The 56,375-nt window shown below is 65.1% G+C and carries 54 protein-coding genes and 1 pseudogene (1 of these 55 running past the window's edge); 28 read left to right on the top strand and 27 right to left on the bottom strand.

The window, feature by feature from the left end:
• From rsmI to FQK05_RS15985, 4 genes are all read left to right on the top strand, one after another.
• On the top strand, positions 1–216 hold the 3' portion of the coding sequence (gene rsmI, locus FQK05_RS16000; protein ID WP_158968640.1) for a 16S rRNA (cytidine(1402)-2'-O)-methyltransferase. It extends 654 nt beyond the left edge of the window; the window shows 216 of its 870 coding nt (coding positions 655–870); its start codon lies beyond the left edge, outside the window; its stop codon occupies positions 214–216.
• Positions 216–620: a YraN family protein gene (locus FQK05_RS15995; RefSeq protein ID WP_158968638.1), complete on the top strand. Its 405-nt coding sequence runs from the start codon at positions 216–218 to the stop codon at positions 618–620. The genes rsmI and FQK05_RS15995 overlap by 1 nt, the downstream gene beginning before the upstream one ends.
• Before the next feature lie 80 nt (positions 621–700).
• Positions 701–1,636, top strand: coding sequence for a glutathione synthase (gshB, locus tag FQK05_RS15990; protein WP_158968636.1), 936 nt, complete (start codon positions 701–703; stop codon positions 1,634–1,636).
• Positions 1,633–2,538: an alpha/beta hydrolase fold domain-containing protein gene (locus tag FQK05_RS15985; protein ID WP_158968634.1), complete on the top strand. Its 906-nt coding sequence runs from the start codon at positions 1,633–1,635 to the stop codon at positions 2,536–2,538. The genes gshB and FQK05_RS15985 overlap by 4 nt, the downstream gene beginning before the upstream one ends.
• Here the strand turns inward: FQK05_RS15985 and FQK05_RS15980 are convergent.
• The 3 genes from FQK05_RS15980 to cobU form a co-directional block, all read right to left on the bottom strand.
• The gene (locus FQK05_RS15980) at positions 2,504–4,021 is read right to left on the bottom strand and encodes a YifB family Mg chelatase-like AAA ATPase (RefSeq protein WP_158968632.1); all 1,518 of its coding nucleotides are present in this window, start codon (positions 4,019–4,021) and stop codon (positions 2,504–2,506) included. The genes FQK05_RS15985 and FQK05_RS15980 overlap by 35 nt on opposite strands.
• A gap of 85 nt (positions 4,022–4,106) precedes the next feature.
• Entirely contained in the window at positions 4,107–4,685 is a 579-nt protein-coding gene (locus FQK05_RS15975; RefSeq protein WP_158968630.1) for a histidine phosphatase family protein, read from the bottom strand.
• The gene (gene cobU / locus FQK05_RS15970) at positions 4,682–5,203 is read right to left on the bottom strand and encodes a bifunctional adenosylcobinamide kinase/adenosylcobinamide-phosphate guanylyltransferase (RefSeq protein ID WP_158968628.1); all 522 of its coding nucleotides are present in this window, start codon (positions 5,201–5,203) and stop codon (positions 4,682–4,684) included. The genes FQK05_RS15975 and cobU overlap by 4 nt, the downstream gene beginning before the upstream one ends.
• Before the next feature lie 165 nt (positions 5,204–5,368).
• Between cobU and FQK05_RS15965 the strand changes: the two genes are divergently transcribed.
• From FQK05_RS15965 to FQK05_RS15940, 6 genes are all read left to right on the top strand, one after another.
• A complete protein-coding gene (locus FQK05_RS15965; protein ID WP_158968626.1) occupies positions 5,369–6,247 on the top strand; it encodes an RNA polymerase factor sigma-32 in 879 nt (292 codons plus the stop codon).
• Positions 6,248–6,336: 89 nt separating this feature from the next.
• The gene (locus FQK05_RS15960) at positions 6,337–7,056 is read left to right on the top strand and encodes a ChaN family lipoprotein (protein ID WP_158968624.1); all 720 of its coding nucleotides are present in this window, start codon (positions 6,337–6,339) and stop codon (positions 7,054–7,056) included.
• A 75-nt stretch (positions 7,057–7,131) separates the two neighbouring features.
• Positions 7,132–8,328: a bifunctional phosphopantothenoylcysteine decarboxylase/phosphopantothenate--cysteine ligase CoaBC gene (coaBC, locus tag FQK05_RS15955; protein WP_158968622.1), complete on the top strand. Its 1,197-nt coding sequence runs from the start codon at positions 7,132–7,134 to the stop codon at positions 8,326–8,328.
• On the top strand, positions 8,325–8,789 hold the full coding sequence (gene dut / locus FQK05_RS15950; RefSeq protein ID WP_158968620.1) for a dUTP diphosphatase: 465 nt from the start codon (positions 8,325–8,327) through the stop codon (positions 8,787–8,789). Before coaBC ends, dut begins: the two co-directional genes overlap by 4 nt.
• The gene (locus tag FQK05_RS15945; protein ID WP_158968618.1) at positions 8,789–9,832 is read left to right on the top strand and encodes a HesA/MoeB/ThiF family protein; all 1,044 of its coding nucleotides are present in this window, start codon (positions 8,789–8,791) and stop codon (positions 9,830–9,832) included. The genes dut and FQK05_RS15945 overlap by 1 nt, the downstream gene beginning before the upstream one ends.
• A 345-nt stretch (positions 9,833–10,177) precedes the next feature.
• On the top strand, positions 10,178–12,190 hold the full coding sequence (locus tag FQK05_RS15940; protein WP_158968616.1) for a M3 family metallopeptidase: 2,013 nt from the start codon (positions 10,178–10,180) through the stop codon (positions 12,188–12,190).
• Positions 12,191–12,325: 135 nt separating this feature from the next.
• On the opposite strand, the gene FQK05_RS15935 is transcribed toward FQK05_RS15940, so the two are convergent.
• From FQK05_RS15935 to FQK05_RS15905, 7 genes are all read right to left on the bottom strand, one after another.
• Entirely contained in the window at positions 12,326–13,282 is a 957-nt protein-coding gene (locus tag FQK05_RS15935; RefSeq protein WP_158968614.1) for a 2-hydroxyacid dehydrogenase, read from the bottom strand.
• Positions 13,283–13,307: 25 nt separating this feature from the next.
• Positions 13,308–14,447: a rod shape-determining protein RodA gene (rodA, locus tag FQK05_RS15930; protein ID WP_158968612.1), complete on the bottom strand. Its 1,140-nt coding sequence runs from the start codon at positions 14,445–14,447 to the stop codon at positions 13,308–13,310.
• On the bottom strand, positions 14,444–16,387 hold the full coding sequence (mrdA, locus tag FQK05_RS15925) for a penicillin-binding protein 2 (protein ID WP_158968610.1): 1,944 nt from the start codon (positions 16,385–16,387) through the stop codon (positions 14,444–14,446). Before mrdA ends, rodA begins: the two co-directional genes overlap by 4 nt.
• Positions 16,384–16,860 carry a rod shape-determining protein MreD gene (locus FQK05_RS15920; protein ID WP_199252691.1) on the bottom strand — a complete coding sequence of 159 codons (477 nt, stop codon included), beginning with the start codon at positions 16,858–16,860 and terminating at the stop codon, positions 16,384–16,386. Before FQK05_RS15920 ends, mrdA begins: the two co-directional genes overlap by 4 nt.
• 66 nt (positions 16,861–16,926) lie before the next feature.
• Complete coding sequence (mreC, locus tag FQK05_RS15915; protein WP_158968608.1) at positions 16,927–17,868, bottom strand: rod shape-determining protein MreC; 942 nt, start codon at positions 17,866–17,868, stop codon at positions 16,927–16,929.
• Between the two features lie 65 nt (positions 17,869–17,933).
• Positions 17,934–18,980, bottom strand: coding sequence for a rod shape-determining protein (locus tag FQK05_RS15910; RefSeq protein WP_158968606.1), 1,047 nt, complete (start codon positions 18,978–18,980; stop codon positions 17,934–17,936).
• Between the two features lie 109 nt (positions 18,981–19,089).
• Positions 19,090–19,683 (bottom strand): TetR/AcrR family transcriptional regulator, encoded by a 594-nt coding sequence (locus tag FQK05_RS15905; protein ID WP_158968604.1) that lies wholly within the window; start codon positions 19,681–19,683, stop codon positions 19,090–19,092.
• Between the two features lie 150 nt (positions 19,684–19,833).
• Between FQK05_RS15905 and FQK05_RS15900 the strand changes: the two genes are divergently transcribed.
• Together FQK05_RS15900 and FQK05_RS15895 are read left to right on the top strand one after the other, a co-directional pair.
• Positions 19,834–20,172: a darcynin family protein gene (locus FQK05_RS15900; RefSeq protein WP_158968602.1), complete on the top strand. Its 339-nt coding sequence runs from the start codon at positions 19,834–19,836 to the stop codon at positions 20,170–20,172.
• A complete protein-coding gene (locus tag FQK05_RS15895) occupies positions 20,162–20,896 on the top strand; it encodes an SDR family NAD(P)-dependent oxidoreductase (protein WP_158968600.1) in 735 nt (244 codons plus the stop codon). The genes FQK05_RS15900 and FQK05_RS15895 overlap by 11 nt, the downstream gene beginning before the upstream one ends.
• Positions 20,897–20,959: 63 nt before the next feature.
• Here FQK05_RS15895 and FQK05_RS15890 read toward each other — a convergent pair whose 3' ends face one another.
• Positions 20,960–22,555, bottom strand: a complete 1,596-nt coding sequence (locus tag FQK05_RS15890; RefSeq protein ID WP_158968598.1) for a 2-isopropylmalate synthase — start codon at positions 22,553–22,555, stop codon at positions 20,960–20,962.
• A 447-nt stretch (positions 22,556–23,002) separates the two neighbouring features.
• On the opposite strand from FQK05_RS15890, the gene FQK05_RS15885 reads away from it, so the two are divergent.
• Positions 23,003–23,779, top strand: a complete 777-nt coding sequence (locus FQK05_RS15885; RefSeq protein WP_158968596.1) for a glycoside hydrolase family 25 protein — start codon at positions 23,003–23,005, stop codon at positions 23,777–23,779.
• A gap of 140 nt (positions 23,780–23,919) precedes the next feature.
• Here FQK05_RS15885 and FQK05_RS15880 read toward each other — a convergent pair whose 3' ends face one another.
• Entirely contained in the window at positions 23,920–25,326 is a 1,407-nt protein-coding gene (locus FQK05_RS15880) for an MORN repeat-containing protein (protein ID WP_158968594.1), read from the bottom strand.
• A 214-nt stretch (positions 25,327–25,540) separates the two neighbouring features.
• Here FQK05_RS15880 and FQK05_RS15875 point away from each other — a divergent pair, with 214 nt between their 5' ends.
• On the top strand, positions 25,541–27,199 hold the full coding sequence (locus tag FQK05_RS15875) for an NAD+ synthase (RefSeq protein ID WP_158968592.1): 1,659 nt from the start codon (positions 25,541–25,543) through the stop codon (positions 27,197–27,199).
• A gap of 97 nt (positions 27,200–27,296) precedes the next feature.
• On the opposite strand, the gene FQK05_RS15870 is transcribed toward FQK05_RS15875, so the two are convergent.
• Positions 27,297–28,250 carry an MBL fold metallo-hydrolase gene (locus tag FQK05_RS15870; RefSeq protein WP_158968590.1) on the bottom strand — a complete coding sequence of 318 codons (954 nt, stop codon included), beginning with the start codon at positions 28,248–28,250 and terminating at the stop codon, positions 27,297–27,299.
• A 262-nt stretch (positions 28,251–28,512) separates the two neighbouring features.
• On the opposite strand from FQK05_RS15870, the gene gltX reads away from it, so the two are divergent.
• On the top strand, positions 28,513–29,838 hold the full coding sequence (gltX, locus tag FQK05_RS15865) for a glutamate--tRNA ligase (protein ID WP_158968588.1): 1,326 nt from the start codon (positions 28,513–28,515) through the stop codon (positions 29,836–29,838).
• Between the two features lie 15 nt (positions 29,839–29,853).
• On the opposite strand, the gene FQK05_RS15860 is transcribed toward gltX, so the two are convergent.
• The gene (locus tag FQK05_RS15860) at positions 29,854–30,423 is read right to left on the bottom strand and encodes a gamma-glutamylcyclotransferase family protein (RefSeq protein WP_158968586.1); all 570 of its coding nucleotides are present in this window, start codon (positions 30,421–30,423) and stop codon (positions 29,854–29,856) included.
• Positions 30,424–30,531: 108 nt separating this feature from the next.
• Between FQK05_RS15860 and FQK05_RS15855 the strand changes: the two genes are divergently transcribed.
• The gene (locus FQK05_RS15855) at positions 30,532–31,020 is read left to right on the top strand and encodes an RrF2 family transcriptional regulator (RefSeq protein WP_325063891.1); all 489 of its coding nucleotides are present in this window, start codon (positions 30,532–30,534) and stop codon (positions 31,018–31,020) included.
• 11 nt (positions 31,021–31,031) lie between these two features.
• On the opposite strand, the gene FQK05_RS15850 is transcribed toward FQK05_RS15855, so the two are convergent.
• On the bottom strand, positions 31,032–33,572 hold the full coding sequence (locus FQK05_RS15850; RefSeq protein ID WP_158968582.1) for an ABC transporter permease: 2,541 nt from the start codon (positions 33,570–33,572) through the stop codon (positions 31,032–31,034).
• The gene (locus tag FQK05_RS15845) at positions 33,569–34,270 is read right to left on the bottom strand and encodes an ABC transporter ATP-binding protein (protein WP_158968580.1); all 702 of its coding nucleotides are present in this window, start codon (positions 34,268–34,270) and stop codon (positions 33,569–33,571) included. The genes FQK05_RS15850 and FQK05_RS15845 overlap by 4 nt, the downstream gene beginning before the upstream one ends.
• 49 nt (positions 34,271–34,319) lie before the next feature.
• On the opposite strand from FQK05_RS15845, the gene FQK05_RS15840 reads away from it, so the two are divergent.
• Both FQK05_RS15840 and FQK05_RS15835 read left to right on the top strand, forming a co-directional pair.
• The gene (locus FQK05_RS15840; protein ID WP_233270540.1) at positions 34,320–34,979 is read left to right on the top strand and encodes an arylesterase; all 660 of its coding nucleotides are present in this window, start codon (positions 34,320–34,322) and stop codon (positions 34,977–34,979) included.
• 4 nt (positions 34,980–34,983) lie between these two features.
• Positions 34,984–35,598 carry an SOS response-associated peptidase gene (locus FQK05_RS15835; RefSeq protein WP_158968578.1) on the top strand — a complete coding sequence of 205 codons (615 nt, stop codon included), beginning with the start codon at positions 34,984–34,986 and terminating at the stop codon, positions 35,596–35,598.
• Positions 35,599–35,607: 9 nt separating this feature from the next.
• Here the strand turns inward: FQK05_RS15835 and FQK05_RS15830 are convergent, their stop codons facing one another.
• The 3 genes from FQK05_RS15830 to FQK05_RS15820 all read right to left on the bottom strand — a co-directional run bounded on the left by FQK05_RS15830 (position 35,608) and on the right by FQK05_RS15820 (position 37,047).
• Entirely contained in the window at positions 35,608–36,165 is a 558-nt protein-coding gene (locus tag FQK05_RS15830) for a L,D-transpeptidase (protein WP_199252689.1), read from the bottom strand.
• Positions 36,166–36,309: 144 nt separating this feature from the next.
• Positions 36,310–36,636: a TFIIB-type zinc ribbon-containing protein gene (locus FQK05_RS15825; protein WP_158968576.1), complete on the bottom strand. Its 327-nt coding sequence runs from the start codon at positions 36,634–36,636 to the stop codon at positions 36,310–36,312.
• A 162-nt stretch (positions 36,637–36,798) separates the two neighbouring features.
• Positions 36,799–37,047 carry a GlsB/YeaQ/YmgE family stress response membrane protein gene (locus tag FQK05_RS15820; RefSeq protein WP_158968574.1) on the bottom strand — a complete coding sequence of 83 codons (249 nt, stop codon included), beginning with the start codon at positions 37,045–37,047 and terminating at the stop codon, positions 36,799–36,801.
• A gap of 169 nt (positions 37,048–37,216) precedes the next feature.
• On the opposite strand from FQK05_RS15820, the gene FQK05_RS15815 reads away from it, so the two are divergent.
• Positions 37,217–38,008: a hypothetical protein gene (locus tag FQK05_RS15815; protein WP_233270539.1), complete on the top strand. Its 792-nt coding sequence runs from the start codon at positions 37,217–37,219 to the stop codon at positions 38,006–38,008.
• Here the strand turns inward: FQK05_RS15815 and FQK05_RS15810 are convergent.
• The 3 genes from FQK05_RS15810 to FQK05_RS15800 all read right to left on the bottom strand — a co-directional run bounded on the left by FQK05_RS15810 (position 37,965) and on the right by FQK05_RS15800 (position 40,970).
• Positions 37,965–38,390 (bottom strand): DUF4864 domain-containing protein, encoded by a 426-nt coding sequence (locus FQK05_RS15810; protein ID WP_233270538.1) that lies wholly within the window; start codon positions 38,388–38,390, stop codon positions 37,965–37,967. The genes FQK05_RS15815 and FQK05_RS15810 overlap by 44 nt on opposite strands.
• Positions 38,391–38,559: 169 nt before the next feature.
• Positions 38,560–39,285, bottom strand: a complete 726-nt coding sequence (locus FQK05_RS15805; protein ID WP_158968570.1) for a DUF4336 domain-containing protein — start codon at positions 39,283–39,285, stop codon at positions 38,560–38,562.
• Positions 39,286–39,395: 110 nt separating this feature from the next.
• Positions 39,396–40,970 (bottom strand): lysine--tRNA ligase, encoded by a 1,575-nt coding sequence (locus tag FQK05_RS15800; protein ID WP_158968568.1) that lies wholly within the window; start codon positions 40,968–40,970, stop codon positions 39,396–39,398.
• A 200-nt stretch (positions 40,971–41,170) separates the two neighbouring features.
• On the opposite strand from FQK05_RS15800, the gene FQK05_RS15795 reads away from it, so the two are divergent.
• Entirely contained in the window at positions 41,171–41,545 is a 375-nt protein-coding gene (locus tag FQK05_RS15795) for a tellurite resistance TerB family protein (RefSeq protein WP_233270555.1), read from the top strand.
• Between the two features lie 119 nt (positions 41,546–41,664).
• Here FQK05_RS15795 and dacB read toward each other — a convergent pair whose 3' ends face one another.
• Positions 41,665–43,200 carry a D-alanyl-D-alanine carboxypeptidase/D-alanyl-D-alanine endopeptidase gene (gene dacB, locus FQK05_RS15790; protein WP_158968564.1) on the bottom strand — a complete coding sequence of 512 codons (1,536 nt, stop codon included), beginning with the start codon at positions 43,198–43,200 and terminating at the stop codon, positions 41,665–41,667.
• 82 nt (positions 43,201–43,282) lie between these two features.
• Positions 43,283–43,903, bottom strand: coding sequence for a nicotinate-nucleotide adenylyltransferase (locus FQK05_RS15785; RefSeq protein ID WP_158968562.1), 621 nt, complete (start codon positions 43,901–43,903; stop codon positions 43,283–43,285).
• A 149-nt stretch (positions 43,904–44,052) separates the two neighbouring features.
• On the opposite strand from FQK05_RS15785, the gene ettA reads away from it, so the two are divergent.
• A complete protein-coding gene (ettA, locus tag FQK05_RS15780) occupies positions 44,053–45,708 on the top strand; it encodes an energy-dependent translational throttle protein EttA (RefSeq protein ID WP_158968560.1) in 1,656 nt (551 codons plus the stop codon).
• A 464-nt stretch (positions 45,709–46,172) separates the two neighbouring features.
• Positions 46,173–47,495, top strand: coding sequence for a calcium-binding protein (locus FQK05_RS15775; RefSeq protein ID WP_158968558.1), 1,323 nt, complete (start codon positions 46,173–46,175; stop codon positions 47,493–47,495).
• Positions 47,496–47,573: 78 nt separating this feature from the next.
• On the opposite strand, the gene uvrB is transcribed toward FQK05_RS15775, so the two are convergent.
• Complete coding sequence (gene uvrB / locus FQK05_RS15770) at positions 47,574–49,772, bottom strand: excinuclease ABC subunit UvrB (protein ID WP_158968556.1); 2,199 nt, start codon at positions 49,770–49,772, stop codon at positions 47,574–47,576.
• Positions 49,773–49,903: 131 nt separating this feature from the next.
• Between uvrB and FQK05_RS15765 the strand changes: the two genes are divergently transcribed.
• The 5 genes from FQK05_RS15765 to FQK05_RS15745 all read left to right on the top strand — a co-directional run bounded on the left by FQK05_RS15765 (position 49,904) and on the right by FQK05_RS15745 (position 53,629).
• Entirely contained in the window at positions 49,904–50,215 is a 312-nt protein-coding gene (locus FQK05_RS15765) for an ETC complex I subunit (RefSeq protein ID WP_158968554.1), read from the top strand.
• A 540-nt stretch (positions 50,216–50,755) separates the two neighbouring features.
• Positions 50,756–51,004: a hypothetical protein gene (locus tag FQK05_RS15760; RefSeq protein WP_158968552.1), complete on the top strand. Its 249-nt coding sequence runs from the start codon at positions 50,756–50,758 to the stop codon at positions 51,002–51,004.
• 482 nt (positions 51,005–51,486) lie between these two features.
• Positions 51,487–51,855 (top strand): hypothetical protein, encoded by a 369-nt coding sequence (locus FQK05_RS15755; RefSeq protein ID WP_158968550.1) that lies wholly within the window; start codon positions 51,487–51,489, stop codon positions 51,853–51,855.
• Positions 51,856–51,883: 28 nt separating this feature from the next.
• On the top strand, positions 51,884–52,591 hold the full coding sequence (locus FQK05_RS15750; RefSeq protein WP_158968548.1) for a hypothetical protein: 708 nt from the start codon (positions 51,884–51,886) through the stop codon (positions 52,589–52,591).
• A gap of 342 nt (positions 52,592–52,933) precedes the next feature.
• The gene (locus FQK05_RS15745) at positions 52,934–53,629 is read left to right on the top strand and encodes a DUF7662 domain-containing protein (RefSeq protein ID WP_158968546.1); all 696 of its coding nucleotides are present in this window, start codon (positions 52,934–52,936) and stop codon (positions 53,627–53,629) included.
• 55 nt (positions 53,630–53,684) lie between these two features.
• Here the strand turns inward: FQK05_RS15745 and FQK05_RS26150 are convergent, their stop codons facing one another.
• On the bottom strand, positions 53,685–53,831 hold the full coding sequence (locus tag FQK05_RS26150) for a hypothetical protein (RefSeq protein WP_233270537.1): 147 nt from the start codon (positions 53,829–53,831) through the stop codon (positions 53,685–53,687).
• Between the two features lie 765 nt (positions 53,832–54,596).
• On the opposite strand from FQK05_RS26150, the pseudogene FQK05_RS15735 reads away from it, so the two are divergent.
• Positions 54,597–54,863 (top strand): annotated as a pseudogene (locus FQK05_RS15735) (transposase); the annotation flags it as partial.
• Between the two features lie 163 nt (positions 54,864–55,026).
• Here the strand turns inward: FQK05_RS15735 and FQK05_RS15730 are convergent.
• The gene (locus tag FQK05_RS15730) at positions 55,027–55,887 is read right to left on the bottom strand and encodes an ATP-binding protein (RefSeq protein ID WP_158968544.1); all 861 of its coding nucleotides are present in this window, start codon (positions 55,885–55,887) and stop codon (positions 55,027–55,029) included.
• Positions 55,888–56,375: the final 488 nt, after the last annotated feature.

Below are 56,375 nucleotides of genomic sequence, written 5' to 3'. Positions count from 1 at the left end.
GCCGCCGATCCGCCCAAGGGCGAGATCGTCGTGGTCATCGACCGCACGCGTTCAGACGGTGTTAACGCCGTTGACCTAGAACAGGTGCTGTCAGATGCCCTGAAGACCATGTCGGTGCGCGATGCGGCGGATGCCGTGGCGGCCGCGCACCGGATGCCCCGGCGCAAGGTCTATCAGATGGCGCTGAAGCTGAACGCGAACGCAGGAAAAGACTGATGCGAAACGAAGTTGGCCAGGAACATGGATATGCAACTGCCCGGTCGCGCCGCGGCGCGCGGGAATACCGGGCCGGGCTGGCTGCCGAACAGCGCATCGCGCAGGATTACGAACGCCGCGGCCTGCCGGTGGCGCGGCAGCGCTGGCGGGGAACGGCGGGTGAAATCGACCTGATCGCACGGGACGGCGCGGGCCTGATCTTCATCGAGGTGAAGAAAAGCCGCACCTTCGACCGTGCCGCCGAACGGCTGGGCCCGCGCCAGATGGAACGGATCTGCAGGACGGCCCAGGAATTCCTGGCCGGCGAACCCATGGGACAATTGACAGAAATGCGCTTCGACGTGGCGCTGGTCGACGGGCAGGGACAGTTTCGGATCATCGAAAATGCCTTCGGTGACTTCTGAAACGGATTGAACCCCGCTTGCACCCCGGGCGGCGGAAGGTCATGTAGGAACCGTTGCTTCGCCAGCCGGGGGACCTTGCCGTGAAGATCGCCTTTCAGATGGACCCGATCGGGGCCGTCAACATCAATGCCGACACCACCTTCCGCCTTGCCGAGGAAGCGCAGGCCCGGGGGCACGAGCTGTTCTATTACAGCCCGGACAAGCTGGCCTACCAGGAAGGGCGCATCACCGCGCGCGGCCATGACATGACCGTGCAGCGGGTGGCCACCAACCCGGCCGTCCTGACGCCCGAGCGCGAGGTCGACCTGGCCGATTTCGATGTCGTCTGGTTGCGGCAGGACCCGCCCTTCGACATGCACTATATCACAACGACACACCTTCTGGACCGTCTGAAGGGCCAGACGCTGGTGGTGAACGATCCGTTCTGGGTCCGGAACTATCCCGAAAAGCTGCTGGTCCTCGACTTCCCGCAGCTGACGCCGCCCACCGCCATCGCCCGGGATCTTGACACGATCCGCGATTTCCGCGCGCGTCATGGCGACATCATCCTGAAGCCGCTCTATGGCAATGGCGGGGCGGGGGTCTTCCGGCTGGACACGGGCGACCGGAACCTCGCCTCGCTCCATGAACTCTTCACCGGCTTCTCGCGCGAACCGCTGATCGTGCAGAAGTTTCTGCCCGCCGTCTCCAAGGGCGACAAGCGCATTCTGTTGGTCGACGGCGCATGCGTGGGCGCGATCAATCGCGTGCCTGCGGAAGGCGAGACCCGGTCCAACATGCATGTCGGCGGCCGCCCCGAAAAGGTTGGCCTGACCGACCGCGACCTAGAGATCTGCGCCACCATCGGCCCGCTTCTGAAGGAAAAGGGCCAGGTCCTGGTCGGCATCGATGTGATCGGCGACTACCTGACCGAGATCAACGTGACCTCGCCCACCGGCATCCAGGAACTGGAGCGCTTCGACGGTGTGAACATCGCCGAAAAGGTGTGGGAGGCGATCGAGGCCCGCCTGGCGTGAGCTGGCAGGCCCGGTTTCTGTCCTTCGCGCTGCGCCACACCGAAAAGCGTGCCCTGGCCCGGGCCGATGACCCGCTTGAGGTGCGCGCCAGTTTCGAACGCCGTGCGCCCTGGATCTTTCGCCAGCCCCGCGGCGTTTCGGTGACCGAGGCGCCGCTGGGCGATCTGTCCGCGCTGTGGTGCGGGGATTCCCGGGCGGCAGACACGATCCTGTACTTCCACGGCGGGGCCTACATCATGGGCAGCCCCCGCACCCATTCTGCGCTGGGCGCCCGAATTGCACGGGACAGTGGGACCTGTCTTTGCCTGCCGGAATACCGGCTGGCCCCGGAACATGCCTTTCCGGCCGCGGTCGACGATGCGGTGGCCGCCTGGCGTGCGCTTCGCCGACAACGTCCCCACGGTCGCCTGATCCTGGGCGGCGACAGCGCGGGCGGCGGTCTGGCCCTGGCCCTTCTGGGAGAGATTGCGCGGCAGGGCCTGCCGGTGCCGGACGGCTTTTTCGCCTTTTCTCCCTTCACCGACCTGACCTTTTCCGGCGCCAGCATTCAAGACAACGCCACGAAGGATTCTCTTCTGCCAGCTCAGCGCGCGGCCGAGCTGGGCGGTTTCTACCTCCAGGGGGCCGACCCGCGGGACCCGCGCGCCTCGCCGCTCTTTGCCGACCACAGGCAGGCGCCGCCGGTCTGGCTGTCGGTGGCCGAAACGGAAATCCTTCGGGACGACACCCTGCGGCTGGCCGAACGCCTGGCCGAGCAGGGGCGCTATATCCACCTGCACCGGATGCCGGATCTGCCCCATGCCTGGCCGTTGTTCCAGGGGCGCCTGCCCGAGGCCGAACGGACACTGGAGGACCTGACCGGCTGGCTCAGCGGGATCCTGGCACCGTCAGCCGGTAGCTGAGCGCCTCGGCCACGTGGGGCCGGCGCACGGGCCCGCTTTCGTCGAGGTCGGCGATGGTGCGGGCAACCCGCAGCACCCGGTGATAGCCGCGGGCCGACAGGCCTGCATGTTCGGCCATCCGCGCCAGCAGGGCCTGTCCTTCGGCATCGGGCGTGGCGACAAGGTCCAACAGTTCGCCTTCCGCATCGGCATTCAGGCGGGGGCCATCCATGCCGGCATAGCGGTCGGCCTGCACCGCGCGGGCGCGGGTCACCCGTTCGGCCACGGCGGCCGAACAGTCGCCCGAGGCCGGCAGGTTCAGGTCGCCCAGGGCTACCGGCGGCACCTCGATCCGCAGGTCGAATCGGTCCATCAGCGGCCCCGAGATCTTGCCCAGATAATCTTCGCCACAGACTGGCGCGCGGGCGCAGGCGCGCGCGGCATCGGGCAGGTAGCCGCAGCGGCAGGGATTGGCCGCGGCCACCAGCAGGAAGCGGCAGGGATAGGTCACGTGGGCATTGGCGCGGGCGACAGTGACCTCTCCGTCCTCGACCGGCTGGCGCAGGGAGTCCAGCACGTCGCGCGAAAATTCGGGCAGTTCGTCCAGGAACAGCACGCCGTTATGGGCCAGGCTGATCTCGCCCGGTCCCGCGGCGCGCCCGCCACCGATCATCGCGGGCTTCGAGGCCGTGTGATGCGGCTGGCAATAGGGCCGCCCGCGGTCGATCCCGCCATCGCCCAGGAGACCCCGAAGCGAACGGATCATCGACGTCTCCAGCGCCTCCGCGACATCGAGCGGGGGCAGAAGGCCCGGCATCCGCTTTGCCAGCATCGACTTGCCCGACCCGGGCGTGCCCACCATCAGCAGGTGATGCCGCCCGGCTGCCGCGATTTCCAGCGCACGCTTGGCGCGTTCCTGTCCCTTCACGTCGCGCAGGTCGCCCAGGCCCGGGACCGCGTTCGTGACCTCGCCCGCCCTGGCGGGCGACAGCAGCGACTGGCCGGTGAAGTGGCGCACCACCGCGCCAAGGTCAGGGGCGGCGATGACCTCGGCCGCGTCGACCCAGGCGGCTTCGGCGCCGGATTCCTTCGGGCACAGCAGGGTCCGTCCGTCGGTCGCCGCCGCTAGCGCGGCGGGCAGGGCGCCCGGCACGGGGCGCAGGCGCCCGTCCAGCGACAACTCGCCCAGGGCCATCGTGCTTTCGGCCGCATCCGGGGGCACGATCCCCAGCGCGGCCAGCAGGGCCAGCGCGATGGGCAGATCGAAATGGCTGCCCTCCTTGGGCAGGTCCGCAGGGGACAGGTTCACCGTGATCCGGCGCGAGGGCAGGGCGATCGACATGGACCCCAGCGCGCTGCGGACCCGTTCGCGCGCCTCGGACACCGCCTTGTCCGGGAGGCCCACGACCGAAAAGCCGGGTATGCCCGGCGACAGGGCGCACTGCACCTCGACCGGCTGTGCCTCGATCCCTTCGAATGCGACCGTGTAGGCCCGTGCGACCATGGCCGCCTTCTCCCCGCATGACCCCTCATGGCTAGACGGATCACGGTTACCGATTGGTTAACGGACGAAAGCAGACGTTAGTTTTTCAGGGCAGGTGGCTGACGCGGCCGACGGTCCAGCCGTCCGGGGACCAGGTGATCTCGGTGACGGAAAGGTTGTCGATCTTCTGGCCCAGCGCCTCGCGCGGGGTGACGCCGCGGGCGCGCTGGACCTGGCCCAGGATCATGCCGAAATGGCCCACGACGATGATGTCCCGGCCTTCATGCGCCGCGATCAGCGCGTCGATGGCGGGATCGACCCGTGCGCGCATCTCGTTCCAGGTCTCGCCACCCGGGGGACGGACGTCGCCGGGGGTGGACCAGAAGGCGCGGCTGGTTTCCGGGTGGGTTTCGGTGATCTCGGAATGCCTGCGCAATTCCCATTCACCGAAATGGATTTCGCGCAGGGCATCCTGCGGCGGCAGCATGGGCCGGTCGTCGGCGATGGCCTGGGCGGTGGCAACGCAGCGCTTCAGGTCGGACGACACGATGACCGCGTCTTCCGGCAGGAAGGCGGTCAGCCGCGCCACGGCGCGCATGTCGCTGAGGTCGGCGGGAAGATCGCTCCAGCCCACCATGCCTTTGGCATGGGTCGGCCCGTGGCGGACAAGGTGCAGGCGGGTCATGGCAGCTCTCCCTTCAGGGCCTGGGGCAGGCCGGCGGTGACCAGCGTGACCGCGTCGGCCTGTTTTGCCAACGCGATGTTCATCCGGCCATGGGCCTCGCGGAAACGGCGCGACAGCGCATCGGCGGGAACGATCCCGTGGCCCAGTTCGTTCGTCACCACGACAAGCCGCGCCTTGCAGCCGTCGATGGCCGCCAGCAGATCCGACACGGCGACCTGGGGGTCGATATCCTTCATCATCCGGTTGCTGAGCCAGATCGTCGCGCAGTCCAGCAGTGCCACCGCCCCCTGGGGCAGGCCCAGAAGGCATGTTTCGGTGTCCCAGGGACATTCCAGCGTCTGCCAGCCTGACCCGCGGCGGCCGACATGGCGCGCGATCTTGGCCGACATCTCGGCATCCTGGGCTTCGGCCGTGGCAAGGTACAGATGCGGGCGCGGCGCGGCCTCGACCAGGCTTTCGGCATAGGCCGACTTGCCGGACGCGGCCCCGCCGATGACCAGGGTTCGGCTGGGAAGCATGAGGAAACTCCGTTCTGCGACCGGGCCGGGATGCCCGTGCGGGTCCGGGTGGGGCAAATTGTCCCGGTCATGATCCGTTTTGCGTTCCCGTGCGTAGTCAATGCAACAGCGTCGGGCAAGCCCGTAGGCGGCGGCAACCGGGGCGATGACAGATAGGAGCTTCAGATGGCCACTGCAGACCCCCTTTCATTTGACCTGTCGCGTATTGCCCGACGGGCAGAGTTGCTTGATGCCGAAACGGAAATGGTTCTGGCCCGGGCCTGGCGCGATGACCGCGACGAAGCCGCGTTGCACCGGCTGATCACGGCCTACATGCGGCTGGCGATTTCGGTCGCGGCCCGGTTCCGGCGCTATGGCGCGCCGATGAACGACATGATCCAGGAGGCGGGGCTGGGCCTGATGAAGGCCGCGGAGAAATTCGACCCCGACCGCGGCGTGCGCTTTTCGACCTATGCCGTCTGGTGGATCCGCGCGTCTGTCCAGGATTACGTGATGCGGAACTGGTCGCTGGTCAGGACCGGTTCCACCTCTTCGCAGAAGGCCCTGTTCTTCAACCTACGTCGTGTCCAGGCCAAGCTGGAGCGCGAGGCGGCGTCGGAAGGCGTTGAACTGGACCGCGGTGCGCTTCACGCGATGATCGCGGCCGAGATCGGCGTTTCTGCCTCGGACGTCGAGATGATGGATGGCCGGCTGTCCGGTTCCGACTTCTCGCTGAACGCCACCCAGGTGCAGGAGGAGGACGGCCGCGAATGGATCGACCTGCTGGAAGACGAGACGCCGGGGGCCGAAATCCGGGTCCAGCACGACCTGGATAATGAACAATTGCGTGAATGGCTCGTGATGGCCCTGTCCAAACTGTCGGAGAGGGAACGATTCATCGTGGCCGAACGCAAGCTGAAGGAAGAGCCACGCACGCTGGAATGCCTTGGAACAGAGCTGGGCCTGTCCAAGGAACGTGTCCGGCAGTTGGAAGCCGCCGCCTTCAAGAAGATGCGCAAGTGCCTTGAAGGCCAGTCCCGCGAGGTGCAGAACCTTCTCGTATGAAGGGTCGAGTCGCGCTGTGTCTCTGGTTAGGTCTGGTCCCCGTCGGGGCTCATGCGGTCGAGGGCCTGGAGCCCCCGGCCCAACAGGCCATGACTGATGCAAATATCGTGATCGTGGGCGAAAACCACGACAACGTTCATCACCACGACCGTCAGGCCGCCGTGGTGGCCGAGCTGAAGCCCAGGGCCGTGGTCTGGGAAATGATGTCGCCCACCGACGCCGTGCTGATCACGCCGGACCTGATCGGCGACAAGGACGCGCTGGCCACCGCGCTGGACTGGGAAAACTCCGGCTGGCCCGGCTTTGATCTTTATTATCCGATCATCGAGGCAGCCCCCGCGGCAAAGCACTATGGCGCCGAAATCGCCCGCGAGGATCTGATGGACATCTATCGCCGGGGGGCTGCTGCCGTGCTGCCTACCGCGCTGCGGTTCCGTTTGGGCGATCCCTTGCCCCCGGCCGAGCAGGAAGAACGCGAGGCGCTGCAGAAGGCCGCCCATTGCGACATGCTTCCCGACGAACAACTGCCCGCCATGGTGGAGGTGCAGCGCGCCCGGGATGCGGCGCTGGCCGATGCGGCGCTGCGTGCGCTGGAAGCCACCGGGGGACCGGTCGTCGTCATTGCCGGCAACGGTCATGCACGCTCCGATTGGGGCGTCCCGGCGGCCCTGGAACTGGCGCAGCCCGGGATCAAGGTCTTCTCTCTGGGCCAGGCCGAGGACGGCCGGATCGAGGGGCGGTTCAACGCCGTCCTCTCCAGTCCCGGGGTCGAACGGGACGATGCCTGCGAACCGCTCCGCAAGGAGTGAGCGGCGCGAAACCCGCTGGTCCTTCCCGGCGACCGCTTCTAAGGTGCGCCCGCACCAAGCGCGGGAGTGACGCAGATGCTGGGCGGTAAGCGCATCCTTCTGATCATCGGCGGCGGCATCGCGGCCTTCAAGTCCCTGGACCTGATCCGCCGGCTGCGCGAACGCGGGGCAGAGGTGACGCCGGTCCTGACCCGCGCGGCCGAGGAATTCGTGACCCCCCTGTCGGTTGCCGCGCTGGCTGGTCACAAAGTCTATCGCGACCTCTTCGACCTGACCGAAGAGGCCGAGATGGGCCATATCGAACTGAGCCGCAGCGCCGACCTGATCGTCGTGGCGCCCGCCACGGCCGACCTGATGGCCAAGATGGCCAACGGGCTGGCGGACGATCTCGCCTCGACCCTGCTGCTGGCCACCGACACCCGCGTGCTGGTGGCGCCGGCGATGAATGTCCGCATGTACGACCATCCTGCATCCGTCCGGAACCGGGCACGGCTGGCGGGCGACGGAATCCTGTTCGTGGGCCCGAACGAAGGCACCATGGCTTGCGGCGAATTCGGCCCGGGCCGGATGTCCGAACCGTTGGAGATCGTCGCCGCCATCGAGGCCGCGTTGCGCGACGGGCCCCTGAAGGGGCGCCGGATCCTCGTGACCTCTGGCCCAACACACGAACCGATCGACCCGGTACGCTATATCGCCAACCGGTCGTCCGGCGCGCAGGGCACGGCCATAGCATCGGCCCTGTCGGGGCTGGGCGCCGACGTGATCTTCGTCACCGGTCCGGCCGACGTGCCGCCCCCCGAAGGCGTGCAGGTCGTGAAGGTCCAGACCGCCGCCCAGATGCTGGCCGCGGTCGAGGACGCCTTGCCCGTGGATGCGGCCATCTTCGCCGCCGCCGTGGCCGACTGGCGCGTGGCCTCGGAAGCCGGGCAGAAGATCAAGAAGGTCGCCGGCGCCCTGCCGGTGCTGGAATTCGCCGAAAACCCGGACATCCTGGCCACGGTTTCGCAGAAGACCACCGGACGCCCGGGTCTTGTCGTGGGCTTCGCGGCCGAAACCACCGATGTCGTGGCCCATGCCACCGCCAAGCGCGCCCGCAAGGGCTGTGACTGGATCGTGGCCAACGATGTCAGCCCCGCTACGGGCATCATGGGCGGGACCGAGAACGCGGTGACCCTGATCTCGGACGCGGGCGCCGAGGACTGGCCCCGCATGACCAAGGACCAGGTCGCCCGCCGCCTGGCCGACCGCATTGCCGAGACACTGACCGCATGACCACACCTGTCCTGATCCGCCTGCAACGCCTGCCCGAGGCCGACCTGTCCCTGCCGCTGCCCTCCTACCAGACGGCGGGCGCGGCCGGTGCCGACATCCGCGCCGACCTGCCCGATCGCGGCACGGTGGAGCTGGCGCCCGGTGCCCGCGCGCTGGTTCCCACGGGCTTTCGGATGGAAATCCCCGAAGGGTACGAGGTGCAGGTCCGCCCGCGGTCCGGCCTGGCGCTGAAACACGGGATCACGCTGCCCAACAGTCCTGGCACCATCGACAGCGACTATCGTGGGCCAATTGCCATCATCGTGATGAACGCCGGGCCCGAGCCCTTCACCATCGCCCATGGCGACCGCATCGCGCAGATGGTGGTGGCCCCCGTGCTGCAGGCCCGCTTCGACCTTGTCGACAGCCTGTCGGACACCGAAAGGGGCGAGGGCGGCTTCGGCTCCACGGGGCGCGGCTGATGCTTCTGGTCCTGATCCTGGCCGCCGGGATCTGGGGCCTGGGGCTTCTATTGAAGATCCCGTCCCGGCAGCGCGTCGTCATGGTGGGGATGCTGTTCCTGGGCGTCCTGATCGCCCAGCTGGTCCTGCCCGACGGCCATCCGCTGCGGGTCGCGACCGGAGGATCTCCCGCGCTGTGGTTCATGGTGCTGGGCTTTGCCGCCGTGGCACTGGTCTACGGGCAGGGCGTCGCCTGGCTGAAGCGCCGCGTCGCCACCCCCCCGGAAGAACCCAAATCCGCCGGGACCTTTTCCGAGGCAGAGCTTGACCGCTATGCCCGCCACATCGTCCTGCGCGAACTGGGAGGCCCGGGCCAGAAGCGGCTGAAACAGGCCAGTGTCCTTGTGATCGGCGCAGGCGGTCTTGGCGCGCCCGCGCTCCAGTACCTGGCCGCGGCCGGTGTTGGCACCATCGGCGTGATCGACGGCGACGTGGTCGAAAACGCCAACCTCCAGCGCCAGGTGATCCACGCGGATGCCGCCATCGGCACGCCCAAGGTCTTCTCGGCCCAGGCCGCGATGATGGCGCAGAACCCCTTCGTCACCGTCCGCCCCTATCACCGCCGCCTGACCGGGGACGTGGCCCAGGCGCTCTTCGCCGACTACGACATCGTTCTGGACGGCACCGACAATTTCGACACCCGCTACCTTGCCAACCGTACGGCCGTGGCGCTGGGCAAACCCCTGGTTTCCGGCGCTCTCTCGCAATGGGAAGGTCAGCTCTCGGTCTTCGACCCGGCGGAAGGTGCTCCCTGCTACGCCTGTATCTTCCCCCAAGCGCCGGCGCCGGGCCTCGCGCCCAGTTGCGCCGAGGCCGGCGTTCTGGGCCCCCTCCCGGGCGTGGTCGGTGCCATGATGGCGGTCGAGACGGTGAAACTGATCACTGGCGCGGGCGCGCCGCTGCGCGGCTCGATGCTGATATACGATGCGCTCTGGGGCGAAACCCGCCAGATCCGTCTCGGCCGCAACCCCGACTGCCAGGTTTGCGGCCACCGCCACGTCTGAGGACCCGCCGCGCCCCCGAAATCCTCTTCGCGGAGCCACCGTCGCGATGGCGTCCCGGAGCTTCCGGCCATCCCGCTTCAAGGGTGCGCATGCCCCGTGCGTTCCGCGCGGCTTGCCCTTGATACGGGATGGCCAGGGGCTCAGGCATCGTCAGCGACGGTGGTTCTGCCAATAGGACGGGCCCTCTTTGTGGTGAATCAGAGCCCCCAGTAACCGCCATCCTAAAGCGCAACGCCAATGCGCGGTGCAACCCGGTCTCAGGCGCCGGACCGGTTATTCCCGCGCCCCCACTGGACCATGACGCCACCCGCACATAGCTTTGGCCCAACTGGATGGAGAATACCCATGAACAACCCGCTGCTTGCCCCGTGGGAGACGCCCTTCACGCTGGCGCCCTTCGACAGGATCTCGGACGAGGATTTCACCCCGGCGCTCGACGCCGCCCTGACCGATCACAAGGCGGAGATCGCCGCGATCCGCGACAACCCCGAACCCCCGACCTTCGCCAATACCGTCGAGGCGCTCGAGACGTCCGGCCAAGCGCTCCACCGGGTGCTGTCGGTCTTCTACACGCTATCGGGCGCCGACAGTTCGCCCCGGCGCGAGGAGCTGCAGCGCACCTTCGCCCCCAAGATTGCGGCGCATTACGCGGAAATGACTTCGGACAAGGCGCTCTATGCCCGGATCCGGGCCGTCTGGGACGCCCGCGATAGGCTGGACCTGTCGCCGGAGCAGGACCGGCTGCTCTATCTCAGCCACCGCGGTTTCGTCCGTGCCGGCGCGGCGCTGGACGGCACTGCCGAGGCGCGGATGAAGCAGATCAAGATGCGTCTGGCGGAACTCGGCACCGCGTTCACCCAGAACCTGCTGGGCGACGAACGGGACTGGGAGATGGGGCTGGCGCCCGAAGACATGGAAGGCCTGCCCGGGTTCCTGGTGAAGGCCGCGACCGATGCCGGCAAGGAACGGGGCAGTGCCGGTCCGGTGATCACGCTGTCACGCTCGCTGGCGGTGCCTTTCATGGAAACCTCGCCCAGGCGGGACTTGCGCGAAAAGGTCTGGCGCGCCTTCACGTCCCGCGGGGCCAATGAGGGCCTCCGCGACAACCGCCCCATCGCGGCCGAGATCCTGGCCCTGCGCAAGGAACGGGCCGAATTGCTGGGCTATGCCGATTTCGCCTCCTACAAGCTGGAGACAGAGATGGCGGGCAGCCCCGACCGGGTGAAGGACCTTCTGATGGCCGTCTGGCAGCCGGCGCGGGCCCGGGCCGAGGCAGACGCCGCGGCGATGGAGGAAATGCTTCATGCCGACGGGATCAACGGCGCGCTGGCGCCCTGGGACTGGCGCTACTACGCGCAGAAGCGGCAGGCGGCGGCCTTCGATCTGGACGAGTCGGACCTGAAGCCCTACCTGCAGCTCGACCGGATGATCGAGGCGGCCTTCGACTGTGCCAATCGCCTTTTCGGGCTGGAGTTCAAGTCCGTCGATCTGCCACTTTATCACGCGGACGCGCGGGCGTGGGAGGTGACGCGGAAGGGCGAACATGTGGCGCTGTTCATCGGCGACTATTTCGCACGCGGATCGAAACGGTCGGGCGCGTGGTGTTCGGCCATGCAGCAGCAGGCGCGGTTCCCGAAGGCGCAGGCGCCGATCGTGATCAATGTCTGCAACTTCGCCAAGGGCGATCCGGCGCTTCTGTCCTGGGACGAGGCGCGGACGCTGTTCCACGAATTCGGCCATGCGCTGCACCAGATGCTGTCGGACGTGACCTATGAATCGATGTCCGGTACCTCGGTCGCGCGGGATTTCGTGGAACTGCCCAGCCAGCTTTACGAACACTGGCTGGACGTGCCGGAGGTCCTGTCGCGTTTCGCCACCCATGCGGAAACGGGCGAGGCGATGCCGCCCGAGATGGTGGAAAAGGTGATCGCGGCCGCGAATTTCGACATGGGCTTCCAGACGGTGGAATACGTGGCCTCGGCGCTGGTCGACATGGCCTTCCACGAAGGCACCCCGCCCGCGGATCCGATGGCCAAACAGGCCGAGGTGCTGGAAGGGATCGGCATGCCCGCCGCCATCGCCATGCGCCACGCGACGCCGCAATTCGCGCACGTCTTTTCGGGCGACGGTTATTCGGCCGGCTACTACAGCTACATGTGGTCGGAAGTGATGGACGCCGACGCCTTCGCGGCCTTCGAGGAGACGGGCGATGCCTTCGACCCGGAACGGGCCCGGGCGTTGGAAGCGTCGATCCTGAGCCGCGGCGGATCGGTCGAGGCCGAGGAGCTGTATGTCGAGTTCCGCGGCCGGATGCCGGGGGTCGAGGCGCTGCTGAAGGGCAGGGGACTAGCGGCCTGATGGTCCTGGACGGGCCGGGGACAGCCGCCTGACGGCGGCGCGCCCGGGCTGCCCGTTCACCCCGCCCAAGGGGTTTTGCGGCGAGCGCAAAACCCCTTCCGACCCGGGCGCATGCCTGGGTCGGAAGGGTGGCGGTCAGTAGCCGAGGCTGCGGTCGACCAGGTTGATGAAGGGTTCGCCCACCGCCAGGCGGCGGACATTTTCCGCCACGATCTTCGAAGCGCTGTCGGGTCGGGTCCAGGACGCGATGTGCGGCGTGACCGTGACCTTGGGATGCGCCCAGAACGGATGGTCTGCCGGCAGGGGTTCCACCCGGAAGACGTCCAGCGTGGCATGGCTCAGCTGGCCGGAATCCAGCGCCGCGATCAGGGCGTCATCGTCGATCATCGGCCCGCGGCCCGGGTTGATGACCATGGCACCCGGCGCCAGCAGGGCCAGCGTGTCGGCGTTCAGCGTGTTCTTCGTTTCGGCCGTGTCGGGCAGCAGCAGGATCACGATCTGGGCGCCGGACAGTGCGGTCCGCAGGCCTTCCGGGCCGTGGTGCGTGGTGATGCCATCGATGCTTTTCGGGCTGCGGCTCCACCCCGTGACGGGAAAGCCAAGGCGCGCCAGCGTCTGGCCACAGGCCGATCCCAGCGCACCCATGCCCAGGATCGTCACGGGGCGGTCCTTGGCCAGCGGCGGGGGCGTATCGTTCCGCCAGATGCCGTCCTGGCCCAGGATATGCGTGTCCATGCCCAGGTGATGGCGCAGTGTGTGACCGGTGACCCATTCCACCATACCGGCGGTCAGGCCTTCGGTGTCGATCATACGCGCCAGCGGCTGGGTCAGCGTCTTGTTTCCGATCACCCTGTCGACCCCGGCCCAGAGGTTCTGGACCAGCTTCAGCCGCGTGTAGGGCGTGAAATCCAGCGGGTCGTTGGTGGGCCCATAGGCCATGAAGTCGACCTCTTCCGGCGCAAAGCCGCCGGCGGTGCGCAGATCCGCCGTTTCGCCGGTGCCTTCAAGGGCAGCCTCCAGTGCGGCGGGCAGGGGCTGTCGGTATTCGTCCCAGTGATCGGAATCGGCGTGGAAGAGGATATTCAAAGTCATCGGGGGCCTTTCGGTCGGTGTTCGTTCAGCGGGGACGGTGGATATTCGCGCTGTGGACCAGCCCGAAGGCGGCCAGCAGGACCAGCATGGCCGACCCGCCATAGCTGACCAGCGGCAGGGGCACGCCGACGACCGGCGCCAGCCCCATCACCATCAGCATGTTGACCGAGAAGAACAGGAAGAACGTCATCGCCACGCCCAGCGACAGCAGCGAGGCGAACCGGTCGATCGTCGACATCGCCGTGGCGACGCAGAAGACGATGATCAGCGCATAGAGGACAAGAAGGGAGAAGCCGCCGATGAAGCCGAATTCCTCGGCCAGCGTCGTGAAGATGAAGTCGGTGTGCTTTTCGGGAAGGAAGTTCAGACGCGACTGGGTGCCCTGCATGAAGCCGCGGCCGGTCCAGCCGCCGGACCCTAGCGCGATCTTCGACTGGGTGATGTGATAGCCCGCGCCCAGCGGGTCCGACGCCGGGTCCAGGAAAGTGTCGATGCGGCGGAACTGGTAGTCCTTGATCAACTGCCAACTGGTGCCGCGGCTTTCCAGGACGGCCGTCACAAGGCCCCCGACCATGGCGATAACGGCCGCGAAATAGGCCCAGTGGACGCCGGCCAAGAACATCAGCCCGCCGCCAGCGGTCACCATCAGGATGGCGGTCCCAAGGTCGGGCTGGCGTAGCACCAGACCGACCGGCAGCAGGATCAGCAGGACCGGCACCGCGACCCAAAGGGGTTTCGACGTATTCTTGCCCGGAAGCCAGTCGTAATAGGCCGCCAGCAGCATGATGGTCGCGATCTTGCACAGCTCGGACGGCTGCAGGATGATGAAGCCCAGGTCGATCCAGCGCTGCGCACCCATCCCGATCGAGCCCATGACCTCGACCGCGATCAGCAGCAGGACCGAGATCGCATAGGCTACCGCCGACATGCTGCGCCAGAACCAGATCGGCGTCAGCGCCACGGCGATCATCACCGCGAAGCCCATGGCGAACCGCTTCATCTGCGGTTCCGCCCAGACCGACAGGCGCCCGCCGGCCACGGAATAGAGCATCAGAAAGCCCATCGCCGCGACCGAGATCAAGAGAAGGATCAGCGGCCAGTTCAGGTACAGGATCTTGCGCGGCCCCGACGGCATCGTCTTGACCGCATATTCCAGGTAGCTCATGCCTGACTGCTCCGTTCGCTGTTGCGGCGCAACTGTTCGCGGTGCAGCCGTTCCTGCTGGGCCTTCACCTTGGACCGGTCGGCACTGGGATAGGCCGTCAGGGGCGGGGTGCCGTCGTAAAGCGCCTGAAGCATCACGTCCCGCGCGATCGGGGCCGCCACGGCCGACCCGCCGCCGCCGTGCTGGACCACGACCGACACGGCGTAACGCGGCTTGTCATAGGGCGCGAAGCAGACGAACAGCGCGTGGTCGCGTCGTTCCCAGGGCAGGTCCTCGTTCCGGACAACGCCGGCGCGGCGTTCCGCCTCGGAAATGTTGCGGACCTGGCTGGTCCCGGTCTTGCCGGCCATCTCCATCCCGTCGGCCACGATCCGGCTGCGGTTGGCGGTTCCGCTGCGTTCGTTCACGACGGCAAACATGCCGTTGCGGATCATCCGCATGCTGCGGGCATTCATGCCCATGTCGGTCCCTGCGCCCGACTGAGTCTCGACCCCGTCGATCGACCGGACCAGCCGCGGCGTCACGCTGCGGCCGGTGGCGATACGGGCGGTCATGATGGCCAGTTGCAGGGGCGAGGCCTGCATGTAGCCCTGTCCGATCGATACGTTCACCGTGTCGCCCACCAGCCATTCCTGGCCATAGCTCTTCTGTTTCCAGTCCTTGGTGGGCGCCAGGCCCTCGGCCACTGCCGACATCGGCACGTCTGGCCGAAGCCCCAGGCCGAACCGCTGGGCCATCTCGGCAATCCTGTCGATGCCGACCTCCAGCGCCACGTCGTAGAAATAGACGTCGCAGCTGCCCTTCAGCGCATCGTGGAGGTTCACATGGCCATGGCCGGATCGCTTCCAGCAGTGGAAGCGGCGGCTGCCCACGGTCAGGTAGCCCCCGCAAAACACCGTCTGTTCCGGAGAGATGATGCCCGCTTCGAGTGCGGCCAGCGCCGTGATCATCTTGAAGGTGGATCCGGGTGGATAAAGGTCTTGTACCGCCTTCGAGGCCATCGGCCGATGGTCGTTTTCCATCAGGGTCTTGTAGTCCGCGACCGAGATCCCCCGTACGAAGAGGTTGGGATCGAAGCCCGGGGTCGAACAGATCGCCCTTATGTCCCCGTTCTCGACATCGATCACCACGGCGCTGGCGCTTTGCTGGCCCAGGCGCGCCTGGACATAGCCCTGAAGGTCCGCATCGACGGTCAGCTGGAGGTCGGCGCCGGCCTCGCCGTCGCGCCGGCTGAGCTCGCGCATTACGCGGCCGGTGGCGTTGACCTCGACCCGCTTGGTGCCGGCCTTGCCGCGCAACAGCTCTTCCTGCTTCGATTCGACCCCCAGCTTGCCGATCTGGAAGCGCGGGATCGTCAGCAGCGGATCCGGGTCCTCCATTCTGGACAGGTCATAGTCCGAGACGGGGCCGACATAGCCCACGACATGGGCGAATTCTTCCGACTGCGGGTACATCCGCGTCAGGCCGACCTCGGGCGTGATGCCGGGCAGGGCCGGGGCGTTCACGGCGACGCGGCTGACCACGTCCCAGCTGACCTGGTCGACCAGGGTGACCGGAAGGAAGGGGGGGCTGCGCTTCAGCTCCTCCACCGCGCGGGACAGCTTTTCCTCGTCCAGCTCGACCAGTTTCGACAGCCGGTCGATCACCGCGTCGACGTCGCCCGCGTTCTCGCGCACCATGACGATGCGATAGCTGGGGGCGTTGCGGGCCAGGATGATGCCGTTCCGGTCATAGATCTGGCCGCGGGCGGGCGGGATCAGGCGCAGGTTGATGCGGTTTTCTTCGGCCAGAAGGCGGAACTGGTCCGCTTCCTCGACCTGGAGATAGCGCATGCGGAGCGCCAGAGTGCCGATCACGGCCGCCTGGGCGCCGCCCAGAATCAGCGCCCGGCGGTTGGTCTTCTTGTTCAGCAGTTCGAGTTCGCGTGGCGGTCGTCTCATGCGCGGCCTCCACGTCCGTCGGGGTCGCCGCCGATCGGGGCCGGGGCGCCCAGCGCCAGGCGCGACAGAACAGCGACAAGGGGATAGACCAGCATCGTTCCCACAATCTGTGTCAACATCAGGCTGACCTGAGCCTGGCCGATCCCAAGTATTCCAAGAACCAACCGATACGCCAAGAAGATCGCACCCATGACCAGTGACACCGTTATCCATTCGACCGTCAATCCGGCCTGATTGGGGCCGGTTGCATGGTTTTTCAGGTATTCGCTGGCGATCACAACAAGAAGTGCCATCAAACCGGGGGGGCGCTGCAGTAACAAGTCCGCGATCAGGGCCACGCCGGCGACCAGCAGCATCGGTACATAACGCGGCCAGCGGATCGACCAGGCCAGTGTCACGCACAACAGCATGTCCGGCGCAGCCCAGCCGCGCGGCGCCGTGTCCAGCGGCAGAAGCTGGGTGAACAGGATCACCAGCGCAACGCAGACATAGATCGCCCGCCTCGACCAGATCCGCCCGGGAGAGATCGGTTCCATCGCTCAGCCATCCCCAGCGCTGGCCTGTGGGCCGGTCTCTGGCGCGTCGGTTTCGGCGCCGTCCCCGGGCAGGGGGGCTACGGGCGCTTCGGGCGCCACGACGCCACCGGGATCGGTGATCGCCTCGGTCCCGTGGTGGCGCAGGATGCGCAGGTATTCCAGCCGTGACAGGTCGGCCGAAGGACGGACTCGCAGGTTGCCCGACCGATCCTCGACCACGTGGCCGATCAGCAGGCCCGCGGGAAAGACCTTGCCGTCGCCGGTGGTCACGACCCGGTCGTTCGGGCGGACAAGGTCGCGGTTTTCAAGGAAATCGATGACGGGGGCGGCGGTATTGTCGCCGGCCACCAGTGCCTTCTGTCCCGAAGGCTGGATGATCGCCGGGATCACGCTGGCCGCATCGGTGATCAGCAGGACGCGGGACGAATTCCGGCCCGTGCCGGAAATCCGGCCAACAAGCCCGATCCCGTCCATTGTGGCCCAGCCGTCGACGATGCCGTCACGGGTGCCGACGTTCAGCAGCACCGACTGGCGGAAGGGCGATCCGGCATCGGCCATCACTACCCCAGTGATAAAGGTAAGCCGCGGGTCCAGCCGTACGTTGTTCAGGTCCAGCAGACGTGCGTTTTCCTGTTCCAGCTGCAACGCGGCCTCTTTCCAGGCCTGCATCTGGCGCAATTCGCTGCGCAGTTCCTGGTTCTGCTCGGCCAGGCGGCGATAGCTTTTGAAATCGCGGGCCAGGTTGACCAGCCCCGTGACCGGCGTCATGGCCCAGTCCATGTTGGGCACGATCCGGTCGACGACCTTGGCGCGGAACTGTTCGACCCGCGGGCTGTCGATCCGCCAGAACAGGAACAGTGCAAGCAGCATCGCGCAGACGACGATCAGCAGCAGACGCCGAAGCGGCCCCGCATAGTCGTGGGTCTGTGCGCGTTCCTTGGCCAAAAGGGGCGTCCCGTTGCGTTCGAACCGGGTCCGGAAGCGTCAAGCCCCCGGATTCCGGATCCCCGTCAGCTTTCGTAGTCGATAGCGTGCCGCAACTGCTTTTCGTATTCCAGCGCCTTCCCGGTGCCAAGCGCCACGCAGTTCAGGCTTTCGTCGGCAATCGACACGGCCAGGCCGGTCTGTTCGCGCAGCGCCAGATCCAAGTCGCCCAGCAGGGCACCGCCGCCGGTCAGCATGACGCCGCGGTCGACGATATCGGCCGCCAGGTCGGGCGGCGTGGTTTCCAGAGCCGCCATCACGGCCTCGCAGATCTGCTGCACCGGTTCGGCCAGCGCCTCGGCGATCTGCGCCTGGTTGATCTCGATCTGCTTCGGCACGCCGTTCAGCAGGTCGCGACCGCGGATCTCCATCGAGGCGCCGCGCCCGTCGTCCGGCATCCGCGCCGATCCGATGGAGGTCTTAATGCGTTCCGCCGTGCTTTCGCCGATCAGCAGGTTCTGCTGGCGACGGAGGTAGCTGATGATCGCCTCGTCCATGCGGTCGCCGCCGACGCGGACGGACCGTGCATAGACGATGTCGCCCAGGGACAGGACCGCGACTTCGGTTGTGCCGCCGCCGATGTCGACGACCATCGACCCCGTGGGGTCGGTGATCGGCATGCCGGCGCCGATGGCTGCGGCGATGGGTTCCGCGATCAGGCCCGCGCGACGCGCGCCGGCCGACAGGACCGACTGGCGGATCGCGCGCTTTTCAACGGGTGTCGCGCCATGCGGCACGCAGACGATGATCTTGGGCTTCGAAAAGGTCGACCGCTTGTGCACCTTGCGGATGAAGTGCTTGATCATCTCTTCCGCAGTGTCGAAGTCGGCGATGACGCCTTCGCGCATCGGGCGGATCGCTTCGATGGAGCCGGGGGTCCGACCCAGCATCAGCTTGGCGTCTTCTCCCACGGCCAGCACCCGCTTGACGCCGTCTTTCACGTGGTAGGCCACCACGGATGGTTCTGACAGGATGATCCCCCGCCCCTTGACGTAAACAAGTGTATTGGCAGTCCCCAAGTCGATGGCCATGTCCGAAGAGAACAGGCCGCCGAGATTGTCCAGCATCCCCATGATTTGTCCCGCAAGCGAATAGTACGTGCGACGACTCCCGCGCCGCTGGGCTGTGGTCTTATAGGCGCCTGCCCACGGGGGCGAAAGGGGGGTCAGCTGGCCTAAGGCGCTATTCCGCTTGAATCGTCGGGGAAGGCGTCGCGGCCGTGCGGCTATTTCGGGCAGATGCCCGCGAATCGATTCTGTCGAGGTATCCCAGCACGGCCCACCGGCAGCGGCGGACCAGGGCGGGCCCGTCCGCTCCCTCGGGGATCGACGCTGCCGAAATCAGGCCCTTGCAGATCGCAATCACGTCCGCTGCCTCCTGCGGGCCGGCGGCAGGGGTGACGCGGCGCAGCGTGTCCAGCACGAGGTCGGCCATCTCGGCCGACAGGGCCCGGGTCTCGTCCCCGATGGCCAGTTGCGTCTCCATCGCCTCCAGCTCCAGCGTCAGGCGGGGGCGGGTATAGTGGTGCATCATCCCGGCATCGATCACCGTCTCGACCGCGTCCTCGGGGGACAGGTCCTGCGCCATCTCGACCGCCGCGCGCATCCGGACGATCAGGTCGGTGCGCTTGCCGCGTACCAGCGTGGCCAGGATCGCCTCCTTGTTCGGGAAGTACTGGTAGAGCGACCCGATGCTGACCCCGGCCCTTGCCGCGATGGCATTGGTGTTCAGCCCGTCCCGTCCCGCCTCTTCCAGAATGCGAGCGGCGGCTTCCACAATCGCGTCCTGCGTCGCCTTTGCCCGGGCCTGACGTGCTGATTTCCTTGGCAGATTTTCGACTGGGACCATGGGACCGGAAGGCGAGTTGAGAATGTGAGTACATACTCACATTTTTGCCATCAGATCAACTTCGGTCGGAGAGACGATATGAAACTGACGATTTTCCTGATGCTGCGGGCGAACCCGTCCTGGCTGGCGCTGCCGCGACACGAACGCAGCCGGATCGGCGAGGCGGCCCTGGCGGAGGCCTTCGGAGAGTTCGGAGACAAGGGCCTGAGCCTGCGCTTCTTCGATGCCGAGGCCTTCAATGCGCGGGTCAGCGACGTGGCCATGATCGAGGCCGGGGATCCGAAGACCTGGTACTTCGCGATGGAACGGCTGCGGGATTCGCCCCTGATCGCCGACGGTCACTTCGAGGTGGTGGAGATCGTCCCGGCCTTCGAGGACGGATACCGCACCTTCGAGGCCTCGGGCGATGCGGCTTGAGGGCACGCGGATCGCGGTCACCGGCGCCTCGCGCGGGATCGGTCGGGCGCTGGTCCTGGGGCTGCTGGCCCGGGGCGCCGGTGTCGTGGCCATCGCGCGGGACGGCGCCGCGCTGGCGGCGCTGCCTGGGGAAAGGGTGGAGCGTCTGACCTGCGATCTGGCGGACCCTGTCGCCCGGACGGCGCTGATTGAGCAATTGTCGGACGGGCGGCGGTTGGACGGGCTGATCAACAATGCGGGGATCCAGATCGAGGACGACCTGACAGCCGGTCTTGCCGGGGCAGGTGAAAGGATCGAGACGGAACTGGCGGTGAACCTGGCCGCGCCGATGCACCTTTCGGCGGGCCTGCTGCCGGTGCTGGGTCGGGGGCCGCAGGCGGTGCTGGTCAACGTGAATTCCGGCCTCGCGCTTGCGCCGAAACGGTCGGCCGTCGTCTACTGCGCGTCGAAGGCCGGGCTGGGCAGCTTCACCCGCGGTCTGCGGTATCAGGTGGAGGATGCCGGTCTGCCGGTACGCGTCATCGATGCGGTGATGCCGCTGGTCGCGACCGACATGACGGCCGGGCGGGGGGCCGGTAAGATCATGGCCGAACAGGCGGCCGAGGCGCTGCTGTCAGGGGTGGAGGCCGGACAAGACGAGATATGGATCGGCAAGGCGCGGTCCGCGCGCGTGCTGCACCGTCTGGCCCCGGGTCTGTTGCAGCGCATGCTCCGGAACGGTTAGCGCCCTGCCGGTTGGGGCAGGGAACAAGGCCCTTGCTGTAAAGGCCTTGTCCCGCGCCTGATTTCAGCCGGCGTCTTTATAGGAGATCTCGCGCGCGTCGACGCCCGGGCCGGTCTTGTCCCGGCGCACGATCAGCCGGTTCAGCGCCGCGATATAGGCGCGGGTGGACGCCACGACCGTGTCGGTATCCGCCGACTGGCCGGTGGCGATCACGCCGTCCTCGCCCAGGCGCACGGTCACAGTGGCCTGGGCGTCGGTGCCTTCGGTCACCGCGCTGACCTGGTAAAGCTGCAGCCGCGCCTTGTTGGGATAGACCGCGCGCACCGCCTTGAAGGAGGCGTCGACCGGGCCGTCGCCCTGGGCGGTGGCGATTTCCTCTTTGCCGGCCACTTCCATTTCGATCGTGGCCTCTGCGGGCCCATGGGTGCCGCAGGTGACCCGAAGCGAGACGAGGTTCAGATGCGCCGCGCCGGCAGCTTCGGCGGTATCGCTGACCAGCGCCACGATATCGTCGTCGTAGACTTCCTTCTTGCGGTCGGCCAGTTCCTTGAACCGCACGAAGATGTCCTTCAGCTGGTTGTCCCCGACATCGTGCCCAAGCTGGCGAAGCTTGTCGCGCAGCGCCGCGCGGCCCGAATGCTTGCCAAGCGGAAGCGCATTCGACGACAGGCCCACGTCTTCGGGGCGCATGATCTCGAAGGTCTCGACATTCTTCAGCACGCCGTCCTGGTGGATCCCGCTTTCATGGGCAAAGGCGTTCTTGCCGACCACGGCCTTGTTGAACTGGACCGGGAAGCCCGACACCGTCGCCACCCGGCGCGAGATGTGCATGATCTTCGTCGTGTCGACGCCGGTATGCCAGGGCATGATGTCGTGGCGCACCTTCAGGGCCATCACGACCTCTTCCAGGGCGGTGTTGCCGGCGCGTTCGCCCAGGCCGTTGATCGTGCATTCGATCTGGCGCGCACCGCCCGCGACAGCGGCAAGCGCGTTGGCGGTCGCCATGCCAAGGTCGTTGTGGCAGTGGGTGGCAAAGATCACGTCTTCGGCCCCAGGCACCTCGGCGATGAGCCGCCGGATCAGGTCGGCGCTTTCGACGGGCGCGGTATAGCCCACGGTGTCGGGAATGTTGATCGTGGTGGCACCGGCCTTGATCGCGATTTCCACCACCCGGGCAAGATAGTCCCATTCGGTCCGCGTCGCGTCCATCGGCGACCACTGGATATTATCACAGAGGTTGCGGGCGTGGCTGACGGTGTCGTGGATCCGTTCCGCCATCTCGTCCATGGTCAGGTTCGGGATCGCACGGTGCAGCGGCGAGGTGCCGATGAAGGTGTGGATCCGGGGCTGCCGGGACTTCTTCACCGCTTCCCAGCAGCGGTCGATATCGGCGTAGTTGGCGCGCGCAAGTCCGCAGATCACGGCGTCCTGGGACCGTTCGGCAATTTCCGACACGGCGCGGAAGTCGCCTTCGGAGGCGATGGGAAAGCCCGCCTCGATGATGTCGACGCCCATCTGGTCCAGAAGCTCGGCGATCTCCAGCTTCTCGTTGTGGGTCATGGTCGCGCCGGGGCTTTGTTCGCCGTCACGGAGCGTGGTGTCGAAGATGAGGACGCGGTCGCCGTCGGTTGCGCCGGGTGCTGCGATGGATGCGGTCATGATGTCGGTTCCTAGTTTGTCCAAAAGCCTCTGTGAACCGGCATTGGATCGGGCCAGTTGCCCTGTCAGGGGCGGGTTCAGGTCTGGCTGTGTGGTGATCCGATGCCGGGGGCGCGCAGGCAATAACCTCTGAGCGGGCGCGCCTATGGCACGCTCAGAGGCGGACTAGCAGTAGACCGGAAACACCGCCCGAAGCGGGGCGGCGGGCAGGAATTGCCTGTGCAGGATATGCAACCTGGTCGATCATGGGCGCACGCTATACCGGACCAGCCGCGGAAGAAAAGCGCGAATTGCCCGGGGTTGGCACATTTTTGTTGCGCGATCGATGCGGCGACCGAACCGCCGGACGTCGCGGGCGGTTCTGCCGGTCCCGCAGCGAATGTCTGGCGGGGCGGGGGACAGACCGGATATACTGACATACGGGCAGGCGACAAACGGAGTCAGGCAATGACCGCGCGCATCTTCATGTTCCTTACCTGCCTGGTCCTTGCGGCCTGCGGCGGCGGGCGGGGCAGTGTGCCATCGATAATCCCGGTGGATTACGGCGACAACGCTTTCGGCGACAGCGATCCCGTGGACTGGGGCCGGAACGGGCCGTCGGCCTATCCGATCCACGGCATCGACATCTCGCGCTTCCAGTCCGCCATCGACTGGAACGCGGCCCGGGCGGCCGGCGTGCGCTTCGCCTTCATCAAGGCGACCGAAGGCGGCGACCTGTTCGATCCGATGTTCGACGAGCACCGCAAGGGCGCCCGGCACGCGGACATCCCCTGGGGGGCCTACCATTTCTATTACTGGTGCCGCCCGGCCGAGGAGCAGGCCCGCTGGTTCATCCGCAACGTGCCCCGGGATTCGCGCGCGCTGACCCATGTGCTGGACATGGAATGGACGCCGTTTTCGCCCACCTGCACGATCCGCCCGCCGGGGGCGACCGTCCGGGCCGAGGCGAAGAAGTTCCTGGATATCCTGGAACAGCACTACGGCTCTCGCCCGATCATCTACACCACGCCGGATTTCTTCGACGACACCGGCATCGGGCAGCTTGCGGATACAGAGTTCTGGGTGCGCTCGGTCACGAAGATGCCGCATGAACATTATGGCCGGAAACACTGGCGGTTCTGGCAGTACACCAGCACCGGCATCGTCCCGGGCATCCGGGGGGACGTGGACATCAACGTCTTCTATGGCTCGCACGATGACTGGATGCGCTGGCAGCTACGCTGACCCGACCGCCCAGTGATCGCATTGGGCCGGGGCAGGCGCCGGGCCGTGTGGCCGCGGGTCCCGACCCGCGGCGCTGCATCGGCAGGCGCGCGGGTCGCAATATCGACTGTCCGGAAGGACTCCGGTCGGCACGGCAGGTGTCAGCCGCCTTCGGTCAGGGTGCCGTTTTCCCAGGTGCCGCTGCGTTCGGTCCCGGATGAATAGCGCATCGTGCCCTGGCCATGGCGCTTGCCGTCCTGGAATTCGCCTTCGTAGACGTCGCCGTTTGAATAGGTCGCGGTGCCGGTGCCGTCGATGTTGCCCTCGACCCACTGGCCTTCGTAGACGAATCCGTCCGGCGTCTCGATCCGGCCGGTGCCGTCGCGCTGGTCGTTGATGAACTGGCCGGTATAGACCGCGCCGTCGGCATAGGTGACCGTGCCTTCGCCATGTCGTTTGCCGTCCAGCCAGTCGCCGTCATAGCGATAGCCGTCGGGATAGGTCATGATGCCGTGGCCGTGGTTCAGCCCGGCCTTGTAGCCGCCGACATAGACGATGCCGTTGGCATAGGTCGCCGTGCCCTGGCCATCGATCACGCCTTCGACCCATTCGCCGTCATAGCTGGATCCGTCGGAATAGGTGATCTTGCCGGTGCCTTCGGCCAGTCCGTTGCGGAACTGGCCTTCATAGACCGCGCCGTCGGGATAGGTGACGCGGCCCTGGCCTTCGATCTGACCGTTCACCCAGGCCCCGGTGTAGACATAGCCGTCGGTCCCGGTGAACGTGCCCTGGCCGTCGCGCAGGTCGTCCCGGAATCCGCCTTCGTAGACGTCGCCATTGGCATATTCGACCTTGCCCTGGCCCTGGCGTTTGCCGTCGACCAGCTCGCCCTCGTAGACGTCGCCATTGGGCTGGACCAGCCGGCCCACGCCATTGATCTGGCCGTTCCGCCACGGACCTTCATAGACCAGCCCGTCGGGCAGGGTCAGGCGGCCCTCGCCCGACAGCTCGCCCTGTTCGATGCCGCCTTCATAGACCGCGCCGTCGGGATAGGTGATCTTGCCCGTGCCCTGTTTCTGGCCGTCGACCCAGTCGCCGTCATAGACATAGCCGCCGGGGATCTGCATCACGCCGCGACCGTTGTGCTGGGCGTTTCCGAAGCCGCCTTCGTAGCGGACGCCATTGGCATAGACGGCCACACCCTGGCCTTCGATCACGCCATCGACCCATTCGCCGTCATAGGTGCCGCCGTCGGAAAAGACGATCTTGCCGATCCCGTTCGGTTTGCCCTTGGCGAATTCGCCTTCATAGACCGACCCGTTGGGAAAGCGCGCTGTGCCGCGTCCGCGAATCTCTCCGTCCACCCAGTCGCCGGTGTATTCATAGCCGTTGGGTAGCCGGTAGGTGCCTGTGCCGTGCTGCAGCCCGCCGCGGAACGTGCCTTCGTAGATGCCGCCGATATCGTCCTGCGCCGTCTGGACAGTGCCATCCTGCGCCGCAAGCGGTGCAGGCAGTACCAGCGCGGCCAGCAGGGCCGGCGCGATACGTGCTGTGATGGACTGTCTCATTCTCCGTCCCCCTCGGAACGCCGCGGGGTGGGCGCCCGGGCCATAATTTCCCGCTGTCTGCCGAAAACTAAGTCAGCGCGCGCGCGCGGGCAACGCTGTCGACCCTTAACACTTTTCCTTTGTGGGCGATCTGCTACATGGCTTGGGCCCGACGACACGGCCGGTCCGCCCCGAACCGCCGCGAAACGAACCAAGCAAGAAGGCACGACCAAAGATGGCCGACACTTTCCGCCTGACCCTGGCGCAGCTGAACCCGACCGTGGGCGACCTGGCCGGAAACGCCGCAAAAGCCCGCAAGGCCTGGGAAGAAGGCAAGGCCGCCGGCGCCGACCTTGTCGCGCTGACAGAGATGTTCATCACCGGCTACAACCTTCAGGACCTGATCCGGAAGCCCAGCTTCCAGGCCGCTGCCATTGCCGAGATCGAGGCCCTGGCGGAATATTGCGCGGACGGTCCGGCGCTGGCCATCGGCGGCCCATGGGTCGAAGGTGCCGAGCTGTTCAACGCCTATCACGTCCTGAAGGGCGGCAAGATCGCGTCGAGCGTGCTGAAGCACCACCTGCCCAACAACGACGTCTTCGACGAGGTCCGCGTCTTCGACAGCGGTCCCCTGGGCGGTCCCTATTCGGTGGGCAATACCCGCATCGGGTCGCCCATTTGCGAGGATGCCTGGTATCCGGATGTTGCCGAGACACTGGCCGAGACGGGCGCGGAATTCCTGCTGGTCCCCAACGGATCCCCCTACAGCCGGGGCAAGCACGACACGCGGCTGAACCTGATGGTCGCCCGCGTTGTCGAAACCGGGCTGCCGCTGATCTACCTGAACATGTTCGGGGGCCAGGACGACCAGGTCTTCGACGGGGCCAGTTTCGCGCTGAACCCGGGCGGCGGGCTGGCGGTGCAGATGCCGTTCCTGGAAGAAGCGATCGCCCATGTCGATCTGGAGCGCGGGCAGGATGGCTGGCGCATTGCCGAGGGTCAAAAGGCCCCGCGGCCCGACGACTGGGAAATGGAATACCGGGTCATGGTGGTGGCGCTGCGCGACTACATGGCGAAGACGGGGTTCACGAAGGTACTGCTGGGCCTCTCGGGCGGCATCGACTCGGCGCTGGTCGCGGCAATCGCGGCCGATGCGCTGGGGGCGGAAAACGTCCGCTGCGTGATGTTGCCGTCGGAATACACCTCGCAAGGCTCCCTGGACGACGCGAAAGACCTGGCCGAACGGCTGGGCTGCACCTACGACTTTGTGCCGATCACCGAAACGCGGGACGCGGTGACCTCGACCCTGGCGCCGCTGTTCGCGGACCGGAAGGCGGACCTGACAGAAGAAAACGTCCAGTCCCGGATCCGCGGCCTGCTGCTGATGGCGCTGTCGAACAAGTTCGGCGAGATGCTTCTGACTACCGGCAACAAGTCCGAGGTCGCGGTGGGCTATGCCACGATCTATGGCGACATGGCGGGCGGCTACAACCCGATCAAGGATCTGTACAAGACACGGGTGTTCGAAACCTGCCGCTGGCGGAACGCCAATCACCGTGACTGGATGAAGGGCCCGGGCGGAGAGGTCATCCCGGTGGCGATCATCGACAAGCCCCCCAGCGCCGAACTGCGTGCCGACCAGAAGGACAGCGATTCGCTGCCCGACTACCCGGAGCTGGACAAGATCCTGGAGATTTTGGTCGAGAACGAAGGATCGGTCGGCGACTGCGTGGCAGCCGGCATCGACGAGGCTGTCGCGCGCAAGGTCGAGCACTTGGTCTATATCAGCGAGTACAAGCGGTTCCAGGCCGCGCCCGGCGCGCGGCTGTCGCGCAAGGCGTTCTGGCTGGATCGGCGGTATCCGATTGCGAACCGGTGGCGCGAGCCCAAGTGAATTGCGCCGCACCTGCGTGCGTCGCCGGGGCTGAACGGGGGGCTGCTGCCCCGCTCCCCCCCCGCCCGGGGAAGCAGCGCTCCCCCGGACCCCCGTGTCAGCCCATCATCTGGTAGCTGACGGGGACGAAGCGGAAGCCGTCGCCGCGGGCCTCGACGAAGCCTGCGGCGGGGAAGGGCATGTGGTAGCCGATCATCGGAACGCGGTCGGCGGCCAGCATGTCGAACACGCGGCGGCGCGTGGCGCTGGCCTGTTCCTTGTCGGTGTCGAAGCTGGTGTGCCAGTCCGGGTTCTGGAACGGGAACACGTAGTGGTTGGCCAAGTCTGCCGTCAGCATCAGAGGCGCACCGGCGCTTTCCACCATGAAGATTATGTGGCCCGGCGTATGGCCCGGCGCGTCCAGCGCTGTGATGCCGGGCGCGATGGAGGCCCCGTCGCCGATGAAGGTGATCTTTTCCTTCAGGGGTTCCACATTCTTGGCCATCAGGTTGGTCACGCCGTTCGATCCGGTGGCCATCCAGCCATCGTATTCGGCCCGGCCGGTGACATAGCGCGCATTGGCGAAGGTGGGCTGGCCATCGGTCATCAGCCCGCCGATATGGTCGGGATGCATGTGTGACAGCACCACGACATCCACGGCATCCGTGCTGCTGCCGGCCTCGGCCAGCGCCTTCGCGATCCCGCCCTGGCCCAGGCCGGTGTCGAACAGGACCAGTTCCGACCCGGTATCGACCAGCGTCGGCGTGAAATAGAACTGCGCCATGTCAGCGGGGATGAAGTTCGCGGCCGCGACATCGGCGAAATCTTCGGCCGATACGTTGACCCCGAAGATGTCCTTGACCCCTTCGCGGGGCATGGACCCATCCAGGAGCGTCGTCACCGTCATATCGCCCAGCTTGAAGGTGCGGGCATGGGGCAGGCCGGCGGCGACCGTCTGGGCGGCGGCTGGCGTGGCCAGTGGGGCGGCCACGGCGGCCAGGGGCAGGGCGGCCCCGGCGCCAAGGGCGGCGCGTCGGGTCAGGCCGGCGGGGCGGGAAACGGGATCCGTCATGGAAATCTCCTCCGTCAGTCGGTTGCCTTGGGCCGGGCGGCACATGCCCCCTGCCGAGGCGGATCATCCCAGATTTCCCGGCGCGACAGTAGTCACGTCGCGGTGAGGATGGCGACATGACCGCCAGGAATTGCTGGCCTTTGATTGGACAAATCCTGCAGCCGCCCTATTCGGCGGTCCCGGGGGCCGATGAAGGCCCCTGCAGGCCGGTTCTGGACAATTGGCCCCGTGCGTGACAAAGCGCGCACGACAGGAGATCACGATGACCACGACCCGTTTCGCCCCGTCGCCCACGGGCTATCTGCATATCGGCAACCTGCGCGCCGCGCTGATGAACTTCATGATCGCGCGCAAGGCGGGCGGTACCTTCATCCTGCGGATCGACGACACCGATCCGGAACGGTCGAAGGAAGAATATGTCGACGGGATCAAGCAGGATCTGGAATGGCTGGGCCTGACCTGGGACCGGATCGAACGCCAGTCGCTGCGCCTGGACCGCTATCAGGAAGCCGCCCAGAAGCTGCGCGACATGGGCCGCTTCTACGAGGCCTTCGAGACGCCGACCGAACTGGACCTGAAGCGCAAGAAGCAGCTCAACATGGGCCGCCCGCCTGTCTATGATCGCGCGGCCCTGGCGTTGTCGGACGACGAAAAGGCGAAGCTGCGTGACGAACGCGGCCCCGGCGTCTGGCGCTTCAAGCTGGATCAGGAACGGATCGAATGGACCGACGGCATCCTGGGCGACATCTCGATCGACGCCGCATCAGTGTCGGACCCGGTGCTGATCCGGGCGGACGGCCAGATCCTGTACACGCTCGCTTCGGTCGTCGATGACACGGAAATGGGCGTGACCGATGTCGTGCGCGGCTCTGACCACGTGACCAACACTGCGACCCAGATCCAGATCATCCACGCGCTGGGCGGCAATGTCCCGAACTTCGCCCACCATTCGCTGTTGACCGGTCCGCAGGGCGAGGCGCTGTCGAAGCGCCTTGGCACCCTGTCGCTGCGCGATCTGCGTGCCCAAGGGGTGGAGCCGATGGCGGTCCTGTCGCTGATGGCGCGTCTGGGCTCCTCGGATCCGATCGAGCTGCGCACCGACATGGCGGACCTGATCGAGGGGTTCGACATCCACCATTTCGGCTCGGCGCCGACGAAATTCGACGAAAAGGACCTGTTCCCGCTGACGGCACGCGTCCTGCAGGCCAAGCCCCTGTCCGAGGTGGCCGGGGCCGTTGCCGCGGCCGGTGTCCCGGACGACAAGGCCGAGGCGTTCTGGCTGGTCGCGCGCGACAACATCGCGACGCTGGCCGATCTGGAACAGTGGTGGGTCCTGTGCCGCGACGGAGCAGAGCCCCTGATCGCTGACGAGGACCGCACGTTCATCGCGGAAGCCATGACGCTGCTCCCCGATGCGCCCTATGACGAGACCACCTGGTCGACCTGGACCGCCGCCGTGAAAGAAGCGACGGGCCGCAAGGGCAAGGGCCTGTTCATGCCGCTGCGCAAGGCAGTCACGGGGCTGGAGCGGGGGCCGGAAATGGCCCAGCTGATGCCGCTGCTGCAGGTGATCCGCGCGAAGGGCTGACGCTTCGCCGGACCCCTAGTCCAGCGCCAGCATCACGGCCTCGATCTCGGCCAGCCAGCGATCGACGACGGCGCGTTCGTCGTCGGTCAGCACCTTGTGGCGCGGATAGCGGGGCAGGGTGCGGTCATCCAGAACCGGCGTGTCCCAGTTGTCGGTCGTGGCAAAGAACTGTGCCGCGCCCTGGGGCCCGAATTCCCGCAGATATCCCTGTACCACGACATCCAGATAGCTGAGCAGGATCGGCGCCCGCCTTTCCGGCTGTGCGTGGAGGTCCGGGTGCACGGCGTAGACGGCGACGTCCAGCGGACGGTCCAGGCCGTGGGTGACCTGATGGGTGGCGGGCAGGCGGTCGTAATTGTGTTCCCGTGCGTCCAGTGCCGCCCAATCGGCGCCGGGGACACTGGCGATCAGCCCATCGATTTCCGTTTCGGGATCGGCCACCGCCGTCAGCACGGCAGAAGGCCAGGGATCGACATGCACCCAGGCCCGTCGCCAGCCCTTCAGCCGCGCCTTTTCGGCCCCGGGATAGGTGTGCGTATTTCGATTAACTAAACTTCCATAACCAAAGAAATATGGGTCATTCATCTGTCTTGGCCTATTCATTCATTTCCTCGGAATGTTTTTCCGGCAAATTTGATGTATGTCAAATCGGCTTTTCCTCCCGTGTGCAAGAACAACATCACGCCCTCTAGGGTGGAGTCGTTCGACTCAATCTGTTCAAGAGGATCAATTGACGTGCGAATAACAAAGAGAACAAATATCGCTGTAAGGCTGATGCTTTACTGTGCCAGCCAGCCGGGTCGTCGCGTGACGAAGTCCGAGATCGCCGAGCAGTGCAACATTTCGGAAAACCATCTGGCGCATGTGATCAATGCCCTGGGGCAGATGGGTTACCTTGATACGCAGCGCGGCCGCAGCGGTGGGCTTGCCCTGGCCCGGTCCGCGGGCGACGTCAGTCTGGGCGATATCTTTCGTTCCCTGGAAAGTGGCGTGCCGCTGACCGAGTGCTTCAGTTGCAAAGCTGCGTCCTGCGATGCGGTGCCGTCGTGCCGCCTGCGGATGGCGCTGGCCAATGCCGAACGCGCCTTCTACGAGACGCTGGATGATGTCCCTCTGTCCGAACTGCTGCACAATGGCGGTGGCTTGATGGCGCAGCTGACCGAAGGTGCCTGCCCGCCGTAATCGGGCAGGTCTTACTCCCGGGCGCGCAGGACCCGCGCAGGCCGCGCGGCCAGAGGAGCCCAGGCAAAGGCCAGTCCGGCCAGCAACGTGGCAAGGACCCCTGCGGCCACGACGCCGATGGCGGCGGGCCAGATCACCGAGAACCCGGTTTCCAGCACGAAATGCGTGACCGCCCAGGCGCCGGCCAGACCGGCGCACAGGGCGACTGCACCGGCCGTGGCCCCCAGAAGGGCCGCGCGCAGGGCAAAGCTTGCCAGGATCCGGCCGCGCCCGGCGCCCAGCGTCTTCAGGACCGCCGCCTCGTAGGTGCGTGCGCCGGTGCCTGCGGCCGCGGCACCGATCAGGACCAGGAACCCCGTCAGAAGGGTGACGGCCGCGCCATAGGACGTGGCCGCGGCCAGTCCTGACAGAAGGTCCGCCACGCGGTCGATCGCGTCGCGTACCCGCACGGCGGTGATGTTGGGGAACTGTCCCGCCAGGTCGCGCAGGATCGCGGCTTCGGCCGGGGCGTCGGCATAGACCGTGGCGATGAAGCTGTGGGGCGCCCCCTGCAGTGCGCCCGGATTCATGGCGATCAGAAAACCCATCCGAGCGGTGGAAAAATCGACCTCGCGGAAGCTGGTGATCGTCGCCGTCACGTCCCGGCCAAGTATGTTCACGGTCATCGTGTCGCCCAGCTTCAGGCCCATCTCGGCCGCTTCCTCGGCTGCAAAGCTGATCTGGGGAACGCCGGCATAGTCTTCGTCCCACCATTCGCCCGCCGTGATCGTCGTGCCTTCGGGCGGTGCGGCGGAATAGGTCACGCCGCGATCGCTTTGCAGGACCCAATGGTCGCCTGCGACCTCGGCCGGGGGGCGGCCATTGATCTGCGTGATGATACCCCGCAGCATGGGGGCGCTTTCCACCCGGTGGACCGCATTATCGCTTTCCAGCCGCGCCATGAAGGCCGGCATCTGGTCCTTCTGGATGTCGATGAAGAAATAGGACGGCGCGACTTCGGGCAGGGACCCGGTGATCGCGCCCCGCAGGTTTCCGTCGATCTGCCCCACGGCGGACAGGACCGATAGGCCCAGCCCAAGCGACAGGACCACTGCGCCCGCACCTTCACGCGGGCCGGCAATGGCGGCCAGGGCCCAGCGCAGCACCGGCCGCCCCCGCGCCAGCTGGCTGCCTGCCCGGGCCGCCAGCCGCGCCAGGCCGGCGGTCAGAGCCAGAACGATCAGCGCCGCAACCATCCCGCCCGTGGTCCACAGCGTCAACAATACCGCGCCGCTGAACCACGCGGCCAGCCCAATCAGGGCCGCCAGTCCGACGGCAGTCGCCACCAGATACCGCCAATGCGGCAGCAACCGGGCCGAGGACAGGGCATCGCGGAACAGCGTCGCCGCGCGCACCTCCTCTGTCCGGGCAAGGGGCCACAGGGTGAAGATCAGCGCCGTCAGGATGCCGTAAAGTGCGGCCTCGACCAGCGGCCCGGCATAGATCGAAAAGACCGCCGGAATCGGTAGCTGTGCCGAAATGATGGGCGCGAAAGCCAGGGGCAGGGCGGCGCCTAGGGCCAGGCCCAGCAGGATGCCGACGATGGAAAGGGCACCGATCTGAAGGAAATAGGTGAGGAAGACGGTGCCGCGATCCGCGCCCAGCGTCCGCAGTGTGGCGATGACGGCCGTCTTGTCGGCCAGATAGGACCGGACAGCCGCCGAAACGCCGACGCCGCCCACGGCCAGCCCCGAAAGGCCCACGAGGATCAGGAAGGCGCCCAGCCGTTCGACAAAGCGCGTGATGCCCGGCGCGCCGTTCCGTGCATCGGCCCAGTCCAGTCCCGCCTTGCCAAAGGCCTCCTGCGCCTGCGCCTCGACCGTTGCCAGGTCGGCGCCGGGCGGCAGGTCCAGCCGGTATTTCGTGGAAAACAGCGTGCCGGGCGCCAGCAGGCCGGATTGCGCCAGGTCTTCGGTCAGGACGATGGTCCGGGGGCCAAGGCCGATCCCGGCAGAGGCATCGTCAGGTTCGGCCTGCAGCGTTGCCGTCAGGACGAAATCCTGCCGGCCCAGCCGGAACCTGTCGCCCGGGTCCAGCCCCAGACGGTCGCTCAGCACCGGTTCCATGACCGCCCCGGGGATGCCGTCCTGTCCGGCCAGCGCTGTCTTCAGGTCCATCGCGGGTTGCAGGTCCACCGCACCGACAAGGGGATAGAGGCCGTCGACGGCCTTCACCTGCGTCAGGGCGCGGTCCTCGGTTCCATCGCGGGGGACGGTCGCCATGGACCGGAAGTCCACGATTTCCGATACCGCGTCTGCATGGCTGTCCATCCAGGCCTTTTCGCTGTCGGTGGCGAAACGATAGGTCAGCCCGATCTCGGCATCGCCGCCCAGAAGGGCCGCGCCTTCGCGGGCCAGGCCTTCCTCGATGGCCGACCGGACCGATCCGACGGCGGCGATGGCGGCCACGCCAAGGGCCAGACAGGCCAGGAAGATGCGGAAGCCCCGAACGCCGCTGCGGAACGCGCCGCGCAGTTCGCGGGTGGCGAGACGGGCGGCGATGGGCAGGCTCATTCCGCGGCGGCCTCTGGCGCGGCATCGTCTTCGGCGATGCGGCCGTCGCGCAGGCGGATCACCCGGTCGCAGCGTCGGGCCAGGTCGGGCGCATGGGTGACCAGCACCAGCGTGGCGCCGTGCCGGTCGCGCAGACCGAAAAGCATATCCATGATCGCAGCGCCGTTCGTTTCGTCCAGGTTCCCGGTCGGTTCGTCCGCCAGTAGGATATCCGGCCGCGGTGCCGAGGCGCGGGCCAGCGCCACGCGCTGCTGTTCGCCGCCCGACAGCTGAGAGGGATAGTGCCCGGCGCGGTGGCCCAGCCCCACGGTCTCCAGCTCTGCCGCGGCGCGGTCGAAGGCGTCGCGATGGCCGGCAAGTTCCAGCGGGGTTGCCACGTTTTCCAGCGCGGTCATGGTGGGGATCAGGTGAAAGCTCTGGAACACGATGCCCATGTGGTCGCGGCGGAACCGGGCCAGCGCGTCCTCGTCCATCGCCGTAAGGTCCCGGCCCAGGGCGGTGATCGTGCCGCCCGTTGCCTGTTCAAGGCCGCCCATCAGCATCAGAAGCGACGACTTGCCTGACCCGGAAGGACCGATCAGGCCCAGCGTTTCGCCCCGCATCACCTCCAGCGTGATGCCGCGGAGGATATCCACGCGCCCGGCATTGCCATTCAGCCACAAAGCCGCATCTTGAAGGGACAGGACGGGGTCGGACATGTGGCCTCATTCACCTGGTGTGCCCTTGGGATATGGAGCCGGAAACGAGATGCGCAAGAAAATGATCGGCGCGGTATCGGCCGCTCTGCTGGCCTTTCCCTGCGCCGGCTGGGCCGATCCGCTGACCATCGCGGCCTTTGGCGACAGTCTGACGCAGGGATATGGCCTGCCGGCGGATCAGGGCTTCGTGCCGCAACTGCAGCGCTGGCTGAACGATCAGGGCGCCGACGCGGTTCTGGTGAATGCGGGCGTGTCGGGCGATACCTCGGCAGGGGGCGCGGCTCGCGTGGGCTGGACCCTGACGCCCGAGGTCGGCGCCATGATCGTCGAACTGGGCGCCAACGACATGCTGCGGGGCATCGACCCGGCCGTGACGCGGGCCAACCTGGACCAGATCCTGACCGCAGCGGACGATGCCGGGGTCGAGGTGCTGCTGGTGGGGATGGAAGCCGCCGGCAACTGGGGCCCGGACTACAAGGAAGCCTTCGACGCGATCTATCCCGACCTGGCTGCCGTGCATGACGTGCCGCTGGTGCCGGGTTTCTTCGACGGCATCGCGGCAGAGGTTCCGGATTTTGCCGAAGCGCAGGGTCGGTACTTCCAGGCGGACGGGCTTCACCCGAATGCCCAAGGGGTCACGCTCGTGGTTCAGGACATCGGCCCCGCGGTGCTGGACCTGATCGACGCCGCCCGCGAAGCCGGAAGGTGATCCCGTGCCCGGCCGCGTCTTCCTGACCGCGACACCGGCGGAACTGGGGCAGGCGCTGGGCGTGCCGTCCGATCCCATCGCCAATGAAAGGCCCCGCATTAACATCGCGCCGGGGCAGGAGGTCGTGGCCCTGACCGCCGAGGGCCTGACCCGGATGCGCTGGGGGATGATCCCGGTGGGCCGCGTCAACGCCCGCGGCCGCCCGGTGATGGAGACGATCATCAACGCCAGGTCCGAAACGCTGCTGGGCAAGTCGGCCTTCGAAGGCACGGGGCGTGCGGTGCTGCCGGTGAACGGCTGGTACGAATGGACGGGCGAGAAACGCCGCAAGACGGCCTGGCGCATCTCACCCAAGGGCGGCGGTCTGCTTCTGTTCGCGGCGATCACCGATGTCTGGAAAGGCCCGGGCGGGGTGGAGGTCCACCAGTTGGCCACCATCACCTGCGCGCCGTCACGGGACGTGGCGCCGGTGCATCACCGCATGGCCGTGATACTGGACCGCCAAGACGTGGGCCTGTGGCTGTCGGGCGAGGAGGAGGTCGACCACCTGTTCCGTCCCTGGCCGGACGGGCGCCTGTCGGTCGAAAAGGCCGAGGGGGTCGACTGGTCGGCCCCCTGATTGGCAGGATCAGAGTACGGTGACCTGGGTTCCCAGCGGCACCCGGCCGTAAAGGTCGATGACGTGGTCGTTGATCATCCGGATACATCCGTTCGAGGCGGACCGTCCGATGCTGTTCACCGCATTGGTGCCGTGGATCCGGAAGTAGGTGTCACGCCCGTCCTGGAACAGGTAGAGCGCACGGGCGCCCAGCGGGTTGTTTGGGCCGCCGGGTTCGACATAGTTGTTGCCGGCAAACTTGCCATAGGTACCCGGATCGCGCTGGATCATTTCCTGCGTGGGTCGCCAGGTCGGCCATTCCTTCTTGGCGCCGATCACGGCCTGACCGGTGAATTCCAACCCGGCCTTGCCGACGCTGACGCCATAGCGGATCGCCTTGCCGGGTTCGGTCACCCAGTACAGGTAATAGGACCGCGGCAGGACCAGCAGCTGGCCAGGCACATAGGTCGACTTGATATCCACGACCTGAGGCGTTGCGTCGAAGGTCTGTGCAAGTGCGATTTCGGGCAGGGCCGCGGCAGCGGTGGCAGCGCCCGCAGCGGCAATGAATGTGCGACGGTTGATCATCGTGTCCCCCAATGGTTTCCCGGTCTGGGTATCTCGTTCGCCGAAAACAAGTTTCCAGCAGTTGACGCCAAGGTCAATCCGCGCCGCGCAGGAACCACGCAGGCGTGATCGCTTTGGCGCACCCCGGCTGGGGCCGGAAGGCGATCAGTCGAAGTCGAAGATCTCTCCCAGAAAGCCGCCCCGTTTCTTCTTGCGGTAGGGCTTGCCTGAGCGGGAGCCGGAGCCGGAAAAGTCCTCTCGGGCCCATACCGGTGCCGGTTCCGGGTCGCGAAAATCCGGCTGCGGCTGCGGTTCGGGTTGTCTTGGATCTTCGGGGCGCGTCGCGGGCCGCGCCTGCGGTTCGGCCCGTTCGATGATCTTGTCGAGCTCGCCCCGGTCCAGCCAGACACCGCGGCATTTCGGGCAATAGTCGATCTCGACCCCGGAGCGTTCGGTCATCAGAAGCTCGGTTCCATCGATCGGGCATTTCATGTCGGTTCCTTTCCGATTGAGACGCGGGTCCGGTTGAGGTGCGGAAGACTTCGGAAAAACCTCCGGCAGCACGGGCGGTCTGCCGGCCCAGTCCCCGACGGGGGGCCGTTGTCTTGCCAGGGTGTCGTGGCAGGTCAGGCCATCATGTCAGGCGACTGCATATCAGGCGACAAGGCGCGCTATTAGTACCACGACGATGGCGCCGATGGCGGATACCAGGATCTGAGTCACCAGCGGGCTGCCGATGCTGAAGCTGATGCCAAGTGCGCCCAGAAGGACCGGTCCCACGAAGGCCCCGATCACGCCCGAGACAAGATAGCTCAGCAAGCCGCGCCCGCCGACGATGAAACTGGCCAGCCATCCGGCGACCAGACCGATGGCCAGCATGGTAAGAAGCGCTGTAAGGGTCATTTTCGGTCTCCTGTCCCGTCGCGTCGGACCAAAGCAGGGCCGGACGCCTTTTGTCCCTGCCCATGGCCTACTGCGACACCGGGAAAACGTCCACGGGAACGTGAATGTTCCGGGCGCCGGCTAATTCTTTGTTAACCTTACCGTCCGACCCTGCCGGGGGAGGTGGCTGGTGGTGAGAGGTCCGTCATGTCTTGTGCTGGGAATGCTGGTCTGGCTGGCCATGGGTACGCCGGTGCTGGCGGGGGCGTGGCTGCGGGACAAGGGCGCGGGCTTCCTGTCCTTCGGGGCGACGCTGCGTCCATCGCGGATCGTGCCGAACAACGAACAGAAGATCTATCTGGAATACGGCCTGACCGACTGGTGGACCATGGGCGTCGACGTGAACGAGACGCCGACAGTGACGGGCCACGCGCTGATCTTCGCGCGTCTGCCGCTGGGTCGGAAGGATGCCGCGATCCGGCAGGCGATAGAGGTCGGGCTGGGCGGACATCACTGGGGGCCGGACTGGTGGGGCTTCTACAAGGTGGGCTATGGCGCGGGGCAGGGGTTCACCAATCGCTGGGGCAATGCCTGGTGGGCGGTGGATGCAAGCTATGACCGGCGCCTGGGCAACCCGGAGCCGCTGTGGAAGCTGGACATCGCGCTGGGCCAATCTTCGGGGATGAAGCTGCGGCCGCTTCTGAAGCTGGAGACGGGTTATATTCCCGACGAAGGCACGGGCGGGTCCTTCGTGCCGTCGCTGATGATCCGCGGCTTCCGGAAGGAGACCTGGGTTCTGGGCGTCGAGTTCCGCCACTTCGGTGGCGAGTCGAGCGTGGGCCTGCGGGTCGATATCTGGCAGGACCTGGGCAAGGGCACGCTGGGGCAACGGCTGAGCGGTCGGCTGCCTCCGGAACGCCGGTCACGTTCGCCGGGTGTCAGACCGCGGGTTCAAGAATTGGCAGCGGCTGAACGGCGTTGATCCGCCAGCCCTCGGCGCACCGGATCATCTGGTAGTCGAGAAGGTAGACGTCGCCTGCAGCGTCCGTGATCATGACCCGCTGCCAGTACAGGCCCCCGGCTTCGCGCAATTCCAGGAACCGCAGGTCGGCGGGCTTCCAGACCATGGGATAGCCGAACTGGACCATGGCGCGGAAATTGTCGGGCGTGCGGAAGACCTTGCGAAGCGTCGGACTGGCATAGCTAAAGGCCCGGGGAAAGTCGTCGGCGCGGAAGGCATCGATCTGCGCCGTGATGGTGGAGTGGATGCCGATGGCTGGAGAGAGCGGCAACGACTGAGCCGCGCCCTGAAGGGCAAGGCCGGACAGCAGGGCAGCAGTCAGAAAAGTGCGGCGCAGGATCAAGCGCGTGTGCTCCGTCAGAAGAATGACTTTGGATATCTAGCGCGGCGCGGAAGTCTGTCCAGCGGGATTTTAACGATGGGTTAACGAACTGCGCCGGGCCTCGTCCCACGCCCATGCCTCGCCGGCCTGCGCGGCCCGGCGCGGTTCCCTTTTTCAGATACAGATCAGGTCAGTAGAGGAAATCGAAGGCCCGGCGCAATTCGGCGGTGCCGTCGGTCGCATACCAGCGGCCATGGGCCAGGATCACGCGTTCCGGCTCCCATGCCAGCATCTGGTCGATGGCCGACCGCAACTGGTCCCGGTGGCTGCCGAAGGTTGCCCGCATGTCCCGTGGCATGCTGCCATGGGGATCGGCGATCCCCGCCAGCCGGGCCAGCGGGCGGAACCAGAACGGGACCCGCGACGGTTCGAAATTCTCGATCAGGTCGGTCAGGATCAGGCTGCGCGAGGCACGGTGGAAGAACACGACTTCTCGGTGAACTGCGCTGCCTTCGACCAGCAGATGCTCGATCTCGCCCGACCAGGAGGGCGCCGCGGAATTGTCCAGAATGTCGTCGACATGCAGTGTCATCCCGCGCGATGCGGCGCGTTCCACCACACCGGGCGCGGCCCAGGTCGTCGCCTGGTCGAAGGCCACCTGCCAGTCACCGACATAGGCATAGTGGATCTCGTTCGGGGCGATCAGGTGGCGGACGGGGCCCAGGGCGCGGACCGCGTTCGCCAGGTCGTGCGTCAGCCGGATGGGCGAGTGAACCCAGACCTCGCCCGAGGCCAGGCGGATAACGGTCGACCGCGTCGGGAAGGGCAGGCCGTAGAAGCGGATCGTCGGGCCGTCGATCAGCCAGATGTCGTCAGCTACCGGCTTCAGCCGATCCAGGGGATCGTAGACCTTCATGGTGCCCCCCCCCAATGAAATGGACCCCTGCCGGCCCGGGCGGGTCGGCAAGGGCAGGGATAAGCGATTCGTTGCGACATGGCACCCGGCAGGCGGGCGCTCGGCAGACCTTAGCCGAGCTTGCCGGCCAGTGCCTGATCGATGAGGTCGACGGTATCCTGAACGCCGAAAAGAGCGATAAAACCGCCGAAACGCGGGCCCTGGGACGCGCCCAGCAGCACCTCGTATAGCGCGGTGAACCAGTCGCGCAGCGGATCGAAGCGGTCGCGGCCGACGGCATAGACCACGGATTGCAGCGCCTCGTCATCCAGCGGGCCGTCATAGGCCAGCAGTTCTGCCTTCAGCGCTTCCAGCGCTTCACGCTCTGCATCGGTCGGCGCGCGGTAGACCCGTGTCGGTTTCACGAAGTCGTTGAAGTAGCGCACGGCAAAGCCCGCGGCCTGGTCCAGGCCCGGATGCGTTTCGGGCCCGGCGTCGGGTGCATAGCGGCGGATGAAGCCCCACAGCGTCTCCTTGTCCTCGGCGCCCGAGACGGAGGCGAGGTTCAGCAACATCGCGAAGGACACGACCATGTCCGATGTCGGCACGTTGTGGCCGTGGATGTGGAAGACCGGGTTGTTCACCCGCGCCTTGGCATCCTGGTCGGCATAGGCGCGCAGCTGCTGGTGATATTCGTCGACAGCCTTCGGGATCACGTCGAAGAACATCCGCTTTGCCGTCTTGGGCTTCTGGTACATGAAGTACGAAAGACTTTCCGCCGAGGCATAGGTCAGCCATTCGTCGATCGACAGCCCGTTGCCCTTGGATTTCGAGATCTTCTCGCCCTTGTCGTCCAGGAACAGCTCATACGTGAAATGTTCCGGCGGGGTCACGCCAAGGGTGCGGCAGATGCCGTCATAGATCGGCGTGTTGGTGGAATGGTCCTTGCCGTACATCTCGAAATCGACGCCCAGCTGTGCCCAGCGGGCGCCGAAATCGGGCTTCCACTGCAGCTTCACGTTGCCACCCGTTACGGGCAGGGTCCATTCGCGGCCGGTTTCGTCGTCGAAGGTGATGGTGCCGTCCTTGGCGTTCACCTCCTTCATCGGGACATAAAGCACGCGGCCGGTTTCCGGATGGATCGGGAGGAAGATCGAATAGGTCTGCTGACGTTCCTCGCGGAGCGACTTCAGCATGATCTTCATCAGGTCGTCATAGCGTTCGGCGGCGCGCAGAAGCATCGGGTCGAACTGGCCGGACTTGTAGAATTCCGTGGCCGAGATGAACTCGTATTCGAACCCGAAGGTGTCGAGGAAGCGGCGCAGCATGGCGTTGTTGTGGTGGCCAAAGCTGTCATATTCGCCGAACGGGTCCGGGACTGCGGTCAGGGGCTTTTGCAGATGTTCCTGCAGCATCTCCTGGTTCGGCACGTTGCCGGGCACCTTGCGCATGCCGTCCATGTCGTCGGAAAAGCAGAAGAGGCGCGTCGGGATGTCCGAGATGATCTGGAACGCGCGGCGGATCATCGTCGTCCGCGCGACCTCGCCGAAGGTGCCGATATGGGGCAGGCCCGAGGGGCCGTAGCCCGTTTCGAAAAGGACATAGCCCTTTTCCGGCGCCTTCTTTTCGTACCGCTTCAGAATCCGGCGGGCCTCTTCAAAGGGCCAGGCTTTGGAATTCATTGCGGCGTCGCGAAGGTCGGACATGTTGGTGGGGCTCCGAATCGGAAAGGGCGCCCAAACGCGGGCGCCCGACATGGTTTCGGCCGCTACCTATTGTGCTCGTCCCGGGCCGTCAATATTTTGCCGGTGCGCAAGACCACAGCCTGATGCAAGGGACAGACCCATTGGCCGAAGAACAGACCCAGACCGAACCCCATGTGCTAAGCCCGCAGGACTGCCTGGTGATGCTGATGATCGCCGTGTCGGCCTCGGACGAGGACATGCGCACGGCCGAGCTGGTTCAGATCGAATCCGCCATCAACATGCTTCCGGTCTTTGCCGATTATGACATCGACCGGGTGAAGGTCGTGGCGCAGGTGGTCTTTGACCTGTTCGAGCAGGTCGACGGGCTGGATGCGCTGTTCGGGCTGGTCCGCGAGAACCTGCCGGAGCGGCTTTTCGAGACGGGCTATGCGCTGGCCTGCGAGGTTGCGGCCTCGGACGGGAAACTGGCGCCGTCGGAACTGCGGATCCTGCAGGAGATCCGCTATGAACTGGACATCGACCGCCTGCACGCGGCGGCCATCGAACGGGGCGCACGGGCGCGGTTCATGACCTGAAGGCTATGGCCTTTCGGGGCCGGCGCTTCGGTATGACGGTGGACGGGGGCTCTGCCCCCACGCCTTTCGGGCTGCCCCCGAGATATTTGAAGACCAAAGAAGTAGGGGCGTGGGCCCGTTCAGTGGCCGTAGAGCGCGTCCCAGCGTTCGATCAGGTTTTGCTGGAGTTTTTTCGAGCGGGTATTCCAGGCGCGGCCGCCGGGGGGGCGTTCGCGTTCGGCGCGGGTCAGGCGGTCGCGGGTGGGCAGGTCGGCCGAGAAATAGGCAAAGGCCAGGACGGTGCCGTCGCGGGCGGTTTCATAGCCGGCGAGGCCCGAGACGAAGTTCAGTGTGCCGGTCTTGGCCACCACGCCGAAGGGTGCGTTCTTAAGGGTGCGGCCGCGGTCGTCGCGAATCGGGATGTCCTTCAGCAGCGGTTGCAACTGGCCGGCGGGATAGGCGCCGACAAGAACCGCGACCATGTCGTCGGCGGTTGTGCGCGAGGCCGCGCCCAGGCCCGAATGGTCGACCATCCTGGTGTTCTTGACCCCGAATTTCGCCGCCAGCCATCGGTTCATGTCCTGGGCGGAATCCTTCAGCGACCGGGGGTTGCCGCCGCGCGCGGTCGAGGCGGTGAGGCCGATCATCTCTGCCGCCAAGTTGTTCGACCATTTCAGCGTCTCGCGCAGGATCTCGCGCAGGGGGGCGCTCTGGTTCGTGACGAGGACGGTCAGCTTGTTGCCGGAGAGGCGGTTCAGTTCGCTGGCCGCGGGCAGGGCGATGCCCTGGGCGCGGGCGAAGGTGCGGAAGACATCGCCGGCATAGTCGGCCGGGTTGCGCACCGGCAGCCAGCGGGACCCGGAATTGCCAAGGGCGGTCTGTGCGACGGTCCACTGGTCGATGCCGTTCTTGCGACCATAGGTGTAGACCGGGGCGCTGCGATTCACGACCTGCATCGTGGCTGTCTGGACATCGGGGCGGTACTTGTCGGACCGCCCGTCCATCGAAACGGCATAGCCCTTGGCGGTGCGGTTCCAGGCGAAATGCACCCGGTTGTAGTTCAGCGCGATCCCCGCCACCGCGGGGCTGTAGCCGACATGGTCGGGTTGTTCCTCGTCTATGGTTGCCGTGAAGGGCAGGAAGCCGTCATAAACCAGGAACTTGCCCGTGACCTCCCGGACGCCGGCGGACTTCAGCGAGCCGGCCATGCGGGCCAGTGTGTCCGTATCGAGCGTCGGGTCGCCGCCGCCCGCAAGGATCAGATTGCCGTTCAGCCGGCCGTTCGAGAGCGCGCCATCGGCGATCAGCTGGGTCTGGAAGCGGTAGTCGGGGCCCAGGCTGTCGAGCGCGTAGACCGTCGTCAGGATCTTTGCGACGCTGGCGGGCGGCAGGGACGCATCCCCTTCGTAGCTTTCCAGTTTCAGGCCCGACTTCGCGTCGGCGACGGACACGCCGACCCGGCCGGCAAGGCCCGATCCCTTGACCATCTGTTCGGCGCCGGTCTTGATCTCGGCCTGGCGGGCGGCGGGGGACAGGGCGGAGATTCCGCCCCGCAGTTGCGGGCGAAGCGAGGTGCGCGGGGCGCCGGCCTGGGCCAGGCCGGGCAGGGTGGCCAGCACGGCCAGGGAGCCGATCATCCGGCGGCGCGAAACGGGGCGCGATTGAACGGGTTGCATGGGAAACAGATAATCCGGTTCGGGGCGGGGGGACAACTGTGGGTTCAACGGACCGTTCAGCCCGTTGCGATTCCGTAAGCCGTCAGGGGGCGGCGCCGCTGCCGCCGGTCCAGCCGCCCCGGGCGCGGATGGCGCTGGAGCTCTGGTCCCGCATCGGCACGTTGACGAAACACCAGGCCGGCGCCTTGGCCCGGGCCAGCAGATGGCTTGCCTCGGCCGGCAGCCGGTAACGGGCGTAAAGCTGCGCCGCAACCGAAGTCCGGGCCGAGATACGATCGCCCGGGCGCGCCAGGACGCCGACCGGAACGGTTTCCATGATCGAGGTCCAGTTACGCCAGCGATTGAGCTGCACCAGATTGTCGGCGCCCATCAGCCAGACGAAGTTCACGTGCGGATAAAGCGTCAGCAGCGCTGCCAGCGTGTCGGCGGTGGCCCGGGTGCCCAGGCGGGCCTCGATCGCCGTCACGGTCACCCTTGGGTGCTGCATGATCCGCCGGGCCGCGTCCATCCGCTGTTCCAGCGGCGCCGGCCCGTGGGCCTTCAGCGGGTTCCCGGGCGAGACCATCCACCAGACCCGGTCCAGGTCGAACCGCTTCAGCGCCTCGCGGGTGATGTGGACATGGCCTTCGTGTGGGGGATCGAAGGATCCACCCAGAAGGCCGACCGACTGGCCAGGGGCAAGATAGGGCAAGCGTATTTCCATGTCGGGCGCCATTGCACATGAACCGGCCACGAAATCAATCGCCTGTCCGCAGAACTACGCGCGGCGTGACCATGCCGAACCCGGTTGCCCGCGCGCCGGGGCGCGACTAAGACACGAGGTGCAACCGCAATGCGCAAGGGAGCACGTCGATGGCGGCCTATCAGTATGTCTATCACATGGACGGGGTCTCGAAGACCTATCCGGGCGGCAAGAAGTGCTTCGAGAACATCCGGCTGAGTTTCCTGCCGGGCGTTAAGATCGGTGTCGTGGGCGTCAACGGGTCCGGTAAATCGACCCTGATGCGGATCATGGCCGGGATCGACAAGGATTTCTCGGGGGAGGCCTGGGCGGCCGAAGGGGCCAAGGTCGGCTATCTGCCGCAGGAACCGCAGCTGGATGAAAACCTGACCGTGCGGGAAAACGTCATGCTGGGCGTGGCGGACAAGAAGGCGATCCTGGACCGCTATAACGAACTGGCCATGAACTATTCCGACGAGACGGCGGAAGAGATGGCCGAGCTGCAGGACAAGATCGACGCCGCAAACTTGTGGGACCTGGACGCACAGATCGACGTGTCGATGGAGGCGCTGCGCTGCCCGCCGGACGATGCGCAGGTGGCGTCGCTGTCGGGCGGCGAACGGCGCCGTGTGGCGCTGTGCAAGCTGCTGCTGGAAGCGCCCGACATGCTGCTGCTGGACGAACCGACCAACCACCTGGACGCGGAAACCATTGCCTGGCTGCAGAACCACCTGATCGAATACAAGGGCACGATCCTGATCGTCACCCACGACCGGTACTTCCTGGACGACATCACCGGCTGGATCCTGGAACTCGACCGCGGGCGGGGCATTCCCTACGAGGGCAACTATTCCGCCTGGCTGGAACAGAAGGCCAAGCGACTTTCGCAGGAGGCGCGCGAAGACAAGTCGCGCCAGAAGACGCTGGAGCGCGAACTGGAATGGATGCAGCAAGGCGCCAAGGCGCGCCAGGCCAAGTCCAAGGCGCGGATCCAGGCCTACGAGGAACTGGCCGGCCAGTCGGAACGGGAAAAGATCACCCGGGCCCAGATCGTCATTCCGCGCGGGCCCCGTCTGGGCGGCAAGGTGATCGAGGTCACGGACCTGTCCAAGCACTATGGCGACCGTCAGTTGATCGACCATCTGTCCTTCTCGTTGCCGCCGGGCGGCATCGTGGGTGTGATCGGGCCGAACGGCGCCGGCAAGTCGACCCTGTTCCGGATGCTGACCGGGCAGGAGGCGCCGGACGGGGGCACGGTGGAATATGGCGACACGGTGAAGCTGGCCTATGTCGACCAGTCCCGCGACGACCTGAACCCGGACCACAACGTCTGGGAAGCGATTTCCGGCGGGGCCGAGATCATCGAGCTGGGCGATGCCCAGATGAATTCCCGTGCCTACTGCTCGGCCTTCAACTTCAAGGGCGGCGACCAGCAGAAGAAGGTTGGCCTGCTGTCGGGCGGTGAGCGCAACCGGGTGCACATGGCGCGGCTGCTGAAGTCGGGCGGCAACGTGCTGCTGCTTGACGAACCGACCAACGACCTGGACGTGGAAACGCTGCGGGCGCTGGAAGACGCGCTGGTCGATTTCGCCGGCTGCGCCGTGGTCATCAGCCACGACCGCTTTTTCCTCGACCGGATCTGCACCCATATCCTCGCCTTCGAGGGCGACGCCCATGTCGAATGGTTCGAAGGCAACTTCGAGGATTACGAGGAAGACAAGAAGCGCCGCCTGGGCCCCGACGCGCTGGAGCCCAAGCGCCTGAAGTACAAGAAGTTCGCGCGCTGACGTCGCGCACGGCGGGGGGGGGGGCCGCCGTGCCTGTCGACGTCCGGGACGTGGTGGCGGGGCAAGTCTTGCCCCGCATCGTTCTGCGGGATCTGCTACGCTCCGGCGGGTTGGTGCCGGCGCGGGCCCAAGGCGGGCCGGCAAAGCCTTTCGGCCCCCATTCCAGACATGATGTTTCCCGCCACGGAATATCCGGCCGGGGCGGTGCCGCCCAGGATCCCCGATGGGGTGATCAATCGCCGGGCGACATTTGCGCAGATTTCGTCAGAATCGCAAAAATTTACAAGATTTCAGTCTCTTGCGGCCTGCGTCGCGGCGGTGCTAGTCCCCGGGGACAGGTGCTTGGATCGCGGGTTTTCTGTACTTTTTCGGACGTCTGCTGTTAACTTCGCGCTGCGTCCCCGCCGCGGTGCGCACCGGAATGGCCCGGACGGGCCCGCATCAGGACAGGGAGGGCAGCTGCCATGGCAAGCGAGTTCCAGCCAGATTTCACCACCGTCACCATCTATGGCTATTTCGTCGGCCCGAACTTCGTGCGTGGCCTGGCCGAGCAGGATAACGAATACACGGTCCTGTCCGATACCCAGGCGACGCTGACCTTCCAGGGCGGGTTCGACAGTTCGATCACCTATGTGCAGCTGCTGTTCGGTACGGGCTTTTCCTATGATGAAGATACCGGCCGCTATTCCGGGCGGGTGGACACCTATTTCGCCTACGAACTGGACGCGCCGGAAAACGCCTGGTCCTTCTCGAACCTGAACGTGTCGCTGGACACGCTGAACTCGAACGCTTCGGATCCGGACGTGACTTTCCCGGACCTGCTCGTGATCCCGCTGCGCTACAAGTATCTCGGCGGCGAATATGACGACGTCTACATCACCGGGTCCTTCGACGACATCGCGCGCGGCCACGCAGGCGATGACACGTTCGAGGGGCTGACGGGCAACGACAAGCTGTATGGTGGCAAGGGCGCGGATTGGCTGCTGGGCGCAGAAGGCAATGACGAGCTTTACGGCGGCAATGGGCACGACCTGATCGAAGGCGCTGCCGACAACGACTATGCCAAGGGCGGCAAGGGCCACGACGTGGTCAATGGCGGTGCCGGCGACGACATCCTCTTCGGGAACCAGGGCAACGACACGCTTGTGGGCGGCCGGGGCAACGACATCGTCCGTGGCGGCAGCGGCACGGACCTGGTCGACGGCAATGGCGGTACGGACGAGCTTTATGGCGGGGCCGGCAAGGACGTCATGTATGGCGGCAAGGGCGACGACACGATGCGCGGCAATGCCGGCAACGACAAGCTTTATGGCGAGGACGGGTCCGACTTCATGTATGGGGGCCGCGGCAATGACCTGCTGGACGGGGCAGACGGCACGAACCAGATGTTCGGCCAGAAGGGCAATGACCGGCTGCTGGGCGGCGACGGCACCGATTACCTGAACGGCGGCGCGGGCAATGACCTGCTGATGTCGGGGATCGACCCGGACTTCCTGAACGGCGGTCGCGGCAACGACACGCTTTCGGGCAATGGCGGTCTGGCGGGCGGCGACAAGACCACCGACAACTTCATCTTCGAGGCGGCTTTCGGCCAAGACACGATCACCGATTTCGAGGTCGGTTTCGACGGCATCGTCTTCGCGCTGGGGATCACGGAAGACGACGTGACGACCACAACCCAGGGCAATGACGTGCTGCTGTCGGTCGACTTTGCCGGCGGGCAGAGCGTGCTGCTGGAAGGCGTGGCGGGAAGCTTCGATCCGGGGATCGATATTCTGTATAGCTGAGGAGAAGGCCCGGCCCTGCATGGGGTGCGGTGCCGGATGCATTTCGATCGGTCGGCGAGCGGCAGGGCGAACCCCGCTCTACCGCTTCTTCCGCCGTTGCACGTTGCCGCCGCGTTGGCCGGGGCGGCCGGCGGTGGAACGCCCCCGGGATCCGACCGCCGCTTCGGCGGCCTTTTCCACCGCGTACTGGCGCGCCAGAGGATCGTCCGAAACCGCAAGGTCCACGGCTTCCAGCCGCTTGATCTCGTCCCGCAGTCTTGCCGCTTCCTCGAATTCCAGGTTCTCGGCCGCCTTGCGCATGTCCGTCCGCAACCCGTCCAGCACCGTTTCCAGATTCGCGCCGTGCAGCGGCTTGTCCACCTTGGCCGTGACGCGGGACATGTCGGTGTCGCCCTTGTAGAGCCCGGCCAGAACGTCCTCGACGTTCTTCTTCACCGTTGCGGGCGTGATGCCGTGTTCTTCGTTGTAGGCCATCTGCTTGGCCCGGCGGCGGTCGGTTTCTGCCAGCGCTCGTTCCATCGATCCGGTGATGCGGTCGGCATACATGATGACCCGGCCTTCGGCATTCCGCGCCGCCCGGCCGATGGTCTGGATCAACGAGGTTTCGGACCTGAGGAACCCTTCCTTGTCTGCGTCCAGGATGGCCACCAGACCGCATTCCGGGATGTCGAGCCCTTCGCGCAGCAGGTTGATCCCCACCAGAACGTCGAAGGCGCCGAGGCGCAGGTCCCTCAGGATCTCGATCCGTTCCAGCGTGTCGATGTCCGAGTGCATGTAGCGCACTCGAACGCCCTGTTCGTGCAGGTATTCGGTCAGGTCCTCGGCCATGCGTTTCGTCAGCACCGTGGCCAACACACGGTAACCGGCGGCGGCGACGCGCTTCACCTCGTCCAGCAGGTCGTCGACCTGCATCTCGACCGGGCGGATTTCCACCACCGGGTCCAGAAGGCCGGTCGGGCGGATGACCTGTTCGGTAAAGACGCCGCCCGCCTGGTCCAGTTCCCAGCTGGACGGCGTGGCCGAAACGAAGACGGACTGGGGCCGCATCGCGTCCCATTCCTCGAACTTCAGGGGCCGGTTGTCCATGCAGGAGGGCAGGCGGAATCCATGTTCGGCCAGCGTGAACTTGCGCCGATAGTCGCCCCGGTACATGCCGCCGATCTGCGGGACCGAGACGTGGCTTTCATCGGCAAAGACGATGGCATTGTCGGGGATGAACTCGAACAGGGTGGGGGGCGGTTCGCCGGGGGCGCGGCCGGTCAGGTAGCGGGAGTAGTTCTCGATCCCGTTGCAGACACCGGTGGCCTCCAGCATCTCTAGGTCGAAATTCGTCCGCTGCTCCAGCCGCTGCGCTTCCAGCAGCTTGCCTTCGCCGACCAGTTGATCAAGGCGCTGGCGCAGCTCTTTCTTGATGCCGATCACGGCCTGGTTCATCGTAGGACGGGGCGTCACGTAGTGGGAATTGGCGTAGACGCGGATCTGGTCGAAACTGTCGGTCCGTTCGCCCGTCAGCGGATCGAATTCGGAAATCGATTCCAGCTCGTCCCCGAAGAACGAAAGTTTCCACGCCCGGTCTTCAAGGTGGGCCGGAAAGATCTCAAGCACGTCTCCCCGCACGCGGAACGACCCGCGCTGGAAGGCCTGATCGTTGCGGCGGTATTGCTGTGTCACCAGATCGGCGATCACGGCGCGGACGTCATAGCTTTGCCCGACCTTCAGATCCTGGGTCATCGCGCCATAGGTCTCGACCGAGCCGATACCGTAGATGCACGAGACCGAGGCCACGATGATCACGTCGTCGCGTTCCAGAAGCGCCCGGGTGGCCGAGTGGCGCATCCGGTCGATCTGTTCGTTGATCTGGCTCTCCTTCTCGATATACGTATCCGACCGCGCCACATAGGCCTCGGGCTGGTAGTAGTCGTAGTAGGACACGAAATACTCGACGGCGTTGTCCGGGAAGAATCCCTTGAATTCGCCATAAAGCTGGGCCGCCAGCGTCTTGTTGGGGGCCAGAATGATGGCCGGGCGCTGCGTCTCCTCGATCACCTTGGCCATGGTGAAGGTCTTGCCGGTCCCGGTCGCACCCAGAAGGACCTGGTTGCGTTCGCCGGCCTTGATTGCCTCGGCGATCTCGGCAATGGCCGTGGGCTGGTCGCCGGCGGCCTGGAATTCCGTCTGCATGCGGAAACGGATCCCGCCTTCCAGCTTCTCGCGTTCGCGGACGTCTGGGGCAGGGGCGTGCAGGACGGGAAGATGATCGGGGCGGTTGTTGTGCATGGGCGGCGACCTCCGGGTTCCATATGGGAGTTGGGGCGGGGCAGGGTCAAGCACGGCCCTGCGGCGATTGGGGACTTGCCCGAAAGCTGCGCATAAGGGATACAAGGGCCGCAGAAATTGGAGATCGTCCCATGACCGCCCGCATCTTCAAACCGGCCCGGACGGCCATGTCCTCGGGCCAGGCCAAGACCCATGAATGGGCGCTGGAATACGCGCCCGCCTCGCAGCGCGAGGTCGATCCCCTGATGGGCTGGACGTCGTCGTCGGACATGCAAAGCCAGGTGCACCTGCGCTTTCCCACCAAGGAAGCCGCCATCGACTATGCAGAGGCCCACGGCATCGAGGCCGTGGTGATCGAGCCCAAGACCCGCAAGGCGAACATCCGCCCCCGCGGCTATGGCGAAAACTTCGCCACCGACCGCCGCGGTCCCTGGACCCACTGACCCTGTTGTAAATCGGGATCAAGTTGCGGCCGAATGGGCCACAAGATCCGGCCGAGGTCTATTTTGAAGGGCGTGGATGTACCCGCTTTCAGGCGGCTTCGCGGTTATTCCTTTCGGCATCTGGTCCAGTGAGACGCTTCGACCGACCATGGGCTCTCGGATCGACTGGCTTGGACGGTGCGCATGCTGCGCTTGTTGAAGCCACTGAAATGAGAGGCCGATCGCTTCGGCGAGGCGTAGTCAGAGAAAGAAGATGAATGCGCAAACGGAAGCATAATTCTGCGCAAGCGGTGTCAGGGGCGAAACGTACCGCCTAGGTGTCCCTGGACTGCTTTCTGAAAGACGGTGATAGAGGCGCTGGCGCTGATGCTCCGGCGCCTTTCGCGTATGGAGAGGATCCGGCGGTTCGCGGCATGGGGCCACGGATCCGGCGGAGTGCCGTTGTGCTCTCCCCGTACGAGCCTGAGCATGGCGCAGTGGGGCTGGCTTGCGATAGTGAGACCCTGGACACGAGGTCGCTTGGAAGCGGTGGGAACTCCGATGAAGACGATGAAGTCAACGCAAGCTGTCGCTACGATACTGAACCGATATCAGCGTTGGAGAAATTGTCAGGTGCCCGTCACAGCAACAGATGCCTACGCCGACGCCATTGCTCGCGTCTGTGGCGACGAAGTTGACCTCGACCCGGCTGAAAGGGGCCTCATCCACCTGAATCGCCCGAAGGTGATTTCCGGCCGAAGACTGGTCACGCTTCTTGCTCGCCATCAGCGCGAGATCAGACCTGAGTGACGCCGCCCGAAGCCCTCCTGGGGTACTGGGCTCAACACCAGACACGATCATGAAGCCTCATCGCTCTTGGGAGCGCATGGTTTGCTTCAAGGGGACCATAGTCACCGCCCACGCCCGGCGCTGAATGATGATCTGCCCTGGTTCGAAAGGGCGGATTCCGGCCATTTGCCGCATGCGCGCCTTCACCAAGGCGCATCGCGAGATGCTGACATTCACCAAGCCCACGCCACCAGACCTGCGTTGCTCGGCACAGAGGATGGCAAACCGATCGTTCGCGACTAATAGACGAACGGCAGCGGTACTTAAGTCGCGATCCATGGCAAACGGTGCCGCCAAGGGTGGAAACACCCTGCTTTCTGGAAATGACAAAAGCAGCGTTACCCGGGGCGGCGGAGTGCTATCCATTGCTGCTCGACGACTGAAAGTGAGGTAAGGTAGAGGAAGACGGAAGCGTATACAGCCAAAGAGGCCGAGAATTTCGAATGGACTTGACAGAGCTCATCAAACCCCAGTGGGTCTTTCGCTCAGAGAATAACGGAGAATGGGACGTATTTTCATACTCCATTAAAGCCGCCGCTGCCATGGAGAAGCACTTCAAGGACGAATCCCCAAATGCCATCGAGGCAATCCGTGAACTTATGGGGATAATACTTTCGAAGCACCTCGAGGATCAAGAGGGCGAAGACAAATCGAGCAAGCCGACGGAGGCTGAGATTTCCGCTTTCACCGAGGATGATGTGAATCAATTCTCACGCGAGTTTGTCTATAATGACAAATCGTTCGAGCCGAACGTGGAAATAAAAAAAAGACGAAGATCAACCAGATGCGGAACACTTGCTCAACATTCTTGAGGCCGAGAACAAAAGACTGAGTGCCAAGATGGCCGACATGTTCGCAGGCATAAAAGACACACTTGGGGGGCTTCGCAGCAGCAAGAATCTTGGCATCCGGAGCGTCAGCGAAGACCTTTTCGAGCAGAGCGAGGGACTTGAGAGCACTTATGGTCCAAAGCCGAGCGCTTTGGAGCCTTCACCCGCGATATTCAAACATATAGATATCCCGCCACATCCGGCCCACGAGACGAATGAGCGCCTTGGCGACATGTCCGAGCGCCTGAGCAATCTCGTCGGCTTTGGGGAAAACGCTCTTAGGATTATGAATGGTCTACAAGTTGCGGCAGCGGAATTTCTTGAAAACTTCTCGACAGAGGCAGAGAAGAACAGCAAAGCTGCCAACAAAGCTATTCTGGTTGGTATTTTCGCAATCGTCTTCTCGGTCGCCCAAATCGCCTACACAGAGTATTGGCGAGTACCTCAAGACTCTGCAGCCATGGACAGAGCTCTAGCGAGCGTTCGAGGGGAGATAGATGAGCTTCAAACGGCAATCGTAGGCGACTTTGGTGCCTCGCAAACCGCGTTAGAGCGCATGTCCGCCGATGTTACGGGCGCGGTCCAGACAATCGGCGATACGAATACCGACTTGCTACGCGCAATCGAACAGTTGCTCCGACAGCAACAAGAGCGAGATCGGTCGATCCTCGAAGCGCTAGAAGCTATTGTTCCCCCCCCGCCTCCGCAGACGGAATAGTTGCGTCGCGGACACATAAATGTAGGGGCAAAACCAAAGCGCGAATAGCAAGCGGACCCATGTGCGTCCGGAGCGATATGGTGCTTCGTTCCACACTACGGAACATGGGCCAGGAGAAGATGCTGCACCTTGCCACGAAGGGCCGGTTCGGGGAAGCTGCGACGCAGCGATGGCCTGCCTGGCGAATGTTGCCTGTGGGCCGGAGGCGCGTCCCATAGTGATCTGGCACGGCGGAGCCGCCTGCCGCATCGCCGTAAGACGACTTCGCATACGAACCTGACATTGACGATCGCGTCGATGTTCAGCCTCATGCTCTCAGCCGCACCCATTTGGAGTAAATCCTTGAGCATCTATGATCCTTTGCATGAGCGCCTTTCGTCCCTGCATGTCACAACAGTAAGGATGAGCTTTACCGACATCGAAGAGATCATCGGTCAAGACCTGCCTCCGAGCTCCAGAAAATATTCCGCGTGGTGGGCAAACAACGACCAAGGCGGGAAGAGGCACTCATCTGCCTGGCTGAAGGCTGGATGGCGTACTGAAGGTCTCGCTCTGGAGATGGAAGAAGTCAGTTTCGTGCGTATAACCGAGCCGGCTCCTCCCACTATCTTTGGTGCTTCGATTGCGACCTCGTTGACCGCGGAATGGCTTCCGAGCGGAGAGGTCAAACTTTCGCAGGACGGGAAATTGGCCTTCCCGGATGTCCCTAGAGAGGCCGGGGTCTACCGCTTCCGGATCACAGCAGAAGAAACGTCGCGCAGTTATATCGGCGAGAGCGTCAACTTACGTGGGCGCTTCAGCTCCTATCGGAATCCGGGGCCGACGCAGGCGACCAACCTGCGCTTGAACGCGCTGATGCTCGAGCACCTTGAAGGTGGTGGCGCGATCGGCCTCGATCTGATCACCCAAATCGGCGCCTTGACGCAAGGTGACTCCAAGCAGGAAAGGAGCCTGAGCGACAAGGCCGTCCGCAGGTTGCTTGAGCAAGCCGCCATCGTGGCGGACGAAGCAACGGAGACAGAGCCCCTTAATCTCTGATTGAGCGTTCGCAATATCCGCGCTGCCGACCTTAGTGCCCAGATCCGGACCCGGCTCAGTCCGCCATGTTGTCTTCGGCCGGAAACATCTGGATGAACTTCTGGCCAGGATTGCCTCTTTGCCGGAAGCCGATCCCTTCTGCGACGGCGATCTCCACCCGATTTCCTACGCCTGCCAGCATGGAGCCGGTCGCTTCGAACACCTCTTCACCGAAGTCCTTCAGGGGAAAATCCCGGCATTTCGAAATCCTGACCGGACAGGAATCGGAGCCACCCTTGTCGATGTCGGCACCGTGGTCGGCTCGAAATACGCGGCCTGAACAGACATCGTAGATCTGGAGATCAAGCCCGCTTCGGCGGGCTTTTCCTTTTTGATTTCAAGGCTTCGCGGGATCTTACCCCGATTTTCGCGAAATCCTTGCTCCCAGCCTGAAATGTCGTAAACTAAACCATTGAATACAGGTGGTTTTTTGGATCACATGGAGACAACTTTGCCCCGATTTACAGACCCTGTGTAAATCGGGGCAAAGTTGTCTCGGAATCGGGGCAAGGATCCCGCGAAGCCAAGATTTGATCACCATGTAGGGCGCCCAATGGGCGCCTTCTCCATATGTTGGTGTTGCGCCCTCCCGTGTAGTTCGGGATCAGATTGTGGATGATGAGACCACAGGAGGCCGCCAGGGTCTGTTTCGAAGGGCTGGGATGCATCCCACTTTCGTTGGGCTACTCAGTCATTCCTCAGGGCAGCTGGTCCAGTGAGGCGCTTCGACCGGCAACAAGATCTCGGATGGACCCGCTTGGACAGCGCGCATCCTGCGCTTGTTGAGGGGGAAGACGCCGTGATGGAAGCCCGCCTTAGCATGACCGTCTTCAAGGACCAGACGCTCGAAGAAGCCATCGAGATCATGGAAACTGCGACGAAGTCCAATCCGAGCTTGCGGGAACTCCATGATCGACACCTGGGCGATGCACGTAAGATCACCCGCGAGGAATATGAAGACGCCCGCCAGGTCGCCCGCGACATCGCCAAAACCGAACAATACCTCATCTCCATGAAGCTGCGGAAGAAGGTCGAGATGCTCTTCGCCCACCTCAAACGGATCCTTGGCGTGAACAGGCTGCGATTACGTGGTCCACGCGGCGCAAATGACGAATTCCTCCTCGCAGCAACCGCCCAGAACCTCCGCAAACTGGCCAAGGTCATTCCCGAACCGCAGCAATCGCGAAACGTCTGACGGAAAAAGCGCTCGCGCCATGTTCAGCCGTCGATATTCTGCGCTCGCGAACGGGTGTTTTTCCACAGAATCGGCGGGGAGCGGAAGTTCGCTGCGGGTGCATCACTGATGGTTCTGCGCTACACAAGCAGACTTTGGATTGAGTGGACCCTGGCGCGAGTCGCTACAGTGGCAATTGCCTTAACGCGGAAACAAGCTTGAGCCGAGGCACACCCTCATCTGAAGTGATATCCGTTTCGCCGGAGTGGACTACCAACCTTTGTGTTGCTCCAACTGCATTGCATCCAATCGCAAAACCTTTTTTCGCCCTCGCATCTGAATTCACCTTAATCTCGATTGCGTAGATCGCGTCGCTCGAAAACCTCAGGACGAGGTCGATCTCGTTTTTCTCTTTGTCTCGATAGAACGCAGGCGTCGCATTGCCATTTGATGCATTGACGATCGCCTCGACTGCGAAGCTCTCCCAACTGTGTCCAAGAGCGTCGTGCCTCCAAAGCTGTTCCGTGGACCGAATGCCAAGAGCAGCGTGCAGCAAACCACAGTCTCTGACGTAGAAAATCGGCATGGAGTTAAGACTTTGATTGCTTCCGGCTGGCCAGTTCGGCAAGCGACGTATGAGGCCTGTCCTTTCAAGTAGGTTTAGTGACTTTCTGATACTCTCTCTCTTCACCGAAAGGTTCTTTGCACAGTTCGCATCGTCAAATTGCACGCCGTTGGTATTGGCGACATACTGAAAGACATCAGGGAGACGATCACTTGCATCGATGCCCCAACAGTCCAGATCTTGATTGAGCAGAGAAGCAAGGTAATCCAATCTCCAGTTGAAGCTTTGCTCGTCACTATCTGCGTATAGACTCTCGGGAAGTCCACCGCGTAGCCAAAGGGCTTCTTTGCTCCACACGGGCGAATTGGTGGATTGGGCTTGAGGGGCCGTGGTGCTCGACGGACCCTGAGTAGTCATCAGCGGTTTGCAATCGTTTAAATGTTCTATGACTTGGATCGGCGTAAGCTCCAGGTCTGTCATTATCCCAATCAGTGCACTACTAAGTATTTGATCTGTCTTTGCATTTCGGCCCACTAGAATGAACCTGGGCGCGGAACGCTGGTGTTCGGTGCATGAGCGGATAATCGATTCTACTCTTGGTACTTGCGCCCCATCTATTGCGTCGACACACAGGACTCTCCCGCTGAATGCAGTTTGGATTTCTTGATGCGACATGCAAACAAGCTGCTCCCCCGACATCACTGCTGAACCATCGTCCATTTCGGCGGCCAGAGCTGACAACAGAGAGGTTCGTCCAGCCCTGGGAAGAGCGCGAAGAAGAACGGCCCCGCTATGAAGCAGTTTTGACCGTAGCGTGTTCTGAGAGGCTCGAGCAATCACAACGCCTAGTGTTCCCCGTCTGACGTAGGATTCCCAATGCCGCTCGCTCGTGGCATGAGTGGGAGATGAGACGCTCGGATATCTGCCTTTACCTTGGCCCCGCCGACCGCACTGAGCTTGAAGCTCTG

The organism is Chachezhania sediminis (assembly GCF_009765275.1).
GTDB classification, from domain to species: Bacteria; Pseudomonadota; Alphaproteobacteria; order Rhodobacterales; family Rhodobacteraceae; genus Chachezhania; species Chachezhania sediminis.
The sequence above is the reverse complement of the archived record's forward strand: the minus strand, read 5'-3'. Positions and strand labels throughout refer to the sequence as shown.

Coding starts and splice junctions, on each gene's coding strand:
- FQK05_RS15995 (WP_158968638.1), top strand. CDS start 216: ATGCGAAACGAAGTTGGCCAGGAACATGGATATGCAACTGCCCGGTCG.
- FQK05_RS15980 (WP_158968632.1), bottom strand. CDS start 4,021: ATGGTCGCACGGGCCTACACGGTCGCATTCGAAGGGATCGAGGCACAG.
- FQK05_RS15975 (WP_158968630.1), bottom strand. CDS start 4,685: ATGACCCGCCTGCACCTTGTCCGCCACGGGCCGACCCATGCCAAAGGC.
- cobU (WP_158968628.1), bottom strand. CDS start 5,203: ATGCTTCCCAGCCGAACCCTGGTCATCGGCGGGGCCGCGTCCGGCAAG.
- FQK05_RS15965 (WP_158968626.1), top strand. CDS start 5,369: ATGGCCACTGCAGACCCCCTTTCATTTGACCTGTCGCGTATTGCCCGA.
- FQK05_RS15960 (WP_158968624.1), top strand. CDS start 6,337: ATGACTGATGCAAATATCGTGATCGTGGGCGAAAACCACGACAACGTT.
- coaBC (WP_158968622.1), top strand. CDS start 7,132: ATGCTGGGCGGTAAGCGCATCCTTCTGATCATCGGCGGCGGCATCGCG.
- dut (WP_158968620.1), top strand. CDS start 8,325: ATGACCACACCTGTCCTGATCCGCCTGCAACGCCTGCCCGAGGCCGAC.
- FQK05_RS15945 (WP_158968618.1), top strand. CDS start 8,789: ATGCTTCTGGTCCTGATCCTGGCCGCCGGGATCTGGGGCCTGGGGCTT.
- FQK05_RS15940 (WP_158968616.1), top strand. CDS start 10,178: ATGAACAACCCGCTGCTTGCCCCGTGGGAGACGCCCTTCACGCTGGCG.
- FQK05_RS15935 (WP_158968614.1), bottom strand. CDS start 13,282: ATGACTTTGAATATCCTCTTCCACGCCGATTCCGATCACTGGGACGAA.
- rodA (WP_158968612.1), bottom strand. CDS start 14,447: ATGAGCTACCTGGAATATGCGGTCAAGACGATGCCGTCGGGGCCGCGC.
- mrdA (WP_158968610.1), bottom strand. CDS start 16,387: ATGAGACGACCGCCACGCGAACTCGAACTGCTGAACAAGAAGACCAAC.
- FQK05_RS15910 (WP_158968606.1), bottom strand. CDS start 18,980: ATGGGGATGCTGGACAATCTCGGCGGCCTGTTCTCTTCGGACATGGCC.
- FQK05_RS15900 (WP_158968602.1), top strand. CDS start 19,834: ATGAAACTGACGATTTTCCTGATGCTGCGGGCGAACCCGTCCTGGCTG.
- FQK05_RS15895 (WP_158968600.1), top strand. CDS start 20,162: ATGCGGCTTGAGGGCACGCGGATCGCGGTCACCGGCGCCTCGCGCGGG.
- FQK05_RS15890 (WP_158968598.1), bottom strand. CDS start 22,555: ATGACCGCATCCATCGCAGCACCCGGCGCAACCGACGGCGACCGCGTC.
- FQK05_RS15885 (WP_158968596.1), top strand. CDS start 23,003: ATGACCGCGCGCATCTTCATGTTCCTTACCTGCCTGGTCCTTGCGGCC.
- FQK05_RS15880 (WP_158968594.1), bottom strand. CDS start 25,326: ATGAGACAGTCCATCACAGCACGTATCGCGCCGGCCCTGCTGGCCGCG.
- FQK05_RS15875 (WP_158968592.1), top strand. CDS start 25,541: ATGGCCGACACTTTCCGCCTGACCCTGGCGCAGCTGAACCCGACCGTG.
- FQK05_RS15870 (WP_158968590.1), bottom strand. CDS start 28,250: ATGACGGATCCCGTTTCCCGCCCCGCCGGCCTGACCCGACGCGCCGCC.
- gltX (WP_158968588.1), top strand. CDS start 28,513: ATGACCACGACCCGTTTCGCCCCGTCGCCCACGGGCTATCTGCATATC.
- FQK05_RS15860 (WP_158968586.1), bottom strand. CDS start 30,423: ATGAATGACCCATATTTCTTTGGTTATGGAAGTTTAGTTAATCGAAAT.
- FQK05_RS15850 (WP_158968582.1), bottom strand. CDS start 33,572: ATGAGCCTGCCCATCGCCGCCCGTCTCGCCACCCGCGAACTGCGCGGC.
- FQK05_RS15845 (WP_158968580.1), bottom strand. CDS start 34,270: ATGTCCGACCCCGTCCTGTCCCTTCAAGATGCGGCTTTGTGGCTGAAT.
- FQK05_RS15840 (WP_233270540.1), top strand. CDS start 34,320: ATGCGCAAGAAAATGATCGGCGCGGTATCGGCCGCTCTGCTGGCCTTT.
- FQK05_RS15830 (WP_199252689.1), bottom strand. CDS start 36,165: ATGATCAACCGTCGCACATTCATTGCCGCTGCGGGCGCTGCCACCGCT.
- FQK05_RS15825 (WP_158968576.1), bottom strand. CDS start 36,636: ATGAAATGCCCGATCGATGGAACCGAGCTTCTGATGACCGAACGCTCC.
- FQK05_RS15820 (WP_158968574.1), bottom strand. CDS start 37,047: ATGACCCTTACAGCGCTTCTTACCATGCTGGCCATCGGTCTGGTCGCC.
- FQK05_RS15805 (WP_158968570.1), bottom strand. CDS start 39,285: ATGAAGGTCTACGATCCCCTGGATCGGCTGAAGCCGGTAGCTGACGAC.
- FQK05_RS15800 (WP_158968568.1), bottom strand. CDS start 40,970: ATGTCCGACCTTCGCGACGCCGCAATGAATTCCAAAGCCTGGCCCTTT.
- FQK05_RS15795 (WP_233270555.1), top strand. CDS start 41,171: ATGCTGATGATCGCCGTGTCGGCCTCGGACGAGGACATGCGCACGGCC.
- dacB (WP_158968564.1), bottom strand. CDS start 43,200: ATGCAACCCGTTCAATCGCGCCCCGTTTCGCGCCGCCGGATGATCGGC.
- FQK05_RS15785 (WP_158968562.1), bottom strand. CDS start 43,903: ATGGAAATACGCTTGCCCTATCTTGCCCCTGGCCAGTCGGTCGGCCTT.
- ettA (WP_158968560.1), top strand. CDS start 44,053: ATGGCGGCCTATCAGTATGTCTATCACATGGACGGGGTCTCGAAGACC.
- FQK05_RS15775 (WP_158968558.1), top strand. CDS start 46,173: ATGGCAAGCGAGTTCCAGCCAGATTTCACCACCGTCACCATCTATGGC.
- uvrB (WP_158968556.1), bottom strand. CDS start 49,772: ATGCACAACAACCGCCCCGATCATCTTCCCGTCCTGCACGCCCCTGCC.
- FQK05_RS15765 (WP_158968554.1), top strand. CDS start 49,904: ATGACCGCCCGCATCTTCAAACCGGCCCGGACGGCCATGTCCTCGGGC.
- FQK05_RS15760 (WP_158968552.1), top strand. CDS start 50,756: ATGAAGACGATGAAGTCAACGCAAGCTGTCGCTACGATACTGAACCGA.
- FQK05_RS15755 (WP_158968550.1), top strand. CDS start 51,487: ATGGACTTGACAGAGCTCATCAAACCCCAGTGGGTCTTTCGCTCAGAG.
- FQK05_RS15750 (WP_158968548.1), top strand. CDS start 51,884: ATGGCCGACATGTTCGCAGGCATAAAAGACACACTTGGGGGGCTTCGC.
- FQK05_RS15730 (WP_158968544.1), bottom strand. CDS start 55,887: ATGACAGACCTGGAGCTTACGCCGATCCAAGTCATAGAACATTTAAAC.